Origin of the sequence: Tenacibaculum sp. SSH1-16 (assembly GCF_040104435.1) — a bacterium.
Lineage (GTDB): Bacteria > Bacteroidota > Bacteroidia > Flavobacteriales > Flavobacteriaceae > Polaribacter > Polaribacter mesophilus.
Genome location: NZ_JBECOV010000012.1, coordinates 1 through 57671, shown reverse-complemented (window position 1 = coordinate 57671; position 57671 = coordinate 1). Strand labels below are relative to the sequence as shown.

At 31.8% G+C, this 57671-nt stretch carries 57 protein-coding genes and 1 pseudogene (1 of these 58 running past the window's edge); 39 read left to right on the top strand and 19 right to left on the bottom strand.

Translation table 11 applies throughout. The features are described from left to right. The 3 genes in view from ABMY20_RS13295 to ABMY20_RS13285 are tightly spaced (at most 58 nt apart) and all read right to left on the bottom strand, a layout consistent with a single transcriptional unit that may run on beyond the window. Positions 1-1762: the 5' portion of a DUF3352 domain-containing protein gene (locus ABMY20_RS13295; RefSeq protein ID WP_349265535.1), read on the bottom strand. It extends 230 nt beyond the left edge of the window; the window shows 1762 of its 1992 coding nt (coding positions 1-1762); it begins with the start codon at positions 1760-1762; its stop codon lies beyond the left edge, outside the window. Between the two features lie 15 nt (positions 1763-1777). After that, positions 1778-3421: a carboxyl transferase domain-containing protein gene (locus ABMY20_RS13290; RefSeq protein ID WP_253679957.1), complete on the bottom strand. Its 1644-nt coding sequence runs from the start codon at positions 3419-3421 to the stop codon at positions 1778-1780. 58 nt (positions 3422-3479) lie between these two features. Continuing rightward, the gene (locus ABMY20_RS13285; protein ID WP_167713590.1) at positions 3480-4958 is read right to left on the bottom strand and encodes a helix-turn-helix transcriptional regulator; all 1479 of its coding nucleotides are present in this window, start codon (positions 4956-4958) and stop codon (positions 3480-3482) included. Positions 4959-5113: 155 nt separating this feature from the next. Here ABMY20_RS13285 and aceB point away from each other — a divergent pair, with 155 nt between their 5' ends. Next, a complete protein-coding gene (gene aceB, locus ABMY20_RS13280; RefSeq protein ID WP_349265534.1) occupies positions 5114-6709 on the top strand; it encodes a malate synthase A in 1596 nt (531 codons plus the stop codon). A gap of 137 nt (positions 6710-6846) precedes the next feature. Next, on the top strand, positions 6847-8478 hold the full coding sequence (locus ABMY20_RS13275) for an isocitrate lyase (RefSeq protein ID WP_159614786.1): 1632 nt from the start codon (positions 6847-6849) through the stop codon (positions 8476-8478). Between the two features lie 192 nt (positions 8479-8670). Here the strand turns inward: ABMY20_RS13275 and ABMY20_RS13270 are convergent, their stop codons facing one another. Next, positions 8671-9063 carry a cupin domain-containing protein gene (locus tag ABMY20_RS13270; RefSeq protein ID WP_253679959.1) on the bottom strand — a complete coding sequence of 131 codons (393 nt, stop codon included), beginning with the start codon at positions 9061-9063 and terminating at the stop codon, positions 8671-8673. Then, entirely contained in the window at positions 9060-10019 is a 960-nt protein-coding gene (locus ABMY20_RS13265; RefSeq protein WP_349265533.1) for a helix-turn-helix domain-containing GNAT family N-acetyltransferase, read from the bottom strand. The genes ABMY20_RS13270 and ABMY20_RS13265 overlap by 4 nt, the downstream gene beginning before the upstream one ends. A gap of 157 nt (positions 10020-10176) precedes the next feature. Between ABMY20_RS13265 and ABMY20_RS13260 the strand changes: the two genes are divergently transcribed. The 12 genes from ABMY20_RS13260 (at position 10177) to ABMY20_RS13205 (ending at position 19663) form a co-directional block, all read left to right on the top strand. Further along, positions 10177-10527, top strand: a complete 351-nt coding sequence (locus ABMY20_RS13260; RefSeq protein ID WP_349265532.1) for a DoxX family protein — start codon at positions 10177-10179, stop codon at positions 10525-10527. Then, positions 10527-10937: an OsmC family protein gene (locus tag ABMY20_RS13255; RefSeq protein ID WP_047789102.1), complete on the top strand. Its 411-nt coding sequence runs from the start codon at positions 10527-10529 to the stop codon at positions 10935-10937. The genes ABMY20_RS13260 and ABMY20_RS13255 overlap by 1 nt, the downstream gene beginning before the upstream one ends. Continuing rightward, on the top strand, positions 10938-11468 hold the full coding sequence (locus ABMY20_RS13250) for an NAD(P)H-dependent oxidoreductase (RefSeq protein WP_047789101.1): 531 nt from the start codon (positions 10938-10940) through the stop codon (positions 11466-11468). A 17-nt stretch (positions 11469-11485) separates the two neighbouring features. Beyond that, positions 11486-11917 carry a (4Fe-4S)-binding protein gene (locus ABMY20_RS13245; protein ID WP_253057332.1) on the top strand — a complete coding sequence of 144 codons (432 nt, stop codon included), beginning with the start codon at positions 11486-11488 and terminating at the stop codon, positions 11915-11917. After that, positions 11917-12201, top strand: a complete 285-nt coding sequence (locus tag ABMY20_RS13240) for a GNAT family N-acetyltransferase (protein ID WP_349265531.1) — start codon at positions 11917-11919, stop codon at positions 12199-12201. The genes ABMY20_RS13245 and ABMY20_RS13240 overlap by 1 nt, the downstream gene beginning before the upstream one ends. A gap of 94 nt (positions 12202-12295) precedes the next feature. Continuing rightward, positions 12296-12544 carry a glutaredoxin domain-containing protein gene (locus ABMY20_RS13235; RefSeq protein WP_047789098.1) on the top strand — a complete coding sequence of 83 codons (249 nt, stop codon included), beginning with the start codon at positions 12296-12298 and terminating at the stop codon, positions 12542-12544. Positions 12545-12593: 49 nt separating this feature from the next. After that, positions 12594-13034, top strand: coding sequence for a MarR family transcriptional regulator (locus tag ABMY20_RS13230; protein WP_082118638.1), 441 nt, complete (start codon positions 12594-12596; stop codon positions 13032-13034). Between the two features lie 203 nt (positions 13035-13237). Further along, complete coding sequence (locus ABMY20_RS13225; RefSeq protein ID WP_173361007.1) at positions 13238-13711, top strand: hypothetical protein; 474 nt, start codon at positions 13238-13240, stop codon at positions 13709-13711. 126 nt (positions 13712-13837) lie between these two features. Beyond that, the gene (locus ABMY20_RS13220; protein WP_047789095.1) at positions 13838-15862 is read left to right on the top strand and encodes an NADPH-dependent 2,4-dienoyl-CoA reductase; all 2025 of its coding nucleotides are present in this window, start codon (positions 13838-13840) and stop codon (positions 15860-15862) included. Between the two features lie 136 nt (positions 15863-15998). After that, positions 15999-16175: a CAL67264 family membrane protein gene (locus tag ABMY20_RS13215; RefSeq protein ID WP_239180883.1), complete on the top strand. Its 177-nt coding sequence runs from the start codon at positions 15999-16001 to the stop codon at positions 16173-16175. Between the two features lie 19 nt (positions 16176-16194). Further along, entirely contained in the window at positions 16195-17886 is a 1692-nt protein-coding gene (gene ettA / locus ABMY20_RS13210) for an energy-dependent translational throttle protein EttA (RefSeq protein ID WP_047789093.1), read from the top strand. Positions 17887-18217: 331 nt separating this feature from the next. After that, entirely contained in the window at positions 18218-19663 is a 1446-nt protein-coding gene (locus ABMY20_RS13205; RefSeq protein ID WP_349265530.1) for a hypothetical protein, read from the top strand. Between the two features lie 256 nt (positions 19664-19919). Here ABMY20_RS13205 and ABMY20_RS13200 read toward each other — a convergent pair whose 3' ends face one another. The 4 genes from ABMY20_RS13200 to argS all read right to left on the bottom strand — a co-directional run bounded on the left by ABMY20_RS13200 (position 19920) and on the right by argS (position 23918). Further along, the gene (locus ABMY20_RS13200; protein WP_349265529.1) at positions 19920-20111 is read right to left on the bottom strand and encodes a hypothetical protein; all 192 of its coding nucleotides are present in this window, start codon (positions 20109-20111) and stop codon (positions 19920-19922) included. A 95-nt stretch (positions 20112-20206) separates the two neighbouring features. Next, positions 20207-20659, bottom strand: coding sequence for a hypothetical protein (locus tag ABMY20_RS13195; RefSeq protein WP_047789091.1), 453 nt, complete (start codon positions 20657-20659; stop codon positions 20207-20209). Between the two features lie 63 nt (positions 20660-20722). Then, the gene (gene lpdA, locus ABMY20_RS13190) at positions 20723-22111 is read right to left on the bottom strand and encodes a dihydrolipoyl dehydrogenase (protein ID WP_159614808.1); all 1389 of its coding nucleotides are present in this window, start codon (positions 22109-22111) and stop codon (positions 20723-20725) included. A 34-nt stretch (positions 22112-22145) separates the two neighbouring features. Next, positions 22146-23918, bottom strand: coding sequence for an arginine--tRNA ligase (gene argS / locus ABMY20_RS13185; RefSeq protein WP_349265528.1), 1773 nt, complete (start codon positions 23916-23918; stop codon positions 22146-22148). Between the two features lie 121 nt (positions 23919-24039). Here argS and ABMY20_RS13180 point away from each other — a divergent pair, with 121 nt between their 5' ends. Both ABMY20_RS13180 and ABMY20_RS13175 read left to right on the top strand, forming a co-directional pair. Continuing rightward, complete coding sequence (locus ABMY20_RS13180) at positions 24040-24555, top strand: YkgJ family cysteine cluster protein (protein WP_047789088.1); 516 nt, start codon at positions 24040-24042, stop codon at positions 24553-24555. Between the two features lie 44 nt (positions 24556-24599). Next, positions 24600-25439 carry a sterol desaturase family protein gene (locus tag ABMY20_RS13175; RefSeq protein WP_173361004.1) on the top strand — a complete coding sequence of 280 codons (840 nt, stop codon included), beginning with the start codon at positions 24600-24602 and terminating at the stop codon, positions 25437-25439. Between the two features lie 31 nt (positions 25440-25470). Here ABMY20_RS13175 and ABMY20_RS13170 read toward each other — a convergent pair whose 3' ends face one another. Continuing rightward, on the bottom strand, positions 25471-25701 hold the full coding sequence (locus ABMY20_RS13170; protein ID WP_047789086.1) for a hypothetical protein: 231 nt from the start codon (positions 25699-25701) through the stop codon (positions 25471-25473). Positions 25702-25920: 219 nt separating this feature from the next. Here ABMY20_RS13170 and ABMY20_RS13165 point away from each other — a divergent pair, with 219 nt between their 5' ends. Genes ABMY20_RS13165 through ABMY20_RS13155 form a run of 3 tightly spaced genes read left to right on the top strand, consistent with a single transcriptional unit; the run spans position 25921 to position 27138 of the window. After that, positions 25921-26052: a hypothetical protein gene (locus ABMY20_RS13165; protein WP_301280573.1), complete on the top strand. Its 132-nt coding sequence runs from the start codon at positions 25921-25923 to the stop codon at positions 26050-26052. A gap of 28 nt (positions 26053-26080) precedes the next feature. Beyond that, on the top strand, positions 26081-26302 hold the full coding sequence (locus ABMY20_RS13160) for a hypothetical protein (RefSeq protein ID WP_047789085.1): 222 nt from the start codon (positions 26081-26083) through the stop codon (positions 26300-26302). 56 nt (positions 26303-26358) lie between these two features. Then, positions 26359-27138: a hypothetical protein gene (locus ABMY20_RS13155; RefSeq protein WP_073183735.1), complete on the top strand. Its 780-nt coding sequence runs from the start codon at positions 26359-26361 to the stop codon at positions 27136-27138. A gap of 73 nt (positions 27139-27211) precedes the next feature. Here the strand turns inward: ABMY20_RS13155 and ABMY20_RS13150 are convergent, their stop codons facing one another. After that, on the bottom strand, positions 27212-27802 hold the full coding sequence (locus ABMY20_RS13150) for an adenylosuccinate lyase (RefSeq protein WP_349265527.1): 591 nt from the start codon (positions 27800-27802) through the stop codon (positions 27212-27214). Between the two features lie 45 nt (positions 27803-27847). Here ABMY20_RS13150 and ABMY20_RS13145 point away from each other — a divergent pair, with 45 nt between their 5' ends. From ABMY20_RS13145 to ABMY20_RS13130, 4 genes and pseudogenes are all read left to right on the top strand, one after another. Then, the gene (locus tag ABMY20_RS13145) at positions 27848-28555 is read left to right on the top strand and encodes a toxin-antitoxin system YwqK family antitoxin (protein WP_047789082.1); all 708 of its coding nucleotides are present in this window, start codon (positions 27848-27850) and stop codon (positions 28553-28555) included. Positions 28556-28707: 152 nt separating this feature from the next. Next, positions 28708-29898, top strand: a pseudogene (mnmA, locus tag ABMY20_RS13140) (tRNA 2-thiouridine(34) synthase MnmA); the annotation flags it as partial. A gap of 20 nt (positions 29899-29918) precedes the next feature. Next, entirely contained in the window at positions 29919-30719 is an 801-nt protein-coding gene (locus tag ABMY20_RS13135) for an energy transducer TonB (RefSeq protein WP_159614826.1), read from the top strand. Between the two features lie 2 nt (positions 30720-30721). Continuing rightward, complete coding sequence (locus ABMY20_RS13130; protein WP_349265526.1) at positions 30722-31660, top strand: nitronate monooxygenase; 939 nt, start codon at positions 30722-30724, stop codon at positions 31658-31660. 433 nt (positions 31661-32093) lie between these two features. Here the strand turns inward: ABMY20_RS13130 and ABMY20_RS13125 are convergent, their stop codons facing one another. After that, the gene (locus ABMY20_RS13125; protein ID WP_349265525.1) at positions 32094-33659 is read right to left on the bottom strand and encodes a hypothetical protein; all 1566 of its coding nucleotides are present in this window, start codon (positions 33657-33659) and stop codon (positions 32094-32096) included. A 132-nt stretch (positions 33660-33791) separates the two neighbouring features. Between ABMY20_RS13125 and ABMY20_RS13120 the strand changes: the two genes are divergently transcribed. The 8 genes from ABMY20_RS13120 to ABMY20_RS13085 all read left to right on the top strand — a co-directional run bounded on the left by ABMY20_RS13120 (position 33792) and on the right by ABMY20_RS13085 (position 41991). Further along, the gene (locus ABMY20_RS13120) at positions 33792-34967 is read left to right on the top strand and encodes a 2-isopropylmalate synthase (protein WP_073183722.1); all 1176 of its coding nucleotides are present in this window, start codon (positions 33792-33794) and stop codon (positions 34965-34967) included. Beyond that, a complete protein-coding gene (gene leuC, locus ABMY20_RS13115) occupies positions 34967-36349 on the top strand; it encodes a 3-isopropylmalate dehydratase large subunit (RefSeq protein WP_349265524.1) in 1383 nt (460 codons plus the stop codon). The genes ABMY20_RS13120 and leuC overlap by 1 nt, the downstream gene beginning before the upstream one ends. Beyond that, entirely contained in the window at positions 36349-36930 is a 582-nt protein-coding gene (gene leuD, locus ABMY20_RS13110; RefSeq protein ID WP_349265523.1) for a 3-isopropylmalate dehydratase small subunit, read from the top strand. Before leuC ends, leuD begins: the two co-directional genes overlap by 1 nt. A gap of 11 nt (positions 36931-36941) precedes the next feature. Next, positions 36942-38057, top strand: coding sequence for a 3-isopropylmalate dehydrogenase (gene leuB / locus ABMY20_RS13105; RefSeq protein ID WP_047789075.1), 1116 nt, complete (start codon positions 36942-36944; stop codon positions 38055-38057). A gap of 241 nt (positions 38058-38298) precedes the next feature. Then, positions 38299-39171: a M57 family metalloprotease gene (locus tag ABMY20_RS13100; RefSeq protein WP_349265522.1), complete on the top strand. Its 873-nt coding sequence runs from the start codon at positions 38299-38301 to the stop codon at positions 39169-39171. A gap of 167 nt (positions 39172-39338) precedes the next feature. Next, the gene (locus ABMY20_RS13095) at positions 39339-40082 is read left to right on the top strand and encodes a hypothetical protein (RefSeq protein ID WP_349265521.1); all 744 of its coding nucleotides are present in this window, start codon (positions 39339-39341) and stop codon (positions 40080-40082) included. Between the two features lie 71 nt (positions 40083-40153). After that, positions 40154-41206, top strand: coding sequence for a histidine kinase (locus ABMY20_RS13090; RefSeq protein ID WP_349265520.1), 1053 nt, complete (start codon positions 40154-40156; stop codon positions 41204-41206). 2 nt (positions 41207-41208) lie between these two features. Next, positions 41209-41991, top strand: a complete 783-nt coding sequence (locus ABMY20_RS13085) for a LytTR family DNA-binding domain-containing protein (protein WP_239180865.1) — start codon at positions 41209-41211, stop codon at positions 41989-41991. A 351-nt stretch (positions 41992-42342) separates the two neighbouring features. Here the strand turns inward: ABMY20_RS13085 and ABMY20_RS13080 are convergent, their stop codons facing one another. From ABMY20_RS13080 to ABMY20_RS13070, 3 genes are all read right to left on the bottom strand, one after another. Next, on the bottom strand, positions 42343-42948 hold the full coding sequence (locus tag ABMY20_RS13080; RefSeq protein ID WP_159614844.1) for an SMI1/KNR4 family protein: 606 nt from the start codon (positions 42946-42948) through the stop codon (positions 42343-42345). 34 nt (positions 42949-42982) lie between these two features. Further along, positions 42983-43690: a hypothetical protein gene (locus ABMY20_RS13075; RefSeq protein ID WP_349265519.1), complete on the bottom strand. Its 708-nt coding sequence runs from the start codon at positions 43688-43690 to the stop codon at positions 42983-42985. A gap of 216 nt (positions 43691-43906) precedes the next feature. Continuing rightward, positions 43907-44749, bottom strand: a complete 843-nt coding sequence (locus ABMY20_RS13070; RefSeq protein ID WP_349265518.1) for a DUF2911 domain-containing protein — start codon at positions 44747-44749, stop codon at positions 43907-43909. A 127-nt stretch (positions 44750-44876) separates the two neighbouring features. On the opposite strand from ABMY20_RS13070, the gene arsB reads away from it, so the two are divergent. Further along, positions 44877-45917: an ACR3 family arsenite efflux transporter gene (arsB, locus tag ABMY20_RS13065; RefSeq protein ID WP_047790600.1), complete on the top strand. Its 1041-nt coding sequence runs from the start codon at positions 44877-44879 to the stop codon at positions 45915-45917. An 85-nt stretch (positions 45918-46002) separates the two neighbouring features. Here arsB and gldG read toward each other — a convergent pair whose 3' ends face one another. Genes gldG through ABMY20_RS13045 form a run of 4 tightly spaced genes read right to left on the bottom strand, consistent with a single transcriptional unit; the run spans position 46003 to position 49571 of the window. Beyond that, complete coding sequence (gene gldG / locus ABMY20_RS13060) at positions 46003-47643, bottom strand: gliding motility-associated ABC transporter substrate-binding protein GldG (protein ID WP_349265517.1); 1641 nt, start codon at positions 47641-47643, stop codon at positions 46003-46005. Next, positions 47636-48355, bottom strand: coding sequence for a gliding motility-associated ABC transporter permease subunit GldF (gene gldF / locus ABMY20_RS13055; protein WP_349265516.1), 720 nt, complete (start codon positions 48353-48355; stop codon positions 47636-47638). The genes gldG and gldF overlap by 8 nt, the downstream gene beginning before the upstream one ends. Positions 48356-48409: 54 nt before the next feature. Beyond that, positions 48410-48706 (bottom strand): antibiotic biosynthesis monooxygenase family protein, encoded by a 297-nt coding sequence (locus tag ABMY20_RS13050; RefSeq protein ID WP_159614856.1) that lies wholly within the window; start codon positions 48704-48706, stop codon positions 48410-48412. 4 nt (positions 48707-48710) lie between these two features. Further along, positions 48711-49571 (bottom strand): SAM-dependent chlorinase/fluorinase, encoded by an 861-nt coding sequence (locus ABMY20_RS13045; protein WP_349265515.1) that lies wholly within the window; start codon positions 49569-49571, stop codon positions 48711-48713. Between the two features lie 119 nt (positions 49572-49690). Between ABMY20_RS13045 and ABMY20_RS13040 the strand changes: the two genes are divergently transcribed. The 7 genes from ABMY20_RS13040 (at position 49691) to ABMY20_RS13010 (ending at position 57256) form a co-directional block, all read left to right on the top strand. Next, the gene (locus ABMY20_RS13040) at positions 49691-50644 is read left to right on the top strand and encodes a PhoH family protein (protein WP_073183483.1); all 954 of its coding nucleotides are present in this window, start codon (positions 49691-49693) and stop codon (positions 50642-50644) included. A gap of 3 nt (positions 50645-50647) precedes the next feature. Further along, positions 50648-51247 (top strand): hypothetical protein, encoded by a 600-nt coding sequence (locus ABMY20_RS13035; RefSeq protein WP_073183481.1) that lies wholly within the window; start codon positions 50648-50650, stop codon positions 51245-51247. A gap of 39 nt (positions 51248-51286) precedes the next feature. After that, on the top strand, positions 51287-52237 hold the full coding sequence (locus ABMY20_RS13030; protein ID WP_349265514.1) for a phosphoribosylaminoimidazolesuccinocarboxamide synthase: 951 nt from the start codon (positions 51287-51289) through the stop codon (positions 52235-52237). 114 nt (positions 52238-52351) lie between these two features. Next, positions 52352-52813 carry a (2Fe-2S)-binding protein gene (locus ABMY20_RS13025; RefSeq protein ID WP_047790608.1) on the top strand — a complete coding sequence of 154 codons (462 nt, stop codon included), beginning with the start codon at positions 52352-52354 and terminating at the stop codon, positions 52811-52813. A gap of 12 nt (positions 52814-52825) precedes the next feature. After that, a complete protein-coding gene (locus ABMY20_RS13020; RefSeq protein WP_349265513.1) occupies positions 52826-55042 on the top strand; it encodes a molybdopterin cofactor-binding domain-containing protein in 2217 nt (738 codons plus the stop codon). 128 nt (positions 55043-55170) lie between these two features. Next, on the top strand, positions 55171-56424 hold the full coding sequence (locus ABMY20_RS13015) for an aminotransferase class I/II-fold pyridoxal phosphate-dependent enzyme (protein WP_099216665.1): 1254 nt from the start codon (positions 55171-55173) through the stop codon (positions 56422-56424). A gap of 106 nt (positions 56425-56530) precedes the next feature. After that, positions 56531-57256 (top strand): DUF4294 domain-containing protein, encoded by a 726-nt coding sequence (locus tag ABMY20_RS13010; protein WP_349265512.1) that lies wholly within the window; start codon positions 56531-56533, stop codon positions 57254-57256. The last annotated feature ends 415 nt before the right edge of the window (positions 57257-57671 follow it).

Here is a 57671-nt window from a genome sequence, read left to right as displayed (position 1 = left end):
GCGGAAGCTTAAAAAATGTTGTGGAATTTTGAGTACTTGTAGAATCTTTGTAGGGAGCTAACTCTAATAGTAGTTTCTCTCTTAATTCTTTATCTTTTTTAGTGTTTGTATCAATGTTTTTAGGATTTTCAAAAACAAGAGAAATATTACTTTCAAATAAGTCATCAGAAGCAATTAGCTGCATTCCAATTTGTGAAAAGCAAGTAATATAAGGTTTGTTTTTTTGAAGTTCACGTCGAGTTTTGTTATCAACTAAACTTAAAAGATCTTTGTAGGAATTTGGAGTGTTTACATAAGCAAAGACACTAGATTTTTTCTCAAAATGATAATTAAAATCATCGAATTTTTCAGAGTTTTCTAGGGTGTATCCTATTAAGTGGTTGTTAATAATTTCTTTAATAGTATTTGGACTAGTACTAAAAACTACAAAATCATCAATAATGGTAAAGTAAGGTTTCTCCATCTTAGAAAACATGTTTCCTGCTAACATTTTAAAGAATCCTTTTAAATCAAAAAAGTTAATAGGATAACCTCTGTAATCGATTTGCTTGTATTTTAAAGGGGTATTTTCTTTAATTTTTGAAAGGACAAGCTGAAGATTTTCTTTAGCATCATCAATATCATCAGCTTTAATAATAGCAGCGATATCTTTCTTGTTTTTTGAAAGCTCAGTGTTAAAATGAATTAAAGCTATTTCACTACCAATCCAACTATAAATGTTTTCAGAAACATTAATATCTAATTTATCCTCAATCATCGCAAGTTGATCAGAATACACCTTAAAATCAGCAGGATTTTCTTGTTGAAGCTTTTCTAAATTGCTATTGAATGTTTTAAAATCATCAAAAGCAAAACTAAGGTATAAAGAGGTGTTCTTTGGAGCTACTTTAGCAACGCTACGCTTACCAGCCCCAGACTTTTGTAATACCTTTAAATAAGTTTGTGAATTAGTGTCAACGTTTGTGTAACCAGTAGCTTGAACAATAACTCCTTCCACAATGGATATATCTAAACCAGAGTAGAAGAATGCTTCTTTATTTAAAAAATCTAAATTGCTAGAACTGGTAAAACAATTTAAATAGTCTTTTAGATATTTATGTTGTAAATAGATATTAAAAAATCCATCAGTATCTGTTTTCTTTTTTATTTCTATAAAATTTATATCTCGTCCAATAACAGGATTCAAGTATTGGTCAATTGATTGTTCAACCAAAAGGTGAGTATAAGAAGCTATAACTTGGTTTTTAATAAAAGAAAGGTGTAAAGTTTCTCTAGTCTTCTTATTATATAGTTCTATAATTTCGTGCTCTTTATATACTCGTTTCGTTACCTTATAGTCTTCTCCAGCTAAATTGCTAATAGCTCTTTTTAGAAAAATAAGCTTAGAGAATTTTTGTAAATCCGCAACGTATAATAACCCATATTTTCTAGGGCTAAATACATGTACTGAAATAACCAGATTACGTTCCCCAATAAAGTCAAAAATTTCCTTTTTTGCTTTAAAAGTTTCATCTAAACTATGGAGGCCTTCAGATAGTTTATTGATTTGTTGATTCTTTTGAAGATGCGTCCAAATTTCACTTGAGCTTATTTCATCCCAAGTGTCAATAGGCCTTTCAGTATCAACTATGAAAACAGCATCATCAGGAACTAGGTAAATAGACTTGATATTATCATTTTCAGATAAGGTGAAAATATACACTTGATAGATTACAAAGCCTATAACAAGGGCAATAATGCCCCAAAACACTTTCCTCTTCATGCTGTTTTCTGTGTTTTAAACTTGTAAAACTCCTAAATTAAAAGGCTTTTCAATAGGAGCGTGGTTAGCAGCTTCTATCCCCATAGAAATCCATGTTCTGGTGTCTAGAGGGTTAATTACAGCATCAGTCCAAATTCTTGCAGCAGCATAGTAAGGAGATATTTGATTATCGTATCTCGATTTAATTTTATCAAATAATTCTGCTTCCTTTTCAGGAGTAATTTCTTCTCCTTTTTTCTTTAAAGCAGCTGTTTCAATTTGTAGTAATACTTTGGCAGCAGAGGCTCCACTCATCACAGCTAGTTCAGCACTTGGCCATGCAAAAATAAGACGAGGGTCATAGGCTTTACCACACATAGCGTAATTTCCTGCACCGTAAGAGTTACCAATAACTACCGTAAATTTAGGAACTACAGAGTTACTAACAGCGTTCACCATTTTGGCTCCGTCTTTAATAATTCCGCTATGTTCAGATTTACTTCCTACCATAAACCCAGTAACATCTTGTAAGAAAACTAACGGGATTTTTTTCTGGTTACAGTTGGCAATAAATCGAGTAGCTTTATCAGCTGAATCGTTATAAATTACCCCACCAAATTGCATTTCGCTAGGTTTGGTTTTTGCTCCTTTTGATTTTACAATTTTACGTTGGTTAGCAACGATACCTACTGCCCATCCATCAATACGAGCATATCCAGTAATAATGGTTTGGCCATAGCCTGCTTTGTATTCTTCAAATTCAGAATTATCAACCAAACGCTTGATGATTTCCATCATGTCGTATTGCTCATTACGAGCTTTTGGTAAAATTCCGAAAATATCATCTTCATTTTCTTTTGGAGGAAAAGCTTCTTTACGATTAAATCCAGCTTTGTCATAATCTCCAATTTTATCCATTAAGTTTTTAATGGTATCTAAAGCATCTTTATCATCTTTTGCTTTATAATCGGTAACCCCAGATACTTCACAATGTGTAGTTGCTCCACCTAATGTTTCATTATCAATAGTTTCACCAATAGCGGCCTTAACTAAATAACTACCCGCTAAGAAAATACTTCCTGTTTTGTCTACAATAAGTGCTTCATCACTCATAATAGGTAAGTAAGCACCACCAGCAACACAACTTCCCATAACGGCAGCAATTTGGGTAATTCCCATGCTACTCATTACCGCATTGTTTCTAAAAATTCTTCCGAAGTGTTCTTTATCAGGAAAAATTTCATCCTGCATTGGTAAATAAACCCCAGCAGAATCTACCAAATAAATAATAGGTAGTTTATTTTCAATTGCTATTTCTTGAGCTCTTAAATTTTTCTTTCCTGTAATTGGGAACCAAGCACCTGCTTTTACGGTAGCATCGTTAGCAACAACAATACATTGCTTACCGCTAACATATCCCATTTTTACAACCACACCACCTGAAGGACATCCACCATGTTCTTGATACATGTCTTCACCTGCAAAAGCAGCAATTTCGATAGACTTAGACTTATCGTCTAATAAATAATCAATACGTTCACGAGCTGTTAATTTTCCTTTCTCATGATGTTTGTCAATACGTTTTTGTCCACCGCCTAATTTAACTTTGGTTAAGCGTCTACGTAAATCTGATACTAAAAGTTTATTGTGGTCTTCGTTTTTGTTGAAGTTAAGATCCATGGTAAGTTATTTGTTTGCGTGTGCTAAAATAAGAAAAACAACGTACAAAACAAGGTGTTTAGGTGTACGATTGAATGATGTTTTCAACAGTATTTTCTATTTCTTTATTTCTAGATTGTTTTATTAAAATATAAGGTTCTGCCACCCGTTCATTACAGTTTTGTACTGCGCATGTTTCGCAAGTAACACCTACTGTTTTTTTAGTGAAAGTATCTTCATTAAAAAAATGAATTTTTCTTTTTAAGTGTGGAGAAAGCAACATACCTATGCTAACACTACGATTAATTTTTTCTTTAAAAGGATCGGCAGTAGCTGCAGAAAGAACTAAATACTCCTTTTGAGAATTTTCGTACGACGAAATTTGAATTCCGTAAGCAGATTTTTTTTCTTCTGAAATTTCTAAATCCTGAATTGTTTTAATGGCAATCCATCTTCTGCAATAATGTTCATTGTTACGATTGGCGTGAGGAGACTGTTGTTGTGTAATATGTAGTTCTTTAGAAAGTCTATGTGCCAGAGAACCTTCTTTATGAGTAAAACGTAAAAAGAATAGGTTTTTAATATTAAAGTGTCTTGGTAAAATGTTCGTTAAACGTTGATAAAACGTTTCGTCTGAACAATTATAACTTCTAATAATTTTGTGCAATTGTATAGGTTGCCAAGTTTTTAAAGAAAAAAGTTGTGTTAGTTTTTGAATTAAATCATCTTTCGGAATAATTAAAGCACCTGCAAAGTAAGAAGCTACAAAATTATTTAATACTTCATCAAAACTGTCAAATTTAATCCATGGAAATGTATATAACCTGTTTTCAATTTGTAAATAATTATAAGCTATTTCTTTAGCAAAAATGAATGTTCTCTGTGCTTCGTTTATATCGTTATATATAAGAAGTGTTTTGTTTTTTGGAATATAGATGTTTCTTAATTCAGATAATTTTTGATGTTTAGATAGTTCTTCGCTATCAATCGTATAACCGTATTCTTCAATTAAAATTTCTTCTAAGTCTTTTGAAGAAATAGGTTTGTTTGGATTTATTTGATAAGCCTTAATAAAATCTGTAACCTTTGTTTCAATATCCTCAAAATAGTTGTTGTGTGCTTCTTGGTACGAACGTAATGCAGCAAGAAAAAAGCTCTCTCTTGTTAAATTGTAGTTTTGAGAAATCTTAATAATGGTACTTATAAAAGCATTAACCTTTGCAGGAGCATTGGCAATGATGTCAATTAGATTATTTTCTTTAATACCAAATAGGTCAAGAGGAATCTCTTTTAAAATTTTCGATTGTAAAATTTCACCAATAGGGGCTAGGTTTTTATCTAATTTTAGAGATACCAAATGATCATAAGGTACTTCTAGCTTCTCAGAAAGAATAACAATTTTATCAGTTTTTGGATACTTTTTTCCTTTCTCAATTTCGTTTAAATACGATTTTGATAATCCTGTTAGTTTAGCTAATCCAAAGAGTGATAGATTTTTATCTGTACGTATTTGTTTCAGTTTTAACCCAAAAACTAATCTGATATATTCTTCTTCCAATGTGTTTTATTAAAATATTCGTAATTCAAAGGTATAAAAATTAGCGAATTAATAAAAATTTGTAATTTATATGTTTTTAGCGAACGTTCGCTTTTTTGTTTGAGTTCTTTTTTTTAATATTGAACTGTCAATCAATAAGTAAAAAATAAATAGATATGAATCAAGATGTTTTAGCAAAAGAAATTCAATGTGTAGGTTTTGATCAAACCGAGTATAAAAGTGTTTTGACCAATGAAGCCAAAGCATTTTTAATTCAACTTCAAGAAAAATTTAATCCTCAAAGACTTCAATTATTAGCTGAAAGAGAAATCGAACAAGCTTATTTTGATGCAGGAAACTACCCTTCTTTTCCTTTGGAAACGAAAGAGATAAGAGAGAGCGATTGGGTATGTGCTCCGTTACCTGAAGATTTGTTAGATAGGAGAGTAGAAATAACAGGGCCAGTAGAGCGTAAAATGATTATCAATGCTTTAAATTCTGGAGCAAAAACGTTTATGGCAGATTTTGAAGATAGTAATTCACCTACAATTCAAAATATTTTAGATGGTCAGGTAAACTTACGAGATGCAGTAAATAAAACAATTTCATTTTACAACACTGCAAAAGATAAAAGCTATGAGTTGAAAGACAAAGTAGCTACCTTGTTAGTAAGACCAAGAGGATTGCATTTAAATGAAAAACATTTGTTGATTGATGGTGTAGAAATGTCAGGTTCTTTGGTTGATTTTGGATTGTACTTTTTCCATAATATCAAAACCTTACGAGAGCAAGGAAGTGCAACCTATTTTTATTTACCTAAACTAGAGCACTACAAAGAAGCACGTTGGTGGAATGATGTTTTTGTATTTGCACAAGAGTATATGGAGGTACCACAAAAAACCATTAAAGCAACAGTATTAATAGAAACAATTACGGCAAGTTTTCAGTTGGATGAAATTATTTATGAGTTAAAAGATCATATGGCTGGCTTAAATTGTGGTCGTTGGGATTATATCTTTTCATACATTAAAAAGTTCAGAAATCATTCTGGTTTTATTGTGCCAAACCGTTCACAAGTAACCATGAGTAGCCCATTTATGAAGGCGTATTCGTTACGAGTTATTCAGTCGTGTCACAAACGAGGTGTACATGCTATGGGAGGGATGGCTGCACAAATTCCAGTAAAGAATAACGAAGCGTTAAATAAAGAAGCTTTTGCAAAGGTTAAGAAAGATAAGGAGCAAGAAGTTAGGAATGGTCATGACGGAACTTGGGTGGCGCATCCTGGTTTAGTAGCAATTGCAATGGACGTTTTTAATACAACAATGCCCAATGCGAATCAGATAGATAAAAAGCTAGAAGATCTAACAATTACAGAAAAAGATTTAGTAGAATTACCAGAAGGTACTATTACTGAGCAAGGAATACGAGAAAATATTAATGTTGGTATTTTGTATGTAGAGTCGTGGTTAATGGGACAAGGAGCAGCTGCCTTGTATAATTTAATGGAAGATGCAGCAACTGCTGAAATATCTCGAACACAAGTATGGCAATGGTTACATAAAAACGTAATGCTTGAAGATGGTAGAACGTTTACAGAGGGAATGTATGAGCAATTTAAAAAAGAAGAATTAAAAAAAATAAAAAGTTATGTAGGTGAAGACAGATACAATAACGGAAAGTTTGAGTTAGCTATTCAATTATTTGACGAGTTGATTTTAAACAAAGAATTTGTAGAGTTCTTAACCTTACCGGCATATAAATATTTATAGAGAAAAGCAATTTAAATTAAAGACTAAACTTGAAATATTTAAATCTCGATTATCGAGAAAAAAGCCCTCAAAAATGCGGCAACATTTAAGAGGGCAAGCTATCAATAAAAATTAATAACCTTATCAATTACAAAATTATGAAAAATTTAGCACACGCTAATTATAGTTCTGCTTTACAAACAGTGAAAGAATTAAAGAAAAAGTTTGGATCAACTTGGAATTCAGTTTCTCCAGAGAATGCTGCTAGAATGGTAGCGCAGAACCGCTTTAAAACAGGTTTAGATATCGCTAGATATACCGCTGCAATTATGAGAGAAGATATGGCGGCTTACGATGCAGATTCATCTAATTATACACAGTCATTGGGGTGCTGGCACGGATTTGTAGCACAACAAAAAATGATTGCAGTAAAAAAACATCACAAAACAACAAGTAAACGTTATTTATATCTTTCAGGATGGATGGTAGCTGCTTTGCGCTCAGAGTTTGGTCCATTACCAGATCAATCGATGCATGAAAAAACAGCAGTTCCTGCGTTAATTGAGGAGATTTATGATTTTCTACGTCAAGCAGATGCTATTGAATTAAACGATTTATTTAGAAGATTAGAAAACGGAGAAGATGTACAGAGTGAAATTGATAATTTTGAAACACATATAGTTCCAATTATTGCTGATATTGATGCTGGTTTTGGAAATGAAGAAGCTACGTATTTGTTAGCTAAAAAAATGATTCAGGCTGGTGCTTGTGCTATTCAGATAGAAAATCAAGTTTCAGATGCTAAACAATGTGGGCATCAAGATGGAAAAGTAACCGTGCCACACGAAGACTTTATAGCAAAATTAAATGCAATTCGATACGCCTTTTTAGAGTTAGGAGTAGAAGATGGAGTTATAGTAGCAAGAACCGATTCGGAAGGAGCAGGATTAACTCAAAAATTACCTGTAAGTCAAGAACCAGGAGATTTAGCTTCTCAATATTTAGCCTTTGTAGAAGCTGAAGAAATTACAATTGATGAAGCAAAAGAAGATGATGTATTACTAAAACGTGATGGAAAGCTAGTGCGTCCTGTACGTTTGGCTAATGGTTTGTATAAGTTTAGAGAAGGAACGAATATTGATAGGGTAGTGCTAGATTGTATTACAAGTTTGCAAAATGGAGCCGATTTGTTATGGATTGAAACACCTACACCACACGTTGGTCAAATAGCTAATATGGTAAATAGAGTGAGAGCAGTAATACCAAATGCGAAATTGGTATACAACAATTCACCATCGTTCAATTGGACGTTAAACTTCCGTAATCAAGTGTATGATGAAATGGTTGCAGAAGGAGAAAACATGACAGGGTACGACAGAAATAATTTAATGAATGCGGCTTATGATGGTACAGAATTGTGTCATAGAGCGGATGAGAAAATCCGTACTTTCCAAATAGATGGGGCAAGAGAAGCAGGTATTTTCCATCATTTAATCACCTTACCAACATACCATACAACAGCGCTACATATGAATGATTTAACAGAAGGTTATTTCGGAGAAGATGGAATGTTAGCGTATGTAAGAGGAGTGCAACGACAAGAAATTAGAAAAGGAGTTTCGTGTGTAAAGCATCAACGAATGGCTGGTTCTGATTTAGGAGACGACCATAAAACATTTTTTGCTGGAGATAAAGCGTTAAAAGCTAGTGGAGAAAAGAATACATCTAATCAATTTGAAGTAGGGGCAAAAGATAAAGGGATAGAAGAAGAAAGTGCAGTAGCAGTATAAAAAATCTTAGTTGTTTGTAAACTTCCTGTTATGTTTGGTTTGTTTCAATTGTTTGTTTGCATAGCAGGAATTTTACTTACTAATTTGATAGTATGAGTTTATAATTAGCAGTTGTAAATTTTATTTTGATGTAGTTAGCTCTCTTTTTAAAAGAGAGCTTTTTACTTTAATGAAAAAGCCTTTATAAGGGCTTTAATATTTTTGATTATCAATAGATTTAGTGATAGGAGTTATTACATCACCAGTGTGTTTGGTAGATTTTGTTTCGATAAGCATAATTAAACAATCTTCCGAAGAACTAACTCTGTGATTTACACCTTTAGGAACTACAAATAAATCACCTTTTTTCATCGTAAAACTAGGTTGATTTTCTATTTCCATTAAAAGACTTCCATCGATAATATAAAAAAGCTCATCTTCGTTTTCATGATTATGCCACGGAATATCTTCCCCTTTAATTTTGGCGAGTTTAACATATTCATTGTTAACTTCAGAAATTATTTTAGGAGAAAAGTAATTTTTCAATTTTTCAGCTTCCTGTAGGATGTTAATTGTTTGAGTAGTATCCATATCGTAAGTTATCAAGACTTTGTTTTTAATTCCATTTTAATATTACAACGTTCGTATGGGCAGTCTTCTTCCACAGGAATTTCTAAAAAGCCGAATTTTCTATAAATGTAAATAGCGTTTTCAAGTTTCGTGTTTGAGTATAAAACCAATTTATCAAACTGTTTGTCTTTTGCAAAATCAATACAATGTTGCATGAGTTGTTGTCCTATTTTGTAACCCCTGTGTTTTGGTGAAACAGCCATTTTTGTTAATTCATAAATATTAGGTTCACTCATAGGCATTAAAGCAACAGTACCTACAACTTCATTATTTAATTTAGCAAAGAAAATATGTCCTCCTTTGTCAATAATATATTTGTGAGGATTGCTTAAAACTTCCTCATCATAAGGTTCTACGTAGAAAAATGTTTGTAACCATTCAATATTCAGGTTATAAAAAGATGAGCTGTATTCTTCCTTAAACGTGGTAATTGCTATAGTATTTTGTGTTGTATTCATTTTTATGTGTTCTATAATAGCTTTGCTGAAAGACTTTTCATTAAACTTAGCCTCTAATTCATTTATAAGTTCAGTTAGTGATTCAGACTTTATATTAGTGTACTCTTTAATAGTGTGTTCAATGCTGTTCCATATAGGAGTTACATTTTCTATGAGTTGCTTTCCTTTGTTAGAAACAAAAACAACTTTTTTTCGCTTATCCAATTTGTCTTCTTTAAGGGAGATAAGTCCTTTTTTATGAAGCTTATTAATAGCTTGAGTAGTAGCAGGCTGCGATGTTTTTAAACTGTTGGTAATCTCAGTATTAGTAACACCATCTTTGTTTTTTATAATTTTAAAAGTAGGAAATAGGTAAGGGTCAAAATCAATATTAAACTCATCGTACACCAATTGTGTTTCGCGCATCATGTATTCGCTAGTCCTTTTTAATCTAGAACCTAATCCAATTTCTCCTAATCCTTTAAGTGCGTCCATTTTTAATAAATATAAGTACTTATATAAATACAAATATATGTGTTTTTTTGATTTGAATCACTTACATATTAATTTTAATAAGTGTCTAGGTGATATTTGCCATGGAAAATAATAAAATATTTTTATATATTTGTAAATAAATTTTAACAACAAACAAATGAAAAGAGATAAAATTATTTTTTATGTAGCTACAGGGTTATTAACATTATTAATGTTTTTTTCAGCTGGAATGTATTTTTTAAATCATGCAGAAGTAGCTAAAATGTTTACAGCATTTGGGTACCCAACATACATTATTTACCCATATGCAGTAGCTAAGCTGTTAGGTTTAATAGCTTTATGGTTTTTTAGAGGAAAGTTTTTAAATGAATGGGCGTATGCAGGTTTTTTCTTTGCATTTATTCTAGCTTTTTTTGCTCATTTTATGATTGGTGATGGAGAACAAACAGGAGCTGTAATAGCAATCGTACTATTAATAGTTTCGTATATTTATAGTAAAAAAATATAATGAGCAACAATCCAACAGCAACAGTTACTTTAACTGACCGAAATTACTTAGCAGAAGCAAAAATGAGAAATCATTTTGCTGTTATTGATGAGCCTTTAGACAAAGGAGGAGACGATAATGGACCAACTCCAGTAGAATATTTACTAACTGCAATTGGTGGATGTGTGTCTATTACTTTGAGAATGTATGCAGAGAGGAAAGGATGGGACTTAGGAAAAGTTACAGTAAATGTTAGCCAAAAAGAACAATTAACTCCAGAAGGAATTAAAAAATCATTAGTAGAAGAAATTTCATTCGAAAAAGAAGTTACAGAAGAGCAGCATACTAAACTATTAGAAATAGCAGGTAAATGCCCAGTAGCTAAAATGGTGAAAGGTGAAACAGAAATTGAGTCAAAAATAACAACATAGATGAAAAAAATAATCGCTTTCGCAGGTAGTAACAGCAAAAAATCAATAAACAAACAATTAGTAACATATGCTTCTAGCTTATTAGGTGGAATTGAAGTTTCAGTATTAGATTTAAACGATTATCCATTACCTATTTATGGAATAGATAAAGAAATAGAAGAAGGTGTACCAGAAAATGCCGCAATATTTCTAGAAAAAATTAAAGAAGCAGATGGAATAGCTGTATCGTTAGCAGAACATAATGGTAATTTTACGGTAGCTTTTAAGAATATTATAGACTGGATGTCGCGTATAGAACAAAAAATATGGCATAATAAACCAATGCTATTATTATCAACTTCTCCTGGAGGTAGAGGAGGGGCGTCGTCAATGGCAATAGCTAAAAATGGATTTCCTCATATGGGAGCAAATGTTATAGCAGATTTTTCTTTACCGAAATTTTATGATAACTTTAATGACGGAAGGATTGTAAATGAGGAGTTTAATGAAAAAATAAAAGAAGCAGTTACAACTTTCCAAAAAGCAGTATAAACATAAAATTTTAAGTTATGTCAGAAGCAAAGGAAATTGTAAAGAACTATAGTAATAATGATATTACTGTAGTTTGGAAGCCAAACAAATGTATCCATTCAAAAAAATGTTGGAAAGGCTTGATACAGGTTTTTAATCCACAAAATAGACCTTGGATTAAGATGGATGGAGCTACTACAGAAAGAATTAAAAAGCAAGTAGAGGAATGCCCATCAGGAGCTTTATCATACATTTCAAAAAGAGAAGGGAGTCAAGCAGCAGCTCATACAGAAACTAAGGTAGAAGCATTAGAAGATGGTCCTTTATTAATTTACGGAACTCTGCATGTAACTAATCCGGATGGTACAACAGAAAAGAAAAATAAAACAACTGCTTTTTGCAGGTGTGGGGCTTCTCATAACAAACCATATTGTGATGGTACACATGTAAAAGTTGAGTTTAAAGGATAATGATGAAAGTACAGCAAGAAGACAATGATAAAAAAGGAGAGTTCTATATTGAAGTTGAAGGGAATAGAGCTGCTTTAATGACGTATACTTGGGCAGGTAAGGATAAATTAATTATAGATCATACTGAAGTTGGTGATGATTTAAGAGGAGAAGGAGCAGGATATAAGTTAGTAGCAGCCTCAGTAGAGTTTGCTAGAAGTAAAAATATCAAAATACTTCCATTATGCCCATTTGCTAAATCAGTTTTTGATAAAAAGCCTGAATACTCAGACGTTTTAGCTTAAATAAAATTCCTTTTCAATATTTGTAAAGAATTTATATTCCTTGGTATATAAATGTGTGTTTTGTACTTTTGTACTCAAAATAAGGAGGTTAAAAATGAAGATAGTTTTATATGGTAGAAAAGGACATGCACATACAGTTGCATATAAAAATTTTTTAAAATCTGCAGAAGTACCATTTGAATATAAAGATGTTTCTGTTGATGATGAAGCAAAAGAACACACGAAAGAATTATATGAAGGTCAAGTTAAATATCCAACGCTATTTGTTGATGATGAAGTGTATCTAACACCATCATCAGATACTTTCAACAAATTAATGCAAGACTTAAAGTTAAAAGGATAATCTTATTTTAATAAAAAAGGCTAATAGCTAACAGCTAATTACCAAAGCAATGGGAGATATTTCAAAAGATATTAATTCAAAGTTTCCAAATAATAAAATTAAAGCGTTTATAAATATTAAATACACTGCTAACTGGATAAACAGTCAAGAAAATGAGTTTTTTAAGCAGTACAGTATTTCATCTCAACAATTTAATATTCTTCGTATTTTAAGAGGAGCAAAAGAAGCGATAAAAGTTCAAACAATAAAAGATAGAATGATTGAACGAGCTCCAAATGCTACGAGATTAATGGATAAATTATACGAGAAGAATTTAATAGATCGTGAAAGATGTAAGCATGATAGAAGAGTAGTTTATATAAGTATTACGCAACAAGGAAAAAAGTTATTAAAAGCAATAGATGATAAGTTACATTTAGATTTTATTGAAAATTTAACGGAAGAAGAAGCTACACAACTTAGTGGTTTACTAGATAAAATTAGACAATAGATTTTGTGTTTATAGTTAATAAAAGGGAAATATAGATTAAAAATTACGCCTTTTAAGAAATAGAAATTACATGAGTGTATAAAAAGTTATTATCCTTTTAAAAATAAGAGGATTATCTTGTATTATAAGTAGTCTTTTACCTAGGTATTCCTAAATAATGCTTAGATATATTTGAGTTGATTAATTAACCCAAACTCAATTTTATGAAGACTTTAAAAACCCTAATGTTTGTAAGTATCTTTTTTATGGTATTTACATCATGTCAAAATGAAGAAACTGTATTATTAGACGAAACTCAAACAGAAACTTTAGATACTAAAGCTGCAAAATCAGCAGAAGACTTAAAGCTAGATTATCATGAAGATTACGGAGTAGTTAGAGCAGATGAATACCCAATGAACCCAAATGGGCTAGAAAAACCTACTTTAGATTTATTTTTAGAAAGAGGAAACCTTAAAAAAGAAGATTTAAAAAGTTACCGTATCGTAAAAGATGAATTTTCAGGTGTTGGTTTGGCAGAGCACAGAATGAAAGATGGTAATGTAATACAAGTACCTCATGAGTATCAAAGACAACCAATTTACAGGTTTGAAGCCGAATTAAATGATGGAACCAAAGTTAGGATTATTATAATCATTATATGTTCAAATGGTTTAATCATAATATTTTGGTGGTAAAAATACCCTAAAAGTATAAAAAGACCCTATACATTGTATAGGGTCTTTTTATATAAAAAAAATATAATAAAAAATATGTATCTTGCAATTTGTTATGCATGCATAATATTTTATAAAAATTCAACAATGAAATACAAACATATTTTTGAGCCGTTAGATTTAGGTTTCACTACTTTAAAAAATCGAGTGTTAATGGGATCTATGCATACTGGTTTAGAAGAAGAAAAAAATGGAATTAAACGCATTGCTTCTTACTATGCAGAGCGTGCACGTGGTGGGGTAGGTTTGATTGTTACAGGAGGAATTGCACCGAATATTCAAGGATGGACAGCACCTTTTTCTGCCCGTATGAGTACAAAAAAGCATGCCCGTGAACACAAAGTAATTACAGAAGCAGTTCATAAAGAGGGCGGTAAAATATGTATGCAAATTTTACACTCAGGACGTTATGGATACCACCCATTTAATGTGGCACCTTCAAAAATCAAATCACCAATAACGCCTTTCAAACCATTTGCATTAAAGCAATCGGGAATACGAAGAACAGTAAAAGACTTTGTAAACTGTGCTAAATTATCACAAGAAGCAGGATATGATGGTGTAGAAATCATGGGGTCTGAAGGATATTTAATTAATCAGTTTATAGTAACGAGAACTAATAAAAGAACCGACGATTATGGAGGTAAGTATGAAAATAGAATTCGTTTAGCAGTAGAATTGGTTCGTAAAATTAGAGAAGCTGTTGGAGAGAACTTTATCATTATCTATCGTTTATCGATGCTAGATTTGGTAGAACAAGGAAGTTCTTGGGAAGAAGTAGTACAGTTAGGAAAAGAAATAGAAAAAGCTGGGGCTACTATTATCAATACAGGTATTGGATGGCATGAAGCACGAATTCCTACTATTGCAACCTCAGTACCTAGAGCTGCGTTTACTTGGGTAACCAAAAAAATGAAAGAAGAACTATCTATTCCATTAGTTACTTCTAACCGAATAAATATGCCAGATACTGCTGAAAAAGTTTTGGCAGAAGGACATGCAGATATGATTTCAATGGCACGCCCATTTTTAGCAGATCCAGAATGGGTAAACAAAGCTAAAGAAGAAAGAATAGATGAAATAAATACTTGTATAGCTTGTAATCAAGCTTGTTTAGACCATGCATTTCAAAAGAAAGTAGCAAGTTGCTTGGTAAACCCAAGAGCATGTCACGAAACAGAACTTAACTATAATCTAACTTCAAAAAAGAAAAAAATAGCAATTGTAGGAGCAGGACCAGCTGGTTTAGCAGCTTCAACAGTAGCAGCTCAAAGAGGGCACGATGTAACCTTATTTGATGCCGATAAAGAAACAGGAGGTCAGTTTAATATAGCAAAACAAATTCCAGGAAAAGAAGAGTTTTATGAAACCATTCGTTATTTTAATAAGCAATTAGAATTGCATAAGGTAAATGTAAAGTTAAACACAAGGGTTACTGCTGAAGATTTATACAATGGTAATTTTGATGAGGTTGTTTTAGCAACTGGAATTACACCGAGAACCCCAAGAATAGAAGGGGTTGATCATGAAAAAGTATTGAGTTATATTGATGTTGTGAAATTAAAGAAACCTGTAGGTAAACGTGTTGCGGTTATTGGAGCGGGAGGAATTGGTTTTGACGTTTCAGAATATTTAGCTCATGAAGGAGAGAGTACTTCTCAAAATATAGATGCTTGGTTAAAGGAATGGGGTATTGATAAAACATTAAAATCACGTGCAGGAATAGAAGGTGTTACTCCTGAAGTTCATCCTTCACCAAGAGAAATATATATGTTTAAACGTAGTTCAGGAAAGTTTGGAGGAAATTTAGGAAAAACTACAGGATGGATTCATCGTTCAGTATTAAAAAGAAAAAAAGTACAATTTATAAATGAAGTACAGTATACAAAAATAGATGATGAAGGTTTACACTATGTTCAAAATGAAGAACAAAAAGTATTACCAGTTGATAATGTGATTATTTGTGCAGGTCAAGTTCCATTTAAAGAATTGTTAGAGCCATTAGAAGCCAAAGGAATGAAAGTACATGTAATTGGAGGAGCTGATGTTGCGGCAGAATTAGATGCAAAGAGAGCCATAAACCAAGGAAGTAGGTTAGCTGCTGAACTCTAGTATGTATATAAATTTAAAATCACTAAAAAGTCTTGCATTGGTAAGACTTTTTTTATGCGCAAAACTACAGTGAATAAGTCTAAATAATTACCGATATTTGTAGCTCACATTTTATTGAAAAAAGTAAATTATGGCAATGAACAAAAACACTGTCCTAGGTTGGGCAACGCTTATAATGGTATTAATGGGGGTTTTACTTATTGGATTAGCAGTATTTAAATATGATGAAATAGCAGGGTATGGATTTGGAGCTGTTGGTTTAGGTTTTTTTGCAAATGCATGGGTGTTTAATGCCCTAAAAGGAAGAGTTTAATTAAAGAAAATATAGAGAAATGAGCGACGATAAAAAAGTCATTTTTTCAATGAATAAGGTCTCTAAGACCTACCAAAGTACAGGAAAACAGGTTCTTAAAGATATCTATTTAAGTTTCTTTTATGGAGCTAAAATTGGTATTTTAGGTTTAAACGGTTCAGGTAAGTCTACTTTGTTAAAAATTATAGCAGGAGTAGAAAAAAACTACCAAGGAGATGTTACGTTCTCTCCAGGTTATAAAGTAGGATATTTAGAACAAGAACCTCAGTTAGACGAAGATAAAACCGTTTTAGAAGTTGTTAAAGAAGGAGTAGCAGAAACAGTTGCTATTTTAGATGAATACAATAAAATAAACGATATGTTTGGTTTAGAAGAAGTATATTCTGATGCAGATAAGATGCAAAAGTTAATGGATCGTCAAGCTGAACTACAAGATAAGATTGATGCTTCTAATGCATGGGAATTAGATACTAAGTTAGAAATAGCGATGGATGCTTTGCGTACGCCAGAAGGAGATAAGAAAATCGGAGTATTATCTGGAGGAGAGCGTCGTCGTGTTGCTTTATGTCGTTTATTATTACAAGAACCAGAAATTTTATTACTAGATGAGCCTACCAACCACTTAGATGCAGAATCTGTACATTGGTTAGAGCATCATTTAGCACAATATAAAGGAACGGTAATTGCAGTAACACACGATCGTTATTTCTTAGATAACGTTGCAGGTTGGATTTTAGAATTGGATAGAGGTGAAGGTATTCCATGGAAAGGAAACTATTCATCTTGGTTAGACCAAAAATCTAAACGTTTAGCTCAAGAAAGTAAAACAGCCTCTAAGCGTCAAAAAACTTTAGAACGAGAGTTAGAATGGGTACGTCAAGGAGCAAAAGGTCGTCAAACAAAGCAAAAAGCACGTTTGAAGAACTACGAAAAGTTAATGAGTCAAGATCAGAAGCAGACGGAAGAAAAATTAGAAATATACATTCCTAATGGTCCTCGTTTAGGAACGAACGTAATAGAAGCTACAGGTGTTTCTAAAGCTTATGGAGACAAATTATTATACGAAAATTTAGAGTTCAACCTACCACAAGCCGGAATTGTAGGAATTATTGGTCCGAACGGAGCTGGTAAAACCACTATTTTCAGAATGATCATGGGAGAAGAAACTCCTGATGCGGGAAGCTTTAAAGTAGGGGAGACAGCTAAAATAGCTTATGTAGATCAGTCACATTCTAATATTGATCCAGAAAAATCTATTTGGGAGAACTTCTCTGAAGGTCAAGATTTAGTGATGATGGGAGGTAAACAAGTAAATTCAAGAGCTTATTTAAGTCGTTTTAACTTCTCGGGAAGTGAGCAAAATAAAAAGGTAGCAACCTTATCAGGAGGAGAGCGTAACCGTTTGCATTTAGCAATGACGTTAAAGGAAGAAGGTAACGTATTGTTATTAGATGAGCCAACAAACGATTTAGATGTAAATACTTTACGAGCTTTAGAAGAAGGTTTAGAAAATTTTGCAGGATGTGCTGTGGTAATTTCGCACGATAGATGGTTTTTAGATCGTATTTGTACACATATCTTAGCTTTCGAAGGAGATAGTCAAGTGTATTTCTTTGAAGGTTCTTTCTCTGATTATGAAGAGAACAAGAAGAAGCGTTTAGGAGGAGATTTAATGCCTAAGCGAATTAAATATAAGAAGTTAATCAGGTAAATAAAACATTTATAAAATAAAACTCGAAGCTATTAACTTCGAGTTTTTCTTTTTCAATAACAATCATCCCCTCAAATTGCAAAACTGTTTTAGTAGATAGTTTTCCATAGTAGTAGTTATTATGTTAATGTTTTGTTAGTAACAACTATTATGCCGAAATGAAAAATATTCAATAAAAATAGAATTAAATATTTTTTTTAAATGTTTCAGAGGGTTTTAAATGTAAAAAAAATAAATAATTAACTAAGTTTAACAAAATTTAAAATTTGCTGTGATAAAAAAAACAATAAAAATAATTGTAATAATAGTAGTCCTATTTTCGGTCTTAATTTTGAGTCTGAACTATATAGCAGCAGGTAAAATTGAAAAAAAACTGACAGAAACCTTAGTTAAAAAACATATTAATTATACAGGAAAAGTAAAAGCTAATGTATTATTAGGTAATATTAGTATTGATGATTTTTTTTTAGAAAAAGATAGTATACATCTTAAAATAAATAACTTAAGTGTAAAAGGAGTTTCTTATTATGCTTACTTTATTAAAGATAAACTATCAATCGATAAAATAGTCTTAAATAGTTCTATTATAAAAGGAAAAATACCTAAAGATATATTTAATGCTAAGGAAAAAGATACTATACATAAAAAAAAGAGAATGCCAATAACTATTGATGAGTTAGAAATTAAAAATTCAACTTTAGCTATTATAAATGATAAAAATTACCCTATTACTATAGATAACTATAGGTTAAAACTTACAAAATTAGAATACTCAAAAGATTTAAAAACGACAATTCCTTTTCTATATGAAAAAATTTCATTGAAGCTTAATGCTTTTGATGCACAGGGTTCAGAAATTCAATCTTATAGCATAGCTAATCTTAAATTGGAGGATAATTTTCTTAAACTTGATAGTGTGAAAATTACTCCTCTTAAACCTAGAAAGAACTACATATATCATGTTCCTTATGAAAAGGATATATTAGATTTATTTATTAAAAAAATAGAAGTACCTAAAATAAAATTAACAAATAAAAAAAAGTTACTTTTTACTATTGACAAAATATTAATAAGTGATGGAGACTTTGGTGTGTACTTAGATGCAACAGTTCTTAATCATAGAAACAAAAGAAAAGACTTATATAGTAAGAGTCTAAGAGAACTACCAATTAATTTTGTAATTGATAGTATTAAAATAAAGGAAACTAAAATTACTTATGAAGAGCTAACTAATAAGGAAAGAAAAGCAGGATTGGTAAGTTTTGAAAACATTGATGCAATTGTAACTAACTTGACAAATGTTAAAATAAAAGATAGCATTCCAACTACAATTATTAAGATTAAAAGTGACTTTATGGGAACATCTCCTTTATCAATTGATTGGAGATTCAATATAGCAGATGTTAATGATGCTTTTACAATTAAAGGAAAACTTTATGAAGTAAGTTCAAAAAATATAAACTCATTTATAGAGCCTGCACTAAATATAAAGTGCGAAGGTAAAATAGATAAGTTGTTTTTTAATTTTTATGGTAATGATAATTTTTCTAATGGAGATTTTGCTATAGCATTTAAAAACCTTGAGTTGAAAATGCTCAATAAGCAAAAAGGAGTAAAAAAAGTAGTTTCTTGGTTAGCTAATTTATTTGTGAAAAATTCTTCAAAAAATAAATTAGAAAAGGTAGAAATAAAAAACTTTGAAAGAGATCAAACCCGTTCTTTTTGGAACTTTTTGTGGAAGAATGTAGAAGAGGGATTAAGAAAATCTTTGATATAAACTTTTTTATAGCCTTAAAAGGTTTTTATCAGCATTTCTAATGAATTGGTGGTATAGTTAGGTCAGGTAAGATATATTAGAAAAATAAAATGCAAAAAATATTAAATAATAATTTCTTTAAATAAAAGTGTCATCAAGCTACTATAAGTAGAGCTGTTATGTAAACCTCACCTTATTATGGTGAGGTTTATAAATTCTTTAATATATTCTGATCACACGCTTTAAAGTATAAATTATATCTTAGGAGATGATTATGTTATTGACCACATATTTCATAAAAACCATTAACACAACAAAAATCAACATCAGGAAGGCAGTCAGAAGGAAATTGAGATCCAATAGAGCAACGATCTCCTAAAGAACATTCTTCCATATTATTTCCCCCGGCAATTAATTTTTGTTCATGTTTTTTTAAAACAGAACCTAATTTTAAAACATTTCTTAACATAAGTGTAAATTTTTATAATTTATAACAAAGTTAGATAATAGAGGTTAAGGAACTTAATTAAAAACCGTAATAATAGTAAGGAAATTACGTACTTTTTAACTATGAAAAGCAGCGTTATGAACTAGCTTTCCACCACAACTCTTACATTGACCTGAATTATCTGAACCAATAGTACAACCGTTAGAACAAGTATAATGATATTGTCCTGCTGCATTTGGACCAGAAGTGGGGGGCGTTACAGGTGTTGATATTGGTGAGTTCGAAGTTTTGTTTTGGGTATTATGAAAGCCTTGGTTATGAGCAAGAGGAGTTTTACAAACAGGGCAAGAGGTGCCTTGAACACTTGAAGTTCCTCCTTTACATTTGTTAGGGCATATATAATGTGCACCTCCAATAACATTAGTAGAAATATTTCTAGTATTTGGAAGTTTTGGTATAGGACGTTCGTTTAAGGGAACCGTTAATGGGTTTAAAGGAGTTTTTTTTTCTTCTGTTTTACAAGAATAAAAACAGCATAATAAAACGAATATTGGGAGTATTTTTTTCATATTCAAATATAAAAAAACCTCGCCAAAAATGACGAGGTTATAGTTATATAAAGTTTGAGAATTTTATAAGTGGATTACTTCATCATAAGCGTCAGCAACAGCTTCCATAACCGCTTCACTCATTGTTGGATGAGGGTGGATTGCTTTTAATACTTCATGACCAGTAGTTTCTAATTTACGACCTAAAACAGCTTCAGCAATCATATCGGTAACACCAGCACCAATCATATGGCATCCTAACCATTCACCGTACTTAGCATCAAAAATAACTTTTACAAATCCGTCAGGAGTTCCAGCAGCTTTAGCCTTACCAGATGCAGAGAAAGGGAATTTACCAATCTTTAATTCGTAACCTTTTTCCTTTGCTTGCTCTTCAGTTAAACCAACAGAAGCAATCTCAGGAGTAGCATAGGTACAACCAGGAATGTTTCCATAGTCAATAGCTTCAGTATGTAAACCAGCAATCTTTTCAACACAAGTAATTCCTTCTGCTGAAGCAACGTGTGCTAATGCCGGACCAGGAGTTACATCTCCAATCGCATAGTATCCTGGAATGTTCGTTTGGTACCAGTCGTTTACTAAGATTTTATCTCTATCAGTAATAATTCCAACATCTTCTAAACCGATGTTTTCAATATTTGTTTTAATTCCAACAGCAGATAAAACGATATCAGCTTCTAAAACTTCTTCTCCTTTTTTAGTTTTTACAGTTGCTTTTACTCCGTCACCAGACGTATCAACAGACTCTACAGAAGAACTTGTCATTACTTTAATTCCCGCTTTTTTGAAAGAACGCTCCATTTGTTTAGAAACATCTTTATCTTCAACAGGAACAATTGTTGGCATAAATTCAACAACAGTTACATCAGTTCCCATTGAGTTATAGAAATGAGCAAACTCAACTCCAATAGCACCTGAACCTACAACGATCATCGATTTAGGTTGTGTTGGTAAGCTCATAGCTTCACGGTAACCGATTACTTTTTTACCATCTTGAGGTAAACTTGGTAACTCACGAGAACGAGCTCCAGTAGCTATAATAATATGATCTGCAGAATATTCAGTTACTTTACCATCTTTATCGGTAACATCTACTTTTTTTCCAGTTTTCACTTTACCAAATCCGTCGATGATATCAATTTTGTTTTTCTTCATTAAGAACTGAACACCTTTGCTCATTCCTTCAGCAACACCACGACTACGTTTAATAACAGCTTCGAAATCTTTATCGATAGCTTCTGCTTTTAAACCATACTCATCAACATGTTTTAAATAATCATATACTTGTGCAGATTTTAATAATGCTTTGGTAGGAATACATCCCCAGTTTAAGCAAATTCCACCTAAGTTTTCCTTTTCAACTACAGCGGTTTTAAACCCTAATTGAGATGCTCTAATTGCAGTTACATAACCTCCAGGACCACTTCCAATTATTAGTACGTCGTATTTCATGTTGTTTACTTTTTACTTGTTGTTTGTTAATTTATTACATTCTTTCAGGAACTTGAATTCCTAATAATTTGAATGCAGATTTTATAGTATCAGCTACTTTTTTAGATAACTGAACTCTAAATATTTTCTTATCTTGATTTTCTTCTCCTAAAATAGATACGTTTTGATAGAATGAGTTGAACTCTTTTACCAAATCGTAGGTGTAATTGGCAATCACAGCAGGAGAATAGTTACTCGCTGCTTGCTGAATTACTTCAGGGTACAATTCTAATTGCTTAATTAATTCTTTTTCTTTCTCGTGTAATTCTACAGATACAGATGAAGAATAATCGAAGTCAGCTTTACGTAAGATAGATTGAATTCTTGCATACGTATATTGTACAAACGGACCTGTATTTCCTTGGAAGTCTACCGATGCTTGCGGGTCAAACAAAATTCTCTTTTTAGGGTCTACCTTTAAAATGAAATATTTTAAAGCACCTAATCCGATAATTTTATATAATTCCTCTTTCTCTTCGTTTGAATACCCTTCTAGTTTTCCTAATTCTTGTGAAATCTCACGAGCAGTGTTCGTCATTTCATTCATTAAATCATCGGCATCAACTACAGTACCCTCACGAGATTTCATTTTTCCTGAAGGTAAATCAACCATTCCATAACTTAAATGGAACAATTGTTTCGCCCAAGAGTATCCTAGTTTCTGTAAGATTAAGAATAACACTTTAAAGTGGTAATCTTGTTCATTACCTACGGTATATACCATTCCGTTTACATCAGGAAAGTCTTTAGAGCGTTGAATAGCAGTACCGATATCTTGTGTCATATACACGGCAGTTCCGTCTGAACGTAATACTAGCTTTTCGTCTAGTCCTTCGTCAGTTAAATCACACCAAACAGAACCGTCTTCTTTTTTGAAGAAAACTCCATTTTGTAAACCTTCCTCAATAATATCTTTTCCTAATAAATAGGTGTTACTTTCATAGTATAATTTATCAAAGTTAACTCCGATGTTTTCATAAGTAACGTCGAAACCTTTGTATACCCATCCGTTCATCATTTCCCAAAGAGCAACAACTTCCTTATCACCAGCTTCCCACTTACGTAACATTTCTTGTGCTTCAACAAATAAAGGAGCTTGTTTTTTAGCATCGTCTTCAGGAACACCAGAAGCGACTAGGTTGCTAATTTCTTTTTTATATTCTTGATCGAATTTTACGTAGTAATTTCCAACCAGTTTATCGCCTTTTAATCCAGTTGATTCAGGAGTTTGACCTTCTCCAAATTTTTTCCAAGCCAACATTGACTTACAAATATGAATACCACGATCGTTGATAATTTGTGTTTTGTAAACCTTATGTCCCGCAGCTTTTAAAATCTCAGCAACAGAATATCCTAACAATACATTACGAACATGTCCTAAGTGTAAAGGTTTGTTAGTGTTAGGAGAAGAATATTCCACCATACGTGCATCTGTTTTGTCTTCTTTTACAAAGCCATAAGTTGCATCAGTAGCTATTTGATTAAAAAAGTTTACGTAGAAAGAATCATCAACCACTAAGTTTAAAAAACCTTTTACGACATTGTAGCTAGTAATTTCGTTGATGTTCTCGACTAAATATTTTCCTAAATCTTCACCAATTTGAACAGGATTTCCTTTTTTGTACCGTAGTAATGGGAAGACAACTACTGTAATGTCACCTTCAAAATCTTTACGGGTTGCTTGAAATTCTACACTAGGAATTTCTACATCATACAAGGCTAAAAATCCTTCTTTTACTTTCGTTTCTATTAACGATTGAATATTCATTGGTTCTTTTTAATTGTCGCACAAAATTAGTGTTTTTAATTTTTTCTTCCCACGATTTGCCTTATGATTTTTTAAGACAGAATAATGTATGACTTCAAAGGTGCTTTCGTACCTTTGCACCATGGATAAAGACCTTGAAAACTTACCAAAATTAGCCAAAGACGCTTTACAAGAAAATAAGAAGTATTTTCAACGATTAAAAAAGCGTACCCCTAAACGCTTAGATTTATTAATGCAAGAATTGCATGAGGAAGAATTTGAGCGTACCGACTGTTTAGAATGTGCTAATTGTTGTAAAACGACTTCACCAATTTTTACTGAAAAAGATATAGAGCGCATTGCAAAACACTTAAAAATGAAGGTGATTGATTTTACTAATCAATATTTACAGCGAGATGAAGATAATTTCATGGTCTTACAATCTGCTCCGTGTACTTTTTTAGATGAATCAGATAATACGTGTTTTATTTATGATGTGCGTCCAAAAGCTTGCTCAGAATATCCACATACCAATCGTAAAAAGTTTATCCAATTAGCAGATTTAACTATTAAAAATACGGAGGTCTGTCCTGCAACTTACCGAATAGTAGAGGAGTTGAAAAAGAGATTACCACAATCGGGAAGTTCTAAGAAATAAGTTTTTATAGATATTTTTTCTATTTTTAGGAAAAATATATCATAGTGGAAACTCTTATACATTATTTTGAAACAATTCCTTCTAGTCATAGAAGTATTATTTTAGTTGGCGGAATTACTTTCTTTTGGTTATTGGAAGGCGCTGTACCATTATTTAGTTTTAAATACAATAAATGGAAACACGCATGGCCTAATTTATTTTTCACTGCAACTACGGTAATTATCAATTTTGTATTGGCATTCTTATTATTAAAGACCGCCGATTGGGTGCAAGCAAATGACTTTGGATTAATCAACTGGCTACCCGAAATGCCATTGTGGTTGTACGTATTGTTAGGTGTATTATTTTTAGACTTCTTCGGAGCTTATTTAGCACATTTAGTTGAACATAAAGTAAAACCTTTGTGGATGGTACATTTAGTTCACCATTCTGATCATAAAGTGGATACCACAACAGCAAACAGACATCACCCGATAGAAAGTGTAATTCGTTTTACATTTACTTTAGTAGGTGTTTTTTTAGTCGGGACTCCAATAGCTATAATAATGTTGTACCAATCAATATCGTTAGTGTTTACGCAGTTAACACATGCTAATATAAAAATGCCTAAAAAGTTAGATAAGGTATTGAGTTATGTGATTGTATCACCCGATATGCACAAAGTACATCATCATAATTTATTACCCTATACAGATTCTAACTACGGAAATATCTTTTCTATTTGGGACCGTTTATTAGGAACGTATATGGAGTTAGATAGAGAAAAAATAGTGTATGGAGTAGATACATTTCCAGATGAAGAAAAAAACTCTAGTTTAAAAGAGTTGTTAAAGCAGCCGTTTCAAGGCTATCGAAAACCTACGAATTTAAAGGGAATTAAATAAAAAAAGCAAGCCGTTAGGCTTGCTTTCACTATTATATAGGCTCTCCTAATCCACTTCCATAAGGTGTTGGTTCACCAACTTCATATAAAGCTATACATGTATATCCTTTAGCTTGTAATAAATTGGCATAACTATGTGTTCTAACATAAGTACAACCAAAAACGCTACTACAACATTTAGCGACAAATGAAGTTCCACCATTAATAATTTTTTGTTCAGATTTGTTTAAAACTTTTCCTAGGCTTAAAATGCTTTTTTTCATAATAATATAAATTTGATTGTTAATAATGATTCAAACCTAAAAAGTTTTTAAAAAAGGTTACGAATTAACTTTGTAAAGGATAGGAATTAATTTATAAAGAGGTATTTTTTAGGTTAAAAAAGGGTTTTGCCTGTGTTTTAAATAGCTGTTTAACTGGTGTTTGTGTTTTTTAGTTCATGTAAATTTGATTTCATAATTAACCCCGAAAACTATTATTTTATGAAACAACTACAAAACTTTGTATTAGTAAGCGTCGCCTCTGATACTACAAGCATGGCAAAAAGAAGACACTGCAAACGAACTGTTAAACAACAAAAACTTAGAGGTAAAAGAGATTTTCTCGAAACTTAGGGAAGGGAATAACGATGAAGATAATGGTATGATAGCATTCAGAAATGAAGGCGAGTCATTACGATTGGTATTTTCTAGAAGTTTAGAAGAAGAAAGTTTCATTATCTCAGAAGACATATCTCTAAGAAACGATATAGCAAAGGAATTAGGTAAAACTAATATTACTTTACAAGCAAATAAATACGTTGTAGATTATTCTCGTTTTAAAAACGGAGAGGTTTTAATACCTCTAAAAAAATTAAAAAACTAACTAATCAAACGAATAAATTCTTAGTAGATGCTAAGGATTTTAAAAAATAAGAAAAAATGAAAAAACAAAATTTTTTATGGATGGCAGTAATGTGTTTTACATTACTTTTTAGCTGTCAAAGTGAAGAAATAATTGAAAATGAATCAAAAAAAGAAGAATTACAATTAGCAAAAGGAAGTACAGTAACTATTAATCATACGTACGATTATTATGGAAAACAATTTAAAATATCTTATGTATATAATGAAGAAAGTGGAGAAGTATTGAAGGCAGATGGAGATGTAGATTTTGCTCAAGAAATTTTTGGTAACGAAGAAAAAGCTCCAAAATCATTGTTTTTTAATAATCCAGAAGAAGGAAGCACTGATATTGAAGTAAAAGTTTTCGATAATACAGAAGACTTAAAAAAATACACCTCAAAAGTAGCAGAAGGTTTCCCAGGAGATCAAGTTTCAACAGAAGGGAAGTCATCAAAATGTAATAGCTATGATGTGTATGGCTCGGGTAACTTTTATTTCTATAAACATGCCTACTATAACACAGAAATGACAGGCATGAGAAGGCAAAAACGCTATTATTACAGAGACCATTGGGTTGGGTCAGGAAATAACGACCAATTATCTTCTTTAAAAATTAGAAAACCAACTTATAGACGACAAGTAGTATATTTATACCAACACTCTTGTTATGGAGGAAAAGTTATAGGCTTTTATTCACCAACAGGTTATTTAGGGTTAAACGTAGGGAATCTTAAATGGTACACCATGTCTGGTTGGTGGTGGTGGAAGAAGTCTTGGAACGACCAGGTTTCTTCTACATCAGGCTGGGCTTGGTAATAAAATAAACGATATCGTATTTAGTTGCTTGTAAAATAATAAAAGAACCTCAGAAGATTTTTCTTCTGAGGTTTTATAATTGTTTTTGGTCTTTATGTTTCTCAATCAACTCCAATACTTTCCTCCCTCTGGCTTTACAACCTTTACTTTCATGAATCACTTTTGTTCGAATAATATGTTCCAGTTCAGGGTGTACCCAATCTTTTTGTAAACCAAGTAAATATAAAGTATTCATGGTGTAGGCTTTAACTGCTATTTTTTGATCGGTAATCAACCAATCGAATCCAGTTTCTATAATTAAATCGATATCAGTTTCTGTTAACTGTTCTTTTATACCATTGGTTGTTTTTGAGGAAAAAGCAGTTGCTAAATGTTCACAAATTTTAGCACAAGGTCTTATAGCGCTATCAAAGTGTACTCTATATATATTTTTTGTAAAAATAGGGAGATAAGGAATAATATATTCAATTCCATTATGTGTACAAATCCATTCCAGTACCCAAGCAGCTTTAATAGATAGTTTATTATCAACATCGAAAGTAACATCAACTAAAAACTTTACTAATTCAGGTTGCTTTAATACAATATTTGCAGCATTATTTCTGTTTACTCTAGCAGGATTATCAACATTTTCTAGCACAGAAATTAAAAAATCAAGACTCATATTGGTATGGTTTATGTAAATTTGAATTGTAAAAGAAATTATAGCATGATAAATATAAAAAGGATATTTTCAACAACACTTTTGTTATCGGTATTTTTTATTACAGCTGCACAAGCTCAAAAAATAAATAAATTTGATGCTAATGGAAACAGACATGGAGTTTGGAAAAAATATTATGACGATACTAAAAATAAAATAAGGTACTCAGGCGAATTTAAAAATGGAAAAGAAGTAGGAACATTTAATTTTTATGAACCTAACTCTTATGGAATTCCTTCTATGACTAAAGAATTTTCTGCAAAATCAGATAGTGCTTTTGTACAATTTTTTACACCAAATGGAAAAGTAAAAACAAAAGGATGGATGATAGGAAAAAAACGAGTAGGAAAATGGACGTATTATTTTTCAGACGGAAAACTTTTTTCAGAAGAAGAATATGCTGATGGTAAATTAGATGGAGTTTTAAAAAACTACTATAGAAATGGTAAATTAACTGAAGAAAGTATTTATAAAGATGGTAAGAAAAATGGACTTTCTAAGATTTTTACTGAAGAAGGAGTGATGATTGAAGAAGTGTATTATGTAAATGGTAAATTAGAAGGAGAAGGGAAATACTACGATTTAAAAGGAGATTTAAAAGAAAAAGGGATGTATAAAAATGGTAAGAGAGATGGTAAATGGCAATTTTACATGGATGGAGAAGTAGTTACCGACAAGAGAAAGAAAAAAGCGTTTTCAATTCCTAAAAATTAAATTATAAATATTAATAATTTAAATAACACTAGAAAAGAAAATAAACTGAGCCTTATCAGAGATTAGAATTCATCAATTTTAGTAATGAAGCCATCAATTATTTCCATAATATAAACATTTTTTATTTCGTAAATTTGTAGCTTCAAAAGTATAAGATGAAAAGAGTAGTAGTAGGACTTTCAGGAGGCGTAGATAGTAGTGTAACAGCGTATTTACTAAAAGAACGGGGATACGAAGTTATTGGATTGTTCATGAAGAACTGGCATGATGATTCAGTAACCATTTCTAATGAATGTCCATGGTTAGAAGATAGTAACGACGCCATGATTGTTGCAGAAAAATTAGGAATTCCATTTCAAACAGTTGATTTAAGCGAACAATACAAAGAGCGTATTGTTGATTATATGTTTAATGAATATGAAAAAGGACGTACACCTAATCCTGATGTATTATGTAATCGAGAAATTAAGTTTGATGTGTTTATGGATATCGCGTTAAGTTTAGGAGCTGATTATGTAGCAACAGGGCATTACTGTAGAAAAGCAGAAGAAATAATTGATGGAAAGCCTGTATACAAGTTATTAGCAGGAAAGGATACGAATAAAGATCAATCATACTTTTTATGTCAATTATCACAAGAACAACTGTCAAAGGCATTGTTCCCAATTGGAGAATTGACAAAACCAGAAGTTCGTGAAATAGCCAAAGAAGCAGATTTAATTACAGCTGATAAAAAAGACAGTCAAGGCTTGTGTTTTATAGGAAAAGTAAGACTTCCAGATTTTTTACAACAAAAACTACAACCGAAAGAAGGAGATATTGTCCGAATTCCAGATGAATTTGAGCAGTACAATCGTTTAGTTCCAGAATTTGAGAATAAAGAAGCGGAGTTAGCATATTTTTCAACGAAGTTCTCTTATAATAAAGAAGATGGAAAAGTAGTAGGTAAACATCAAGGCGCACATTATTTCACCAAAGGACAACGTAAAGGGTTAGCAGTTGGAGGTACCAAAGAACCATTGTTTGTGATTGAAACCGATGTAGATACCAACATTATTTATACAGGAGAAGGAAAAAATCACCAAGGATTGTATCGAAGTGTATTATTTGTATCAAATGAAGAATTGCACTGGGTACGTGAAGATGTAGCTTTACAAACTGGTGAGTCTATGGAGGTAGAAGCACGTATTCGTTACCGACAACCATTAGAAAAAGCTACTCTGTATAAAGTAGATAACGGAATTTATGTTGAATTTGAAAATCCACAATCGGCTATTCAAGAAGGGCAGTTTGTTGCTTGGTATAAAAATGAAGAGCTATTAGGTTCTGGTGTGATTTCTTAAAAAGGGAAAAAAATAAAACTATGAAAAAGATATTCTTATTATTGTTGGTGTTCATAAATATTAATGGATATTCACAGAAAGACTCTATTATAAACTATTTAGACGAGAAAGGTAATATAATCAACAATAAGGAGAAAGCAATGTCTTTTGAAATTATTACTAAGAGTGCAGATTCATTATGGTTGGTAAGGAAGTATAAACGTAGCGGAAAACTATATAACTATACACATTATCTAACAAAGGAGAAAAAGATTAAAATAGGAGAGTCAGTTTCGTTCAATAAAAATGGAAAAATATCAGCATTAACTTTCTACAATAAAAAAGGTAAAAGAAATGGGAGAATACAAACATGGTTCGATAATGGGAATAAGGATATTGAAGGAGTTTATATAGATGGTAAGAGAGAAGGAGTATGGAAAATTTACCATTATAATGGTAAATTGGCAGGTAGAGGAATCGCCAAAAGCGATTCGATAATTAAAACAACTTATTATAATGACAAGGGAGAAAAGATTGATGATTTAAAAAACATTATAAAAGAAAAGAGACCAACTTTTAAAGGGGGTAAGGATAAATATTACAAGCAACTTAAAAAGTTAACAAGTAAGATAAGTTACAAAGTTAAAGGTCAGATTATAGTTGAATATGTAATTGATATAAAAGGAGCAGTAAGAGATGTTACCATCAATGAAAAGGTTCCTAAAAAGTTAGAAAATGAAATTGTTCGTTTTTTTGAAAACTTAAAAGGGTGGGAGCCAGCGATACATATGAATAGAAAGATTCCTTTCAACTTTTCTCAACCATTAAACTTCAGAGGATAAAAATGCAAAACAGAATTACCAAACTATTTAATATACAGTATCCAATTGTTCAAGGTGGAATGATTTGGGTTTCAGGATGGAAGCTAGCTTCTGCAGTGTCAAATGCAGGTGGATTAGGGTTAATTGGAGCAGGATCTATGTATCCAGAAGTACTTCGTGAACACATTCAAAAATGTAAAAAAGCAACGGATAAGCCTTTTGGGGTAAATGTGCCAATGTTGTATCCTGATATAGAGAAAATCATGGATATTATTGTTGAGGAAGGGGTGAAAATTGTGTTTACTTCCGCAGGGAATCCAAAAACATGGACCTCTTTTTTAAAGGAAAAAGGAATTACTGTAGCTCATGTGGTAAGTTCAGTAAAATTTGCTTTAAAAGCGGAAGCAGCTGGAGTAGATGCTGTGGTATGTGAAGGATTTGAAGCAGGAGGTCATAACGGACGTGAAGAAACGACTACGTTTACGTTAATTCCTATGGTTAAAGAACAAGTGAAGATTCCTGTAATTGCCGCAGGGGGAATAGGCTCTGGTAGAGGAATGTTAGCAGCAATGGTGTTGGGAGCAGACGGAGTGCAAATAGGAAGTCGTTTTGCAGCTACGGTAGAATCTTCTGCACATGATAATTTCAAGAAAACTATTGTAGATGTAAAAGACGGTGGCACACATTTAACTTTAAAAGAGTTAGCGCCAGTTCGTTTGGTAAAAAACAAGTTTTATCAAGAAATACAAGAGTTATATCAGCAAGGACCATCAGTAGAACAATTAAAAGAATTGTTAGGGCGTGCGCGTGCTAAAAGAGGTATGTTTGAAGGAAACTTGGACGATGGAGAACTAGAAATAGGTCAAGTAGCAGGGCTTATCCATGAAATTAAACCAGCAAAAGAAGTGTTAGAAGCAATTGTAGAAGAATATCAGCAAGTGAAAAAAGAACAGTTGTTTTAATCGCAGAGCGATTGCCAAAAAAAAATAGAAACGTCATTCCGACGAGGTAGGAGTAGGAATCTTATAAAGATGAGTTATAAACATGCTCTTCTCGTACTAACGAATGAAAATTAAGGTAAAACAAAATAATAATGCTTAAACAATTAATCAGTATTCTGTTTTTAATTATAGGCATTTACCAGCTATTTAAGTTAGTTAATTTAATTGAAAGCAATAAGGAGTCTTTTAAGATATTTATAGGTTATAGTAAAAATAAGTTATCCTAACCAAAAGGTTCAGAGATGTTCTTCAAGTTATTTTTTAGATACTTTCTACTTTTTTTAATTAGCATGTTTATATTTGGTCAACTTGTTTAGCTTTTCCTAAAGGAGACGAGAATTAGTAATTAGATTTTTTTAATCAGTACTTTACAAGAATAAATCTAATACTGTTTTCAACACTTTTGAGAACTAACAAATTTCTCTTTAATAATTTGTGCCACAGGTTTATTTTCAATCTTACTTTCAAGCCAAGAAAGGATGTCTAAATATAAAAAAGCTCTTTTTTCATAAGGATGGTTCTCATAAACCTTAAGGCGACTGTGTACTTTTTTTAACTCCTTTTTTATTTGGTGCGGATATACATCTCCCAATGCTTTTATAGAAGAAATAAACTCTTTTTGAACCTCTTGTAAATTTTCCATTTTTAGTAAAAAACGATAAGTGTCTTTAAACTGTCGTTCCAAATCATAATCCAAGCCACATTCGTAATGAGCAATTAAAGAAAGCACCCTAGCAAAACACTGTAAATCGTTAGCTACTTGAATATTTTTAGGTTTAATGATCTTATTTAAATACAAAATACACTCTTTGTTTTTACCCATACCAAAGTACAAACAAGCAATTTTATAGTAAAATACAACGATATGATGATTATCAAGACGATCCTTATAACTATTAATCTTATCATTAATAATAGCTACTAAATATTCACCCTCAGAAAAACTACCCTCTAAGAAATGTAAGTGCAATTTGTTAGCATAATAATATAGAAAAGTTAAGATTTCAGTATTGCTATTTTGCGGAATACTTTTTTCTTTAATTTCCTTTTCAAATAAAGAAAGCTCTTCTTTAAACTTATCATAATGCTTTATAAAAAATAAGCTCTCTAATAAGTAGTTTTTTCCTTTTAAATAAAAAACAGGATGCAAAGAAATATTCTTAGTATCATGCTTAAATAAATCTACCCATTTGTTAGCATACTTATAACACTGTAAAAAATCCTGCGTTAAAAAGCTATGCCACAAATGTGCTTTGTATAACCATAATTTTTCTCTAAAACCCAAGTCTTCATACGTATATTCAGGAAGTTTAGAGTAAAAATAAGTATTCACTCCTTGCAGCTCTTCATCGTTTTTTACGTAGCCATTTTTCAGCAATGTACCATACAATTGTAATGACAGATTAGATAACTTACTAGCAATAACATTTTGCATACTAAGCTCTTTTGCTTGAACAGTTAATTCGTCAGAACGTGTATCAATACTTCGGGTTATATACTGACTTTCAATAACCTTTTCAAGCTCAACAATTTCATAGGCAATATTCTTCTCTTCATTCTCAACCGCCATATTTTTTGCTTTGTCAAGCAGCTTTAAACTCTGTTTGTATAGTCCTTTTTGATATAAAACAGTAGCAAAATCTAACTGCTCACGTATTTGAATTCGAATGTTTTTATGAGAAGGATTCATACGAAGACTAATAAGTATTTGCTTGTATAAATGTGCTTTTAAGTTAGATAATTGCTGTTTACTAACCACACCGCTATCTATAATGGTCCTTTCGTTATAACTCTTTTGTTTTTCAAGCAATTTAAAAAGCGCAAAAAATTTCGCATCTACATTACCCCCTAAACGACCAACATATAAATTAAACTGACGTTTTTCTGACTTTGATAAAGACTTAATCAAAACAAACAAAGCATCATTTTGTTGATTGGAGAATGTAATTGGTTTACGCATAACTTTTTGTTTTTCAGTGTTTTGTTTTTGTTTTTTGTTGTTTTGATATCGTAACTAACCCATTAAAAAAGAGCTTGCTAGAAAAGCCAATATATACATTTGGTTTTTATTTTGATAATCATAGTTAGATTTATGCAAAGCGATAAAATTCAAATTTTCGATACCACATTACGAGACGGAGAGCAAGTCCCAGGATGTAAATTAGATACCCAACAAAAACTAATTATTGCAGAAAGACTCGATTTTTTAGGAGTTGATGTAATAGAAGCAGGTTTCCCAGTATCAAGCCCAGGAGATTTTACATCAGTACAAGAAATAGCTAAATTGGTTAAAAATGCTGCTGTTTGCGGATTAACAAGAGCCGTTAAAAAAGACATAGAAGTAGCAGCAGATGCTTTAAAGTTTGCTAACAAGCCTAGGATTCATACGGGGATTGGTACCAGTGATTCACATATTCAGTATAAATTTAATGCTTCGAAAGAAGAAGTGATTAGGCGAGCAAAAGAAGCTGTTTCGTATGCTAAAAACTTTGTAGGCGATGTGGAGTTTTATGCAGAAGATGCAGGTAGAACCGATAATGCTTTTTTAGCCAAAGTTTGTGAAGAAGTTATAAAATCAGGAGCAACAGTGTTGAATATTCCAGATACTACAGGGTATTGTTTACCTGAAGAATACGGAGCAAAAATTAAATACCTAAAAGACAATGTTAAAGGTATTGAAAATGTAATTATTTCTTGTCACTGCCATAACGATTTAGGATTGGCTACTGCAAATTCTATTGCAGGAGCTATCAATGGTGCACGTCAGATAGAATGTACGGTTAACGGAATAGGAGAGCGAGCAGGAAATACAGCATTAGAAGAGGTGGTGATGATTTTAAAGCAGCATCCATATTTAAATCTTCAAACAGATATCAATACCAAATTATTGTACGATACAAGTATGATGGTTCGCGAGCGTATGGGAATGCCTGTACAACCAAATAAAGCTATTGTAGGAGCAAATGCCTTTGCTCATAGTTCAGGAATTCATCAAGATGGAGTAATCAAGAACCGTGAAACCTATGAAATTATTGATCCAGCAGATGTAGGAGTTACAGAAAGTGCTATTGTATTAACTGCAAGAAGCGGAAGAGCAGCCTTAGCATACCGAGCAAAAAAGATAGGGTATGAGCTGACTAAAATTCAGTTAGATACAGCTTATAAAACATTCTTACAGTTTGCTGACAGACAAAAAGAAGTAATCGACGAAGACATTCATCAGATTATGAAACAAGTAAATAAAATTTCAAAAATAGCCATAGCTTAATGGGAAAGACATTATTTGATAAAGTATGGGATGCGCATGTGGTAGACACTGTTAAAGACGGACCGCAGATTTTATATATAGACAAACATTTAATTCATGAAGTAACGAGTCCGCAAGCATTTAATGAGTTAAAAGAACGTAAGATTCCGATTGCACGACCAGACAAAACAGTAGCAACAGCCGATCATAATACGCCAACCGTAAATCAACATTTACCCATAAAAGACAAACTGTCAAGGCATCAACTAGAGCAGTTAACACAAAACTGTAAAGAAAATGATATTACTTTATATGGTTTAGGACATCGATATAATGGAATTGTACATGTAATGGCTCCCGAGTTAGGAATTACGCAACCAGGAATGACTATGGTTTGTGGAGATAGTCATACATCAACACACGGTGCTTTTGGTACCATTGCTTTTGGTATTGGAACAAGCCAAGTAGCTCAAGTATTTGCAAGTCAATGTTTGTTATTAGAAAAGCCAAAAAGTTTGCGTGTAAATGTAAACGGTAAGTTGAAAAAAGGAGTGCTACCTAAAGATGTAATCTTGTATATCATAGCACAATTAGGAACAAATTCAGGTACAGGATACTTCTGCGAATATGCAGGAAATGTGTTTGAAGAAATGTCTATGGAAGGACGTATGACTGTGTGTAATATGAGTATTGAAATGGGAGCCAGAGGCGGTATGATTGCTCCTGATGAAACCACTTTTGAATATGTAAAAGGACGTGAGTTTGCACCAAAAGGAGACGAGTTTGATAACAAAGTAGCCTATTGGAAAACATTAAAGACTGATAAAAGTGCAAAATTTGATAAAGAATACACTTTTAAGGCAGAAGACATAGAACCAATGCTTACCTACGGAACCAACCCAGGAATGGGAATAAAAATTTCAGAAAATATTCCCCAGTTTAATGATGTTTCCTTTGAAAAGTCATTACAATATATGAACTTTCAAAAAGGAGCATCATTAATAAATACGCCCGTTAACTATGTATTTATTGGAAGTTGCACAAACTCAAGAATAGAAGATTTTAGAGTTGCAGCAGACTATATAAAAGGAAAACAAAAAGCAGCAAATGTAAATGCGTGGTTAGTACCAGGTTCTCAACAAGTAGCAAAACAAATAAAGCTAGAAGGCTTACAAGAAGTTTTTGAAGCAGCAGGATTTCAATTACGACAACCAGGATGTTCAGCATGTTTAGCAATGAATGACGATAAAATACCAGAAGGAGAATACTGTGTATCAACCTCAAACAGAAACTTTGAAGGACGTCAAGGACAAGGAGCAAGAACCATTTTAGCAAGTCCGTTAATGGCTGCAGCAACAGCAGTAGAAGGAAAAATTACTGACTTTACAAAACAATTAAACTAATGGAGAAATTTGTTAAACTAATAGATACCGCTGTACCACTACCAACCGAGAATATAGATACCGATCAAATTATACCCGCACGATTTTTAAAATCAACCAATAAAGAAGGATTCGGAGATAATGTGTTTAGAGATTGGCGTTACAAAAAGAATGGAAGTATAAACGAAGACTTTGTTTTAAACAACAAAAATTATACTGGAAGTATCTTGATAGCAGGAGATAATTTTGGCTGTGGTTCAAGTAGAGAACATGCTGCATGGGCATTAGCGGGTTACGGATTTAAAGTAGTTATCAGTAGTTTTTTTGCGGATATATTTAAAGGAAATGCACTTAACAATGGAATATTACCAGTACAAGTACCCAAAGAATATTTAGCAAAACTGTTAAAAAAAGTAACTGAATTACCAGATACAACCATTATAGTAGATTTAGAAAATCAAACACTAAAAACACCTGTAGGTAATGTAGATTTTGAAATCAATCCATACAAAAAGCTATGTATGATAAATGGTTATGACGACATAGATTTTTTAATTAGTAAAAAAGATACAATAACAGCTTTTGAAGCAACAATGAAATAAAAAGTAAAAAGATGAAGTACAATATAACGGTAATACCAGGAGATGGAATAGGACCAGAAGTAACAGAACAGGCAAAAAAAGTGCTTAGAGCTGTTGGTAATGTGTTTGACCACACATTTTTATTTACAGAAACATTAATGGGAGCCTGTGCTATTGATAAAACAGGAAACCCGTTGCCAGATGAAACCATTGAATTGTGTAAAAAGAGTGATGCTATTTTATTTGGAGCTATTGGAGATCCAAAATACGATAATGACCCTACAGCAAAAGTACGTCCAGAACAAGGATTATTACGTTTAAGAAAAGAATTAGGATTGTTTTGTAATGTGCGTCCAGTAAAAGCATATGATACGTTACTTCATAATTCACCATTAAAAAAAGATAGAATAGAAGGAACCGATATTACTATTTATAGAGAATTGACTGGAGGAATCTATTTTGGAATTAAAGAATTAAGTGACGACGGACAGCATGCTTTTGACGGTTGTTCATACACCGTAGAAGAAATTGAACGAATGGCGCATTTAGCTTTTCAAGCAGCTCAAAAAAGACGTAAAAAACTAACATTGGTAGACAAAGCTAATGTATTAGAAACGTCAAGGTTATGGCGTAAAGCAGTGACAGCACTGGCTACACAATATCCAGATGTTAAAGTTGATTTCTTGTTTGTAGATAATGCTGCAATGCAATTAATTTTAAATCCAAAACAGTTTGATGTAATTTTAACAGAAAACCTTTTCGGAGATATACTTTCAGATGAAGCAAGTGTAATAGGAGGTTCTATAGGTTTGTTAGCATCAGCTTCAGTAGGAAAAGAAAATGCATTATTTGAGCCTATTCATGGATCTTTCCCACAAGCAAAAGGAAAAGATATTGCAAATCCGTTAGCTTCTATTTTATCGGCAGCAATGTTATTAGAGCATTTAGGTTTAATGCAAGAAGCTAAAGTAGTAGAAGTAGCCGTTCAAAAATCATTAGAATTAGGAATTACTACCGAAGATATCAATTCAGAGAATCCATTTTCTACTAGTAAAGTAGGAGATTTTATTGCGGACTACATCTATAATCAAGAAGATAGTGATATGAACTTCCAAAACATACACATGGGGCAAAGCACTATTATATAAGTTATAAATACTGTAAATTAACCGTAAACTTCCTTTAACTATTTCTGTTAAAGGAAGTTTTGTTTTTAAGTAATTGATATCGTGTTTTTTAATTGTTTAAAAAATCGCTTATTTGTTTGGTATTTAATATTTTATGATTTTTCTGTTTAAATATTCTTTTTTTTAACGTTTTTTTAGGTTTTATTTTAAATATTTAGTTCTAAAGTGTAGATTTACAGTGAATTATAAAACCCTTCATATTATGAAAAAAACAAAGTTAGCCCTAATTATGGGCTTGTCAGTAGGTGTGTTCTTCACCTCATGTTCAAGTGAAAACGAACAAATTAAAGAGCCGGATGCTATACTACAATATAGCGATAACCCAGGGCTCAAACCTGTACCTCAAGAGGTTGTTGATGCTGCAGCTAAATTAGAGTTAAATGTAGATCATATTCGTTATGATAATTTTTACTTTCCTGACGGAACATCAGAAGTGCGCTTATTTTTAGAAGAAGATGTAGTAATGACAGAACAAGAGTTGTTCACTTTAGCAAAGGCTAAGGATGATAATCAATCTGGACGTCAATACTCAACCAATAACTTAGTATCTCAAGGTAGAAATATTTCTATTATCGGATATACAGGTGGTGGTGGATATGGTCTTTCTAGTAAAGAGCAAACAGCACTACAATGGGCGGTAGACAATTACAATAATTTAAGCGGAGTATCTATTAGTTTTACTTTAAGTTTTGGAACTGATTATTCCAATAAAGATATGGTAGTATACCGTAATCCAAATTCATCAGGATCAGGAGGTAGTGCAGGTTTTCCAAGTGGAGGATTACCTTATAAGTGGGTGCAAATTTACGGATTGTCAGGATACACAACAAATGTAAACGAGCATGTAATAACACATGAAATAGGACATTCAGTAGGATTTAGACATACTGATTGGTTTAGTCGTCAAAGTTGTGGACAAAACACTAACGAAGGTACTGCTGGTGTTGGAGCTAACCATGTGTCTGGTACACCAACAGGATACGATTCAACTTCAGTTATGTTAGCTTGCTTTAGCTCTAACGAAGACGGAGAGTTTAATGGTAACGACATTACAGCACTACAAAACATGTACTAAGAAATAACTAACCTTAATACATATCTTTAAACCACCGAATTAAAGTCGGTGGTTTTTTATTGTCTATATTCCTTAGTTTATCATTTATTTTCCTGAGTTTATAAAAAAGACGTTTTAAAGAATGTAAGTCTTAAATACTTTTGAGGTATCTAATTATAAAACATACCATGATGAACCCAAAAAGAGAACTTATTTTTTTAAGAACATTTGCAGTAAGTATAACAGCACTAATAGGAGTTTTAACTACTGTAGCCTTTAAAAATAAAGGAAATACACAATTTGATACCATTGACGTAAAAAGAATTAATATTATTGAAAATGACGGAACGGTAAAAATGCTTATTACTAACGCAGCAAACTTTCCTAGCAAAGGCGATAAGATTAATGGAAGAGTATATCACGAAAGAAAAAAGAGGGCAGGAATGCTTTTTTATAATGAAGAAGGTATAGAGTGTGGTGGATTTATTTATGATGGTAAAAAAACTGAAAAAGGACATAGTTCAGGATTATCATTAACGTTTGATCAGTATGATGGAGACCAAGTAATGCAACTCATAACTACCGATGCTAAGAAAAATGGGAAAAGATACAAAGCAGGCAGGTTGGTGTTTAATGATCGAGGAGACAACGAAACCCAAGAAATGTCCCTAAAAATAGGAGAGGAACTAAAAGCAATCAATGATTTGGAAGAGAGAAGAGCTAAGTTTAAAGAATATCAACAAAAAGGAATGATAGGAGGAGTACCTAGGGTAGCTTTAGGACAAACACCAGGAAAACAAAATGGATTGTTTTTATATGACACTAATGGAAAAACAAGAGCTAAGTTTATTATAGACGAGGATGATAAAATAAAACTAGAAGCCTATGATGAGAAAGGAAATACAGTAAGTACTTGGCCAGAAGATAAATAGAAATACTAGAGTTTGCGGTGAGATTCTTTCAAAAGTTTCATCGCAAATTTGATATATTTGTGAGTACTAATATGAAAACAAACACATCCTTTTTTAGAGAAAATGTTACATTTTTAATCTTTCTCTTTACCTTTTGCTTAATATTTATTTTAAAAAATCAATTTGGGAATTCAGATTCTTGGAAAGATTTTATCTTTTACCCTGATGCTCCTTTTTGGTATTTTTTTAAAGCAGTTTTTATTTTTTGGTGGGTTAGTTTTATCAAAAAGAGTATTAATAAAAACTCAAAAAAGCAGACTTCATTAAGTAGGAGATATGTGCGTTTTTTTGGAATAGGCTTGTTAACATATTTAGTGATAGGAAATAGTTTTGGATTAATTGTCGCGTTCATTTTTGATACTTATTCCAGAAACTTTGGTTCTGTTTATCATATAATATACGTCAATATAAACTCTGTAATTGACTTTATTATTTTTGGTGGATTTTCATTAGCCTACTTGTATTACAAAGAAAATGTAGCGTATCAAAAACAGGTAGCTGCCTATGAAATAAGTAAAGCTAAAAACGAGATTACACAATTAAAAAACCAATTAAACCCTCACTTTCTATTCAATAATTTAAATGTTTTAGATCAGCTTATTGATGAAGACACGGAAAGAGCTTCTTTGTTTTTAAATCGATTTTCAGAGTTGTATAGGTATAGTTTACATAGTGCAGATAAGCAATTAGTTTCATTAAAAGAAGAGTTGTTTTTTGCTGAAGGATATTTTAAGCTAATGGAAGAAAAATATCAGGGGTATTATCAACTACACATAGCACCAGCATTGTATACAAAAAATAGTGTAGTACCACCATTTTGTTTACAAGTTCTTATAGAAAATGCCATTACTCATAATAAAGGAACCTTTGAATCTCCTGTACAAATTACCATTACAGAAGATAAAGGAATTAAAGTAACGAATAACAAAGCGTTGTATTCTAAAAAAAGAAAAAGTAATGGAGTGGCATTGGCTAACCTATCAAAACAATTTGAACTGCTTGCTGAAAATACTATTAAGATACGCGAAACTGAAAAAGAGTTTGAAGTTGTTTTACCATTAACACTACCTCATAAACCTGTTTAGAAATGATAAAAGCACTTATAGTTGAAGATGAGTTACCTGCTAGAAAAAAGCTAAAAAAGTATATAGAAAGTTATCATGAATCTATTACTGTGGTAGAAGAGTTTGAAACGGTAGAAGAAGTGCTTCAGTTTTTTGAATCAACTTCTGATATTGATTTGATTTTTTCTGATATAGAGCTACGAGACGGTAATGTTTTTGAAGCCTATAAAAAGCTAGCAATTCAAACACCAATTATTTTTATTACAGCTTACAACCAGTTTTGGATGCATGCTTTTGAAACCAGCGGAATAGAGTATTTATTAAAACCATATTCGTTTGAACGGTTTGAAAAAGCGGTAGATAAGTACTCAAGCTTAAAAAACTCAATGAAGGTTGAAAATGACCATAATGTTTTACAAAAATTAGATGCTTACTTAGCAAATCAAACAGCTCAAGCTCCTAAAAGCTATCAAGATTTTATTGCTGTTAAATCCTCTCAATATACCTATTTTTTAAAGGTGGATGAGATAGTGTATTTTCAAGCAGATTATGGAATTGTAACTGCATACGATATAAGTAATAAAAAGCATGTATTAAATCAATCTTCTTTAAAAGCATTAGAAGAAATAATAAATCCTAATGTGTTTTTTAAAATTAATAGAGGCGAATTACTCAATAGAAACTATATAGAAAAGATAAGTAGGTATAATAAAAATGTAGTAGCCATCAATCTAAAAAACAGCCAAACAGTTTTAAAAACCAGTCAAAATAAAACAGCAGAGTTTACGAAGTGGTTAGGGTTATAAAAGCTAGAAGATTTAAGAGGTGTTTATTGGTCACAATTTAGTGTTCAAAACCCTGCAATTTGATTGTAGCACTTTCAGTAATAAAAAAAATCAAGTTCTTTTGTGTATTGAAAAACTTATAGGAGAGGGAGGGTTTTCTTAAAAGAGAAATGAATTCAAGTAATTCTAATTTTATATTAGAATAAACAAGGGGGAATTTCAGTCCCCAGTGTAAAGAAACCTCTGTACTTTCAGTACAGAGTGATTTAGTCCCTAATTTTAGTTAGTAAAATGTATAAAGAGAGTAAACTTTATAAGAGTTGAAGAATAAGTACGCTCAAAATTTATGTTATTGAAAAGGAAGTTGGTTTATTACTCTATAGTGTTTTCGTTTATAAAACTATAACCATCATCCATTAACTTTTTTAAGAAATCGTCGAAACTATCAGCAATTACTTTTAATTCGTCAGGATCGTGTAAAAACCGTATTATTTGCCCTTTTTTTCCTGTTGACGAAGGACTAAAATCTATAAACAACTGAGAGGTTCCACCATTATTCATACAGTCTGAAAAATGAAGCCATCTAGTATTGGAATCAGCTTTATTTATGATTTTATCATCAATTTCAACACCTTCGTATGCTCTTTCAATATACTCAGAGTAGTGGCGGACTACATTTTTGTTTTGTATTATTTCTTCAGAGGATAATAGGTAATAAGGGTATTCGGAAACATCAGAACCTAAAACAAAAAATGAAATTGTTTCATCAGCATATTTTCTCCAATAGGTTCCATCTACATATTTCAGAAAGTCTATTAATGTTTTTGGTGTGTCTGGAAAAATTTGCGTTAATTCATCAATATGATTTTTTTTAGCTCCTTGTATATTTTTTTCAAAATATCCCCAGCTTTCTTTTCCATTGTGCTTTAAATAAGCATTTTTAAGTCCTTCTAAGTACTCTTCTAATATTCTGCTCATAGATTTTTTTTAGAGTTTTTTGTTTTGATAGTTGTTATAACGTTTCATCAAATTTTAGTTTTTTATTCTTCATAGCATCTTGCCAACCATGCGGAAAAATTCCATGACTATTTTCATTTATACTATGGATAATGTCTGTTACGCTATTTTGTATTTCTTTAGGTAATTTATAGAATAATTTATCAACTTGAGTATTTCTTTCATAATCAAGAATACCATTTTGATGTCTAATAGCTCTTTTTTTGCCGTGGTGATATATTAAAATTTTTATTCGGCCATCACCTTTTCCATTCATTCCAAGTGTTCCGTATACTATTATGGGCTCAATAAGTCCGTCATTGTCAAAATCTTTTAGTTTTAGATATTTAGTCCAAAAATAAATGGCGTGCTCTTTAGGTACTTCGTTATCTTTTGGAAGTATAAAATCATTTAATTTCCATTTTGTACTAAACAGACCGTTTTTATAGGAAAAGCAATATGCCTTTATAGCATCGGAACATTTTTTACTTCCTTTACAGTTAAGGTTGTTTTCTATCATAACTATAAAGTGTTTTCCTTCTCTGTCATTATACTCGTAAGTCTTATAAATAGTATTCTCAATTTCTAGTTTCGTTTTTACACTATTGGTAAAAATTGAGTGGACTTCTTTCTTGGTTAATAATTTACTTGAAGTAATTAAACTTTGACTAAAGCCTATGCTTGATAGGTAAAGTACGAAAATTAGAGATAAAATAGATTTCATTTTTTTCTTTATAATAATAGTTGATATTTTTTGAATAAATTATTATGAGTAATTCTCAACAATACATTGTCTTTCTAAGAAGTCTAAAGAAATATAATGCAGATAAGTTTTATAGCTTTATAAGTTGTAATTTTAAAGCCTAAAATACATTAATTAATTACAAAAAAACTCGCCAATTGGCGAGCTTGATGTTTTTAAAAAAGTTTAGCAGAAAAATTACTTCATTTCAGCAATAAACTCTTTGTTCATTTTCACATAATCAGCATTTCCAGCTTTTTCAGCACCTGCTAATGAAGCTTTAGCAGCTTTAAGAGCTCCTTTTTTATCACCAGCTTTAGCTAAGATTAAAGATTGTTGACGTAAGTACCAAAAGCGAGGTTGGTCTTTAGTCATGTCAACCGCTTTGTTAATCCAATTTTTAGCTTTGTTAATGTCTTTTCCTTCTTGTAAATAGTAAACAGCAGAAGAAAAATAATCGTTAGCAGAAGGACCTCCCATTACTTGAGCAATGCTTTTTTCTACCGCTTTATCAGTAGGAGTATTGAATTTTACACCAACGTAAGCATTTTCCCATAAAATACCTAATACGGCAGAATCGTTTGTTAAATTGTCAATAGAAATTGTAAACGTTTCAATTTTCATTGGCATAGTTTCAACCTTAGCAGTCGTAGATACAGCTACTTTAGAGTCATCCCACTTTTTTGGAGTTCCCCAGTTATTAGTATCAGAATAAAAAATTACTTCCCAAGAATCTTTTCCTGGTTTTGTATACAAAGCATATGTGCCTTTTTTTAATATTTTACCGTCAATAGTAACATCATCGCTAAAACTAACTTTAGTATTTTGATTAGCTCCTGTTCTCCAAACTTTTCCATAAGGAACCAAATCTCCAAAAATAGTTCTTCCTTTCATACTAGGTCTAGAGTACTCAACTGTTACATCTGTTAAACCAACATTTTGCTCTAATTTAGCAGAAGGACTAGGTGCTGGGGTTTTTAATTGCGCATTAATACTTGTTGAAATTGCAACAACAAATAAACTTAAAAGTATTTTTTTCATGATAAAGGTTTATTTAGAGTATAAAATTACCATCTTATATTATGGTAAAATGTTAACAAAAACTTAAATTTATTGTTTATAAACATGTTTAATCGTAATATTGCAATATTATAATAAAACGGTAAAAATGTTAACAAAAAAATTAAGCTTTTTAGATAAAAATTTAACGTTATGGATTTTTGTAGCTATGATGTTAGGAGTTAGTATAGGATATATATACCCTGAAATATCCGGTAAAATAAATGCATTAAGTACTAACTCAACTAATATACCCATTGCAATTGGGTTAATTTTAATGATGTACCCTCCTTTAGCAAAAGTGAATTATGCGTTATTACCAAAAGTGTTTACAAATAAAAAAATACTACTAACTTCACTTTTACTTAATTGGGTAATTGGCCCTGTTTTAATGTTCTTTTTAGCGTTACTTTTTTTACATGATTATCCAGAGTATATGACTGGGTTAATTTTAATAGGTTTAGCTCGGTGTATAGCTATGGTTTTGGTTTGGAATGATTTAGCTGAAGGAAGTAGTGAGTATGGAGCAGGTTTGGTAGCTTTAAATAGTATATTTCAAGTATTTGCTTATAGTTTTTATGCGTGGATGTTTATTACTATTTTGCCCCCTTATTTTGGCTTTGAAGGTGCCGTAGTAGACATATCTATTTTAACAATTGCAGAAAGTGTAGCTATTTATTTAGGTATACCATTTATTATGGGAATTTTAAGTAGATATATTTTAGTGAAGTTAAAAGGTGAAGAATGGTATAATACCAAATTCATACCTTCTATATCTCCATTAACTTTAATAGCTTTATTATTTACTATAATAATAATGTTTTCCTTAAAAGGAGAGTTAATAGTTAAAATACCTTTAGATATTTTATTAATAGCAGTTCCTTTATTACTGTATTTTGCTCTTATGTTTATTATCGGCTTTTTTATAACCAAAGCTACAGGAGCTACTTACGACAAAACAACAGCTGTAGCTTTTACTGCGGCAGGTAACAATTTTGAGTTAGCAATTGCTGTAGCAATTGCTGTATTTGGATTAAACTCAGGAGAAGCTTTTACAGGAGTAATAGGGCCTTTAGTAGAGGTTCCAGCATTAATTTTACTAGTAAAAGTATCTTTTTGGCTGAAGAAGAAATATTTTAGTAAAAATTAAATAGAGATTAAAATATCTTACACCCTTAAATAAAAAAATCAATACTTCTAAGTATTGATTTTTTTATTTAAGAACTATAATACAATTAAGAGTATTTCTTCTTCCTCCAGTAATTAAACCCAAAGCCAAACAGAGCTAATAAAGCTAAGGGAATACCAATATTCATAAATTGCCAAAAACGTTTTTCAGTAAAAGCGCGTTGCTTATCCAATAAGTTAATTTGAATGGTTTTATTGCGTAATTGGATCAATCCAGAATCGTCTAATAAATAATCAATAGCATTGATTAAAAACTCTTTATTACCAAACTGTTCTCCTGTCCATTTATCTAAGGACAAATCGTGAGGTTTTCCTTTTAAAATCTGATTTCTACCTACATCACCGTCAGCAATTACAATCATTTTATTGTTTGTACTCTCAGCTTTAAAATCAGGAGCGTCAAAAGGTTTCATTCTGTTTTTATAAGCAGAAGGAATGTTACCTTCTATAAGAACAGCTAATAATTGTGGACCTGAAGCAAATTCATTTTCTTTTGGTTCTTTGGCGATACTTTGTAACTCAATAAAGTTGGGAGTTCCTGTTTGTTTGGTAAGTACAGAAGTTACTAATAACGGAGTCTTTTTTAAGTTTCCTTTCAAAGTATCTATTTGAGTAGCAAAACGAAAACGAACAGGTGCAACATTTTTAGTAATTGGGTGGTTCGGATTGCCACTAACTAGTGGATGATAAAACCAATTTAAGTGTTGAAACTGTGTTTGATTTCCTACATTTCCTGTGGCTAACGGAATTTTAGCCGAGTATAAATCTTGAATTAGTTTATTGTTTACACGAACTTGATACCCAAACAATAAGTCCGTTAAATTCAAATCACGAGGAAAAGCTAACATTTTTCCTTCATTGTATAAACTATCAGTATCCGCATAATTATTATCTAACATCCATAAACTTTTACCACCATTGGCAATAAATTGATCAACGGTAAGCTTTTCCTCTTCTGTAAAACGCTCAGTAGGTTTAGCTATAATAGCTAAATCGTATGCTCTTAAATCTTTTATGGTTTTTTGCGGATTATTAGCAACACTATCTAATGTAAACTTAGCTAAACGATATTTTTTACCAACTTCACTTAACAAACTATATTGATAAATATCTTGCAACTCACCATTACCAGCCAATACCGCTATTTTTTGTTTTTCTTTTAAAGTAACATTATGTAATGCATTAGCAAAAGAATACTCTAATTTTTCAACAGCATTTTGTAGCTGAGCTTCTTGTGTCTTGGCAATTGAGTTAGGAAGTAAAGAAATTAACTCTACTTTTTTACCATAAGTAATTTCTGCCCAAGGAAAAATAATAGCTTCAGATAACTTTCCATCTTCTTCTACAGTTAACTGGCTAGGCATCATTCCTCTTTTTACCAAACGTTCACGAATATTATCAGGGTTGATAAAACGGAAACGAATATTGGCGTTTTTAGCTTGTAATTCTTCTAAAAACTGGCGTGTTTCTATTTGTAAACGTTTAAATTCCGCAGGAAAATCACCTTCTAAGAATACATGAATTGTTAGTGGGGTATCAATTTTATCAATAAGATTTTCACTTACTTCAGATAAGGTATAACGTTTGTCCTGTGTTAAATCGAAACGTTTGTAAACTGAATTAGCGATGTAATTAACAATTAACAGTCCGATAAGGGCTAATGCAATATGTTGTAATTTCTTATTCATTTTTTAACTGTTGTTTAGTGATGAATAAAAAGAAGAATGTAACACTGATAAAATAGATTAAATCACGAGTATCTATTACACCACGACTAATGCTTTTAAAGTGTTCGTTAATACCAAATTGTTGTAAGGTGTATCCTGAGTTTCCTAAAGAAGAACCTACAGCATCAAAACCATAGAATAAAGCAAAAGTGATAAATACACTTAAAATAAATGCCACAATTTGATTTTTGGATAGGGTAGAAGTAAATAATCCAACAGCTGTATAAGTTGCTGCTAAAAATAATAAACCTAAATACGAACCTATAGTACTACCTACATCTAAATTTCCAACAGGACTTCCTAATTGATATACAGTAAATGTATAGGTTAATGTTGGTAATATGGCGATGACAACTAACAAAAGAGAAGCGAAAAACTTACCCAGTACAATTTGCCAATCGGTAAGTGGTTTGGTTTTTAAAATCTCAATAGTTCCGCTATTAAATTCATCAGCAAAACTTTTCATTGTAATAGCAGGAATCAGGAATAAGAACAACCATGGAGCTAAATAAAAAAAGCTATTTAAATCGGCAAACCCCGCATTTAAAATGTTGAAATTGTCTTTAAATACCCATAAAAATAAGCCATTTACAAGTAAAAATACCCCAATAACCAAATAGGCAATGGGAGAGGCAAAAAATGAGTTAAATTCTTTCTTTAGTAGTGGTAACAATGTATAACTATTTTAGTTGTTTATAATATTTAGTTATTTTCAGATAGGTATTGACTAAGGTAGCGATTCAACTTTATCTACACTCCAAACAAGTGGTTTATCATTAAATAGTATTTTGGTTTGTGCCCAAATTCCTTTAAATAAATCAGAATTTCTGTAGTTTTCTAAATCTTGCTCAGTATTCCAATAACTATAAGTGAAAAATATATTTGGATTCGTTTTGTCTCTATACAACTCTAATAAACGGCAACCAGGTGAATTTCGTATAAACTCTTTTTTGGAATTAAAGTTGTTTAAAAATTCTTTAATTTTTTCTGGCTGAAAGCTCATTTTTACAATTCGTACAAACATATATTTAATTAATAGGTGTAAATTCTGGCTTAATAGGGTTTTCAAACTCAACAGTAATAGTGTCGCGATATTCCAAACCAAGTAGGGTAGAAGCGCCACCAACCGTTTCTAAATTACTTCGGTAAATAGCAATTTCTAAAAAGCCAGCAGAATTAAAAATAGCGAGCTTTTCACCATCATACTGTCGTTTATCAGTTACCGAAAAATCAACAATTTCGTTATATCTGCTGTAAATTTTAGAAAAAGTATAACGTCTAGCCGTAACTTTATAATCACGGCCTTTTCCAATAGCATTAAATTGTTTTTTACTGATGTTAGTAATTACATTTCCATAATTATCAATGTAAATAACACCACCCGCAATAATAGTTTGCTGCTCGTTTACTTTAGGCTTAATTTCAACAATCTTTTTATACGTGTCAACCTCTCTACCAATAACACTTAAACTACCACCACGAGCAATATGAGAAGCTACTTGCACAAAAATGTCTAACACAGGAAAGCTACTCTCAATACGATCGTGAATATTAATTTCAAAAATTTTAGTAGGTTTAATTTCAGAAGCAATCATTGAAATTAGTCCGTTGTCAGGACAAATAAAATAATGGTTGTCTAGTTCTAGTGCAATGTGTTTGTTATCCACACTTAACTCTGAATCTACTCCAATAACATGAATTGTTTTATCAGGAAAGCTTTTGTAAGCATTTTTTAAAATATAAGCAGTTTCAGTAATGTTAAAAGGAGAAATTTCATGCGTAATATCAACAATCTTAGCATCAGGTAACTCAGAATAAATAGCTCCTTTTACAGCCCCTACAAAGTGGTCTTTCGTTCCAAAATCAGTAGTTAATGTAATAAGAGACATTAATTTAGGTTTTTGTTAATTAATCTGTGAAAAATTATGCTGAAATTTTAAACAAAACTACGTAATTCAAGAAAAATAATCATTATTTTTAGTGTGAATAATATTAAAACTTTTATCATTTGAACGAACGCGTAATTGAATTAACAGAAATCAACCCAAACGATTTTTTTGGAGCTCAAAACAGCACTATTACTCAGTTAAAAACATTCTTCCCTAAAATAAAAATAGTAGCTAGAGGAAACAAACTTAAAATTTTTGGAGAACCTGAATTGTTAAATGAATTTGAAAAGCGGCTAGAGATGCTTATCAAATACTTTAACAGATACAACAAGCTAGATGAAAATAGTATTGAGCGAATTTTAACGTCAACAGGAAAGGAAGAAGAAATAAGAAAATCTGGAAATGCAAAAGACGTTTTAGTACACGGTGTTAGTGGAAAACTAATAAAAGCGCAAACAGCTAATCAGCGTAAAATGGTTGAGTTAATGCAAAAAAACGATATGTTATTTGCAGTAGGTCCCGCAGGTACAGGTAAAACATACACAGCAGTCGCTTTGGCCGTAAAAGCATTAAAAGAAAAAGAAGTAAGACGAATTATATTAACAAGACCTGCGGTGGAGTCAGGTGAAAACTTAGGGTTTCTTCCTGGAGACTTAAAAGAGAAACTAGATCCATACATGCAACCTTTGTACGATGCCTTACGAGACATGATTCCACATGAAAAACTAGAATCACATCTTGAAAAAGGAGTCATACAAATAGCACCTTTGGCTTTTATGCGTGGACGTACTTTAGACAACGCTTTTGTAATTTTAGATGAAGCACAAAACACCACTCATGCACAAATGAAGATGTTTTTAACACGTATGGGAATGCATGCAAAGTTTATCATAACTGGAGATCCAGGTCAGATAGATTTACCAAGAAGACAAGTTTCTGGATTGAAAGAATCGTTATTAGCGTTAAAAGATATTGAAGGAATTGCGCAGGTGTATTTAGATGACAAAGATGTAATCCGCCATCGATTAGTTAAAAAGATTATTACAGCTTACAAAAGCATAGAAACGGAATAAAGTATGTTTAAAAACTTGGGATTTCAAGAATATTTATCGGTAGGGTATATATTTTTGATTGCTTTAGGCTTAGTTAGTGATACCATTTTTTATCGTTATCTAGATATAGATTATTTACAATACATAACTATCACAGATACACTTTTGTCTCCTATTTCATTATTAGCTAACAATTGGGCGTTGTCAGTAATTCTTATAGTATTTTCTATGTCTTTGTATTTCCTTATTAAAAACTCAGTGAAAATAGAAGAAATACTAAAGAGAGTAAAATGGTTGAAAAAGAGAATTGAAGCAAATAAAAAAGCAAAAAGAAAAGAGTACGACAACAAGTCAGCTTTTATAGTTTCTGTTTTTATTATGGTGTTTTCTTTATTATTAGGGTTTAGGCTAGGAATGGGGATAAATTATAAAAAACGTTTAGCAGAAGGTAGGCTTAAGAATAATATAACATTAGTTTTTAAAGATGATTCTCAACTAAAAGCTAAAAAAATAGGTCAAAATAGTGCTTATATTTTTTATGTAGAAGAAGGGAATACATTTGTAACTGTAACACCTATTTTAGAAAATATAAAACAAATAAAAACTATTCAAAAAGAAGAGTAGAATACTTACATTTGCGGGCAACAACACAACAACATACTAATGAATACAATTAACGAAACAAGTTTCCAGTTTCAAGGGCAAAAAGAAGTTTATAAAGGAAAAGTAAGAGAAGTATATAACATCAATGATGATTTATTGGTAATGATAGCTTCTGATCGTCTTTCCGCTTTCGATGTAATCTTACCACGCCAAATTCCTTTTAAAGGACAAATTTTAAACCAAATTGCTACTAAAATGATGAATGATACTGCTGATATCGTTCCAAACTGGTTATTAGCGAATCCAGATGAAAATGTAGCAGTAGGTCATTTATGTGAACCTTTTAAAGTAGAAATGGTAACCCGCGGATATTTATCTGGTCATGCAGCTCGTGAATATGCAGTAGGAAAAAGAATGCTTTGTGGAGTAGCAATGCCCGAAGGAATGAAAGAAAATGATAAATTCCCAGAGCCAATTATTACACCATCAACAAAGGCAGATAATGGAGAACACGATGAAGATATTTCTCGTGAAGATATTTTAGCAAAAGGAATTGTTTCAGAAGAAGACTATTTAGTATTAGAAGATTACACAAGAAAGTTATTTCAAAGAGGGACTGAATTAGCTGCTAAAAGAGGATTGATTTTAGTAGATACCAAATATGAGTTTGGAAAAACTGAAGATGGTAAAATTGTATTGATAGATGAAATCCATACACCAGATTCTTCTCGTTATTTTTATGCTGATGGGTATGCTGAGCGTCAAGAAAAAGGAGAGAAGCAAAAACAATTGTCAAAAGAGTTTGTACGTCAGTGGTTAATTGAAAACGGTTTTCAAGGAAAAGAAGGACAAGGAATTCCTGAAATGTCTGATGAAAAAGTTATTGAAATTTCAAACAGATATATTGAACTATACGAACAAATTACAGGGGAAACTTTTGTAAAAGCGAATACAGAAAACGTACTCGAAAGAATAGAGAAAAATGTAAAAACATTTTTACAAAATAGATAAAAAAGAGAGGCTCAAGCCTCTCTTTTTATTTAAAATTATCTTAAAAGAATCCCATTAACAAACAAGCATTTATATTTTTTGTAACTTACACGATACAAACAAAAATTAGCAAAAATGCCAAATTATACATTAAAAATTAACGGAAAGTCGGTATCCTTTGAGGCAGATGCTGATACACCATTGTTGTGGGTTTTACGAGATGAACTCAATATGGTTGGAACTAAATTCGGTTGTGGAATAGCACAATGCGGAGCCTGTACTGTTCATGTAGACGGAACAGCAATGAGAAGTTGTCAATTACAAATTTCTATGTTAGACGGTGAAGAAATAACAACCATTGAAGGGCTATCAACTGAAGGAGATCATCCGTTACAAGAAGCTTGGAAAGAAGTAGATGTTCCACAATGTGGTTACTGTCAAGCAGGTCAAATTATGACAGCAGCTTCCTTTTTAAAAGAAAATCCAAAACCTTCTAAAGAAGAGATAAGAGAAGCAATGCAAGGTAATATTTGTCGTTGCGCTGCATACAATAGAATAGAAAAGGCAGTTGCATTGGCTGCAGATAAAATGTCTTAAAAACTTTCAATCATGAGTACACAAGAAAAAAACTTTACGTTTAGCAGAAGAAATTTTTTAAGAACTTCTGCATTAGCTAGTGGTGGTATTATGATTGGATTTAATCTATTTACTGCCTGTAAACCTAATGTAAAACCATCTGTAGATGTAGAAAACTTAAATTTCAACGATTTTAACGCATTTATAAAAATATCTGATGAAGGCTATGTAACTATTTACTCTCCAAATCCAGAGATAGGTCAAGGGGTAAAAACTTCAATGCCTATGATTATTGCAGAAGAGTTAGATGTAGAATGGGATAAAGTACATGTTGCACAAGCACCTTTAGATACCAAAAACTATACACGACAGTTAGCAGGAGGTAGTCAATCAATTCGTCATGGCTGGACAGCGCTTAGAGAAATAGGAGCAACTACAAAACAAATGTTAATTAATGCGGCAGCAGTAAAATGGGGAGTAGATGCAACTACTTGTTCAGCTTCAAAAGGAATTATTACAAATGCAAAAGGTGAAACGTTAGGATATGGTGAAGTAGTAAAAGAAGCTGCTACTTTAGAAGTACCAGAAAACGTCGCTTTAAAAAAGCCATCTGAGTTCTCCATTATTGGTAAAAATGCTATAAATGTTGATGTAGAAAAAATAGTAACAGGAAAACCTTTATTCGGTTTAGACTATAAAGAAGAAGGTATGTTGTACGCATCTGTAGTAAGACCTCCTTCTTTTGGACAAGAGTTAGAGTCATACGATGCAGCAGAAGCAAAGAAAGTGTCAGGAGTAATAGATGTTATAACAATAGGAGAGAAAGCAAGAAACTTTATTGAGTCAGGAAAAGCTAATTGGACGTTTAAGTTAACGAAAACGGATAAAGTAGTTGTACTAGCAGAAAATACATGGGCGGCAATTAAAGGAGCAAAAGCAATTAAAACTGTATGGAAAGATAATTCTGAGTTAGAAGATACAAAACTTCATAATGAAAAGCTAACAAAATTATTAGAAGCGAGTGACTTAGATGTAAGAAGAGAAGACGGAAATGTAAGAAAAGCTTTTGCAGAAGCAGATAAAGTTATCGAACGTACCTATCATTCACCTTTCTTACCACATAACTGTATGGAACCAATGAACTTTTTCGCAAGTGTAACACCAGAAAAAGTACACCTAGTTGGTCCTGTACAAACACCAGAATATGCAGCAATGGTTGCAGCAGAAATGTTAGGGCGTAATTTGGAAGAAGTTCATGTAGAAATGACCCGAATGGGAGGAGGTTTCGGAAGAAGATTATATGGAGATTTTGTTTATGAAGCGTTGGAAATATCTGATAAAATACAAAAACCAGTAAAAATGGTTTCAACGAGAGAAGACGATGTAACTAGCGGAACATATAGGCCAGCAATTAAATATAGAATCGCAGCATCAATAAAAGACAGAAAAATAACAGGATACCATTTGAAAGAAGCAGCCGTAAATGATAATATGTACGGATTAATACCACATTTTTTTCCTGCAGGATGTATTCCAAACTATAAAGTATCAACTGGAAATTACAAGAGTAATATTAGTACAGGAGCTTGGAGAGCACCATATACTAACTTTTTAGGCTATGCAGAACAAAGTTTTTTCGATGAATTAGCGGAAGAATTAGAGATAGATGCGGTGCAGTTACGTTTAGAATTGTTAGAAAATGTAAAAGCCACAGAAGATAAAAGAATAGAGTACTCAGGTAAACGAATGCAAGACACTATAAAGTTAGCAGCAGAAAAAGGGAGCTGGGGAAAATCTAAAAAAGGAGTTTATCAAGGTTTTTCAGCTTATTACAGTCATAATACCCACGTAGCTGAAGTTGCAGAGGTAGAGCTAAAAGATGGAGTACCGGTTGTAACAAAAGTAGTTACAGCGGTTGATTGTGGTATAGTTGTTAATCCAACAGGAGCCAAAAATCAAGTAGTAGGAGGAGTTATTGATGGTATTGGACACGCAATGTATGGAAACTTAACTTTTAAAGAAGGAGCACCTTCAAGTAGAAATTTTGACAACTATAAGCTTATAAGAATGAACGAAACACCTAAAGTAGAAGTTCATTTTGTGCAAAATGAATTATCACCTACAGGTTTAGGAGAACCAGGCTTACCACCAGCAGGAGGAGCAGTTGCGAATGCAATACATAAAGCTTTAGGAAAAAGACTATATAAACAACCTTTTGTAGAGGAATTAAAATCGAACATTTTATCTTAAAAATCAAAGAGCTTTATAGGTATGCCAAAGTAGTATGTTTGTTATTTATTGAAAATGAAACACTCGGTAATTTTTGAAAATCTGTTAAAAAGCACTACTTTCGCAACCTATAAAAATCAAAAATAACAATGGTTAAAGATTTATTTGAAAGAATTAAAGGAGATAAAGGACCTTTAGGAAAATGGGCAGATAAAGCAGAAGGATATTATGTGTTTCCTAAATTAGAAGGACCAATCTCTAACCGCATGTCTTTCAATGGAAAAAAAGTAATAACTTGGAGTATTAACGACTACTTAGGATTAGCAAATCATCCAGAAGTGTTAAAAGTAGATGGAGAATCTGCTGCTACAGATGGTATGGCTTACCCTATGGGAGCTCGTATGATGTCAGGTCACACTAAATACCATGAACAATTAGAGCAAGAATGTGCTGAATTTGTTGGTAAAGAAGCAGCTTATTTAGTAAATTTCGGATACCAAGGAATGGTATCAGCAATTGATGCCTTAGTAGGAAAAGACGATATCATAGTATATGACATGGATACACATGCATGTATTATTGATGGAGTTCGTTTACACGCAGGAAAACGTTTTGTATACCGCCATAACGATATAGAGAGCTGTGAGAAAAATTTGAAGCGTGCCACCAAAATGGCAGAAAAAACAGGAGGTGGAATTTTGTTAGTTTCTGAAGGTGTTTTCGGTATGCGAGGAGAACAAGGGCGTTTAGCAGAAATTGTAGCCTTAAAAGAAAAATATAACTTTCGTTTATTGGTTGATGATGCTCACGGGTTTGGAACATTAGGAGAAGGAGGAAGAGGAACAGGATTTGAACAAGGAGTACAAGACGGAATAGATGTGTATTTTGCAACATTTGCAAAATCTATGGCAGGAATAGGTGCATTCTTTGCAGGAGACAAAGATGTTGTTCAATATCTACAATACAATATGAGATCACAAATGTTTGCTAAATCATTACCAATGCCAATGGTAAAAGGAGCATTAAAACGTTTAGATATGATTCGTACCATGCCTGAACTAAAAGAAAACCTTTGGAAAATAACCAATGCGTTACAGTCAGGTTTACGTGAAGCAGGTTTTGATTTAGGAACAACACAAACATGTATCACACCAGTATACCTAAAAGGAGAAATTCCAGAAGCCATGGCAATGGTAAATGATTTACGAGAAAACCATGGAGTGTTTTGTTCAATTGTAGTATACCCAGTGATACCAAAAGGATTAATAATATTAAGATTAATTCCAACAGCACGTCATACAATTGAAGATGTAAATGAAACAATTGAAGCTTTTTCTGCAATTCGTGAAAAGTTAGAAAACGGAACTTATAAACAAGTAGCAGCTTCAATTATGGCAGAATAGAAAGAAACTGCAAAAAAATAAATAAAAACTCATGAAATACTTCATGAGTTTTTTTGTTTTAAAAGAGAAATGATACATTTGAAATCCTTTTGCTTATCAAAATAAAATGAAAAAAATACTATTCATACACTTATTATTATTTGTAGCAGGATTAAATGCACAAATTAAAGATACATTACCAAACTTTAACGATGAATATATCTTGGTAAGAGAAGGGGATAGTTTAATGATAAAGTTAAACGAGGTAACGGTACTTCCAAAACATAAATTTAAAGAAAAAAAAGATATTCTTTATTATTATTGGCTTCGAAAAAAAGTATTCAAAGCTTATCCTTATGCAATTTTAGCAGCAAAAAGAGTAGATAGCGTAAACTCACGTTTAGCTAGAATTAAATCAAAAAGTAAAAAAAGAAAATACATAAAAAGAATTCAAAAGTATTTAGAAGAAGAGTTAACAGCTCCCTTAAAAAAGTTAACAAGAACAGAAGGAAGGATTTTGTTAAAGCTAATTCATCGTCAAACAGGAAAAACAGCCTTTGATAATGTAAAAGAATTAAGAAGTGGTTGGAAAGCTTTTTGGTACAATACTACAGCAAATTTATTTAAACTATCATTAAAGTCAGAGTATAAACCTGAAACGGAAAACGAAGATTATTTAGTAGAGGACATTATACAGCGAGCCTATATTGATGAAAAGTTAGAGTATCAAGAGCCTAAATTACGAAAGAATTATTTAGTAATTGTATCCAAAAGTAGAGGATATGTTGATGTATCGGAGTATAAAGAGATGTTTTCTAAGATGCGAAAGAAGCGAAAACGAAAGAAAAAGTAAAAAAATAAAGAATTCAAATTCTTACTAAAGTTGATAATTAAGTACTGTAATAGTTATATGTACTTCCATGTTAGAAGCATTAAAATAGTAATAAATATAGTAAACAAAGGTAGGAGAGAAGTATAGGATAAAAAACTTCAGGGTGTAACTAATTATATAATAACGTATTAAAAAATATTTTAAAAAAAAGGTTTAAAAATTGCTTGTTAAGTGGGAAAAGGTATCTATATTTGCACCCGCCAACGGAAAAGCGTTAAGTTTTAAAGTTAGCAAAAGTTCATTAAAATAGGGTTTAAGATATTTAAAGAAAAGGTTAAAAAATAGTTTAACAAATTCTTGTTTATTAGGAAATAAAGTGAGTATCTTTGCAGTCCGAATTTTAGGGAAGCAGTTCATTAAAATAGTGTAGCAAATC

Excerpts from the sequence above, each read along its gene's own strand:
- ABMY20_RS13290 (WP_253679957.1), bottom strand. The coding sequence starts at position 3,421 with ATGGATCTTAACTTCAACAAAAACGAAGACCACAATAAACTTTTAGTA.
- aceB (WP_349265534.1), top strand. The coding sequence starts at position 5,114 with ATGAATCAAGATGTTTTAGCAAAAGAAATTCAATGTGTAGGTTTTGAT.
- ABMY20_RS13275 (WP_159614786.1), top strand. The coding sequence starts at position 6,847 with ATGAAAAATTTAGCACACGCTAATTATAGTTCTGCTTTACAAACAGTG.
- ABMY20_RS13265 (WP_349265533.1), bottom strand. The coding sequence starts at position 10,019 with ATGGACGCACTTAAAGGATTAGGAGAAATTGGATTAGGTTCTAGATTA.
- ABMY20_RS13260 (WP_349265532.1), top strand. The coding sequence starts at position 10,177 with ATGAAAAGAGATAAAATTATTTTTTATGTAGCTACAGGGTTATTAACA.
- ABMY20_RS13255 (WP_047789102.1), top strand. The coding sequence starts at position 10,527 with ATGAGCAACAATCCAACAGCAACAGTTACTTTAACTGACCGAAATTAC.
- ABMY20_RS13250 (WP_047789101.1), top strand. The coding sequence starts at position 10,938 with ATGAAAAAAATAATCGCTTTCGCAGGTAGTAACAGCAAAAAATCAATA.
- ABMY20_RS13245 (WP_253057332.1), top strand. The coding sequence starts at position 11,486 with ATGTCAGAAGCAAAGGAAATTGTAAAGAACTATAGTAATAATGATATT.
- ABMY20_RS13240 (WP_349265531.1), top strand. The coding sequence starts at position 11,917 with ATGATGAAAGTACAGCAAGAAGACAATGATAAAAAAGGAGAGTTCTAT.
- ABMY20_RS13235 (WP_047789098.1), top strand. The coding sequence starts at position 12,296 with ATGAAGATAGTTTTATATGGTAGAAAAGGACATGCACATACAGTTGCA.
- ABMY20_RS13230 (WP_082118638.1), top strand. The coding sequence starts at position 12,594 with ATGGGAGATATTTCAAAAGATATTAATTCAAAGTTTCCAAATAATAAA.
- ABMY20_RS13225 (WP_173361007.1), top strand. The coding sequence starts at position 13,238 with ATGAAGACTTTAAAAACCCTAATGTTTGTAAGTATCTTTTTTATGGTA.
- ABMY20_RS13220 (WP_047789095.1), top strand. The coding sequence starts at position 13,838 with ATGAAATACAAACATATTTTTGAGCCGTTAGATTTAGGTTTCACTACT.
- ABMY20_RS13215 (WP_239180883.1), top strand. The coding sequence starts at position 15,999 with ATGAACAAAAACACTGTCCTAGGTTGGGCAACGCTTATAATGGTATTA.
- ettA (WP_047789093.1), top strand. The coding sequence starts at position 16,195 with ATGAGCGACGATAAAAAAGTCATTTTTTCAATGAATAAGGTCTCTAAG.
- ABMY20_RS13200 (WP_349265529.1), bottom strand. The coding sequence starts at position 20,111 with ATGTTAAGAAATGTTTTAAAATTAGGTTCTGTTTTAAAAAAACATGAA.
- ABMY20_RS13195 (WP_047789091.1), bottom strand. The coding sequence starts at position 20,659 with ATGAAAAAAATACTCCCAATATTCGTTTTATTATGCTGTTTTTATTCT.
- lpdA (WP_159614808.1), bottom strand. The coding sequence starts at position 22,111 with ATGAAATACGACGTACTAATAATTGGAAGTGGTCCTGGAGGTTATGTA.
- argS (WP_349265528.1), bottom strand. The coding sequence starts at position 23,918 with ATGAATATTCAATCGTTAATAGAAACGAAAGTAAAAGAAGGATTTTTA.
- ABMY20_RS13180 (WP_047789088.1), top strand. The coding sequence starts at position 24,040 with ATGGATAAAGACCTTGAAAACTTACCAAAATTAGCCAAAGACGCTTTA.
- ABMY20_RS13170 (WP_047789086.1), bottom strand. The coding sequence starts at position 25,701 with ATGAAAAAAAGCATTTTAAGCCTAGGAAAAGTTTTAAACAAATCTGAA.
- ABMY20_RS13165 (WP_301280573.1), top strand. The coding sequence starts at position 25,921 with ATGAAACAACTACAAAACTTTGTATTAGTAAGCGTCGCCTCTGATACT.
- ABMY20_RS13160 (WP_047789085.1), top strand. The coding sequence starts at position 26,081 with ATGATAGCATTCAGAAATGAAGGCGAGTCATTACGATTGGTATTTTCT.
- ABMY20_RS13155 (WP_073183735.1), top strand. The coding sequence starts at position 26,359 with ATGAAAAAACAAAATTTTTTATGGATGGCAGTAATGTGTTTTACATTA.
- ABMY20_RS13150 (WP_349265527.1), bottom strand. The coding sequence starts at position 27,802 with ATGAGTCTTGATTTTTTAATTTCTGTGCTAGAAAATGTTGATAATCCT.
- ABMY20_RS13145 (WP_047789082.1), top strand. The coding sequence starts at position 27,848 with ATGATAAATATAAAAAGGATATTTTCAACAACACTTTTGTTATCGGTA.
- ABMY20_RS13135 (WP_159614826.1), top strand. The coding sequence starts at position 29,919 with ATGAAAAAGATATTCTTATTATTGTTGGTGTTCATAAATATTAATGGA.
- ABMY20_RS13130 (WP_349265526.1), top strand. The coding sequence starts at position 30,722 with ATGCAAAACAGAATTACCAAACTATTTAATATACAGTATCCAATTGTT.
- ABMY20_RS13125 (WP_349265525.1), bottom strand. The coding sequence starts at position 33,659 with ATGCGTAAACCAATTACATTCTCCAATCAACAAAATGATGCTTTGTTT.
- ABMY20_RS13120 (WP_073183722.1), top strand. The coding sequence starts at position 33,792 with ATGCAAAGCGATAAAATTCAAATTTTCGATACCACATTACGAGACGGA.
- leuC (WP_349265524.1), top strand. The coding sequence starts at position 34,967 with ATGGGAAAGACATTATTTGATAAAGTATGGGATGCGCATGTGGTAGAC.
- leuD (WP_349265523.1), top strand. The coding sequence starts at position 36,349 with ATGGAGAAATTTGTTAAACTAATAGATACCGCTGTACCACTACCAACC.
- leuB (WP_047789075.1), top strand. The coding sequence starts at position 36,942 with ATGAAGTACAATATAACGGTAATACCAGGAGATGGAATAGGACCAGAA.
- ABMY20_RS13100 (WP_349265522.1), top strand. The coding sequence starts at position 38,299 with ATGAAAAAAACAAAGTTAGCCCTAATTATGGGCTTGTCAGTAGGTGTG.
- ABMY20_RS13095 (WP_349265521.1), top strand. The coding sequence starts at position 39,339 with ATGATGAACCCAAAAAGAGAACTTATTTTTTTAAGAACATTTGCAGTA.
- ABMY20_RS13090 (WP_349265520.1), top strand. The coding sequence starts at position 40,154 with ATGAAAACAAACACATCCTTTTTTAGAGAAAATGTTACATTTTTAATC.
- ABMY20_RS13085 (WP_239180865.1), top strand. The coding sequence starts at position 41,209 with ATGATAAAAGCACTTATAGTTGAAGATGAGTTACCTGCTAGAAAAAAG.
- ABMY20_RS13080 (WP_159614844.1), bottom strand. The coding sequence starts at position 42,948 with ATGAGCAGAATATTAGAAGAGTACTTAGAAGGACTTAAAAATGCTTAT.
- ABMY20_RS13075 (WP_349265519.1), bottom strand. The coding sequence starts at position 43,690 with ATGAAATCTATTTTATCTCTAATTTTCGTACTTTACCTATCAAGCATA.
- ABMY20_RS13070 (WP_349265518.1), bottom strand. The coding sequence starts at position 44,749 with ATGAAAAAAATACTTTTAAGTTTATTTGTTGTTGCAATTTCAACAAGT.
- arsB (WP_047790600.1), top strand. The coding sequence starts at position 44,877 with ATGTTAACAAAAAAATTAAGCTTTTTAGATAAAAATTTAACGTTATGG.
- gldG (WP_349265517.1), bottom strand. The coding sequence starts at position 47,643 with ATGAATAAGAAATTACAACATATTGCATTAGCCCTTATCGGACTGTTA.
- ABMY20_RS13050 (WP_159614856.1), bottom strand. The coding sequence starts at position 48,706 with ATGTTTGTACGAATTGTAAAAATGAGCTTTCAGCCAGAAAAAATTAAA.
- ABMY20_RS13045 (WP_349265515.1), bottom strand. The coding sequence starts at position 49,571 with ATGTCTCTTATTACATTAACTACTGATTTTGGAACGAAAGACCACTTT.
- ABMY20_RS13035 (WP_073183481.1), top strand. The coding sequence starts at position 50,648 with ATGTTTAAAAACTTGGGATTTCAAGAATATTTATCGGTAGGGTATATA.
- ABMY20_RS13030 (WP_349265514.1), top strand. The coding sequence starts at position 51,287 with ATGAATACAATTAACGAAACAAGTTTCCAGTTTCAAGGGCAAAAAGAA.
- ABMY20_RS13025 (WP_047790608.1), top strand. The coding sequence starts at position 52,352 with ATGCCAAATTATACATTAAAAATTAACGGAAAGTCGGTATCCTTTGAG.
- ABMY20_RS13020 (WP_349265513.1), top strand. The coding sequence starts at position 52,826 with ATGAGTACACAAGAAAAAAACTTTACGTTTAGCAGAAGAAATTTTTTA.
- ABMY20_RS13015 (WP_099216665.1), top strand. The coding sequence starts at position 55,171 with ATGGTTAAAGATTTATTTGAAAGAATTAAAGGAGATAAAGGACCTTTA.
- ABMY20_RS13010 (WP_349265512.1), top strand. The coding sequence starts at position 56,531 with ATGAAAAAAATACTATTCATACACTTATTATTATTTGTAGCAGGATTA.